Annotated in this window: 49 protein-coding genes and 1 pseudogene; 27 read left to right on the forward strand and 23 right to left on the reverse strand. The window is 68.6% G+C overall.

The features are described 5' to 3' along the window. Positions 1-59 precede the first annotated feature (59 nt). The 3 genes from A5756_RS03380 (at position 60) to A5756_RS03390 (ending at position 3,885) form a co-directional block, all read left to right on the forward strand. Entirely contained in the window at positions 60-914 is an 855-nt protein-coding gene (locus A5756_RS03380; RefSeq protein WP_066947639.1) for a L,D-transpeptidase family protein, read from the forward strand. Positions 915-1,060: 146 nt separating this feature from the next. Then, positions 1,061-1,642 (forward strand): TetR/AcrR family transcriptional regulator, encoded by a 582-nt coding sequence (locus A5756_RS03385; RefSeq protein WP_066947046.1) that lies wholly within the window; start codon positions 1,061-1,063, stop codon positions 1,640-1,642. Further along, the gene (locus tag A5756_RS03390; protein WP_066947051.1) at positions 1,639-3,885 is read left to right on the forward strand and encodes a molybdopterin-dependent oxidoreductase; all 2,247 of its coding nucleotides are present in this window, start codon (positions 1,639-1,641) and stop codon (positions 3,883-3,885) included. The genes A5756_RS03385 and A5756_RS03390 overlap by 4 nt, the downstream gene beginning before the upstream one ends. Here A5756_RS03390 and A5756_RS03395 read toward each other — a convergent pair. After that, positions 3,869-5,854, reverse strand: coding sequence for a M13 family metallopeptidase (locus A5756_RS03395; protein ID WP_066947068.1), 1,986 nt, complete (start codon positions 5,852-5,854; stop codon positions 3,869-3,871). The two genes, A5756_RS03390 and A5756_RS03395, sit on opposite strands and share 17 nt — an antisense overlap. Before the next feature lie 41 nt (positions 5,855-5,895). On the opposite strand from A5756_RS03395, the gene A5756_RS03400 reads away from it, so the two are divergent. Both A5756_RS03400 and A5756_RS03405 read left to right on the forward strand, forming a co-directional pair. Then, positions 5,896-6,552, forward strand: a complete 657-nt coding sequence (locus tag A5756_RS03400; protein ID WP_066947072.1) for a hypothetical protein — start codon at positions 5,896-5,898, stop codon at positions 6,550-6,552. Continuing rightward, positions 6,549-7,232 carry a hypothetical protein gene (locus A5756_RS03405; RefSeq protein WP_066947075.1) on the forward strand — a complete coding sequence of 228 codons (684 nt, stop codon included), beginning with the start codon at positions 6,549-6,551 and terminating at the stop codon, positions 7,230-7,232. Before A5756_RS03400 ends, A5756_RS03405 begins: the two co-directional genes overlap by 4 nt. Here A5756_RS03405 and A5756_RS03410 read toward each other — a convergent pair whose 3' ends face one another. Both A5756_RS03410 and A5756_RS03415 read right to left on the reverse strand, forming a co-directional pair. Then, positions 7,233-7,721: a hypothetical protein gene (locus A5756_RS03410; protein ID WP_066947078.1), complete on the reverse strand. Its 489-nt coding sequence runs from the start codon at positions 7,719-7,721 to the stop codon at positions 7,233-7,235. Positions 7,722-7,780: 59 nt separating this feature from the next. Then, on the reverse strand, positions 7,781-10,825 hold the full coding sequence (locus A5756_RS03415) for an efflux RND transporter permease subunit (RefSeq protein ID WP_066947082.1): 3,045 nt from the start codon (positions 10,823-10,825) through the stop codon (positions 7,781-7,783). A gap of 328 nt (positions 10,826-11,153) precedes the next feature. Between A5756_RS03415 and A5756_RS03420 the strand changes: the two genes are divergently transcribed. Then, the gene (locus tag A5756_RS03420; protein ID WP_066947086.1) at positions 11,154-11,690 is read left to right on the forward strand and encodes a hemophore; all 537 of its coding nucleotides are present in this window, start codon (positions 11,154-11,156) and stop codon (positions 11,688-11,690) included. Here the strand turns inward: A5756_RS03420 and A5756_RS03425 are convergent. Further along, the gene (locus A5756_RS03425; protein WP_066947087.1) at positions 11,687-12,856 is read right to left on the reverse strand and encodes a TIGR00374 family protein; all 1,170 of its coding nucleotides are present in this window, start codon (positions 12,854-12,856) and stop codon (positions 11,687-11,689) included. The two genes, A5756_RS03420 and A5756_RS03425, sit on opposite strands and share 4 nt — an antisense overlap. A gap of 168 nt (positions 12,857-13,024) precedes the next feature. Here A5756_RS03425 and A5756_RS03430 point away from each other — a divergent pair, with 168 nt between their 5' ends. Further along, the gene (locus A5756_RS03430) at positions 13,025-14,167 is read left to right on the forward strand and encodes an AI-2E family transporter (RefSeq protein ID WP_066947089.1); all 1,143 of its coding nucleotides are present in this window, start codon (positions 13,025-13,027) and stop codon (positions 14,165-14,167) included. Positions 14,168-14,170: 3 nt separating this feature from the next. On the opposite strand, the gene A5756_RS03435 is transcribed toward A5756_RS03430, so the two are convergent. From A5756_RS03435 to trmB, 3 genes are read right to left on the reverse strand one after another with little or no spacing between them, the layout of a single operon-like run. Then, positions 14,171-17,098 (reverse strand): MMPL family transporter, encoded by a 2,928-nt coding sequence (locus A5756_RS03435; protein ID WP_066947092.1) that lies wholly within the window; start codon positions 17,096-17,098, stop codon positions 14,171-14,173. Positions 17,099-17,147: 49 nt separating this feature from the next. Further along, positions 17,148-17,852: an NYN domain-containing protein gene (locus A5756_RS03440; RefSeq protein WP_066947642.1), complete on the reverse strand. Its 705-nt coding sequence runs from the start codon at positions 17,850-17,852 to the stop codon at positions 17,148-17,150. Between the two features lie 9 nt (positions 17,853-17,861). Beyond that, positions 17,862-18,644, reverse strand: coding sequence for a tRNA (guanosine(46)-N7)-methyltransferase TrmB (trmB, locus tag A5756_RS03445; RefSeq protein ID WP_156659193.1), 783 nt, complete (start codon positions 18,642-18,644; stop codon positions 17,862-17,864). Positions 18,645-18,814: 170 nt separating this feature from the next. Between trmB and A5756_RS03450 the strand changes: the two genes are divergently transcribed. The 5 genes from A5756_RS03450 to A5756_RS03470 all read left to right on the forward strand — a co-directional run bounded on the left by A5756_RS03450 (position 18,815) and on the right by A5756_RS03470 (position 26,018). Further along, complete coding sequence (locus A5756_RS03450; RefSeq protein WP_066947106.1) at positions 18,815-19,909, forward strand: hypothetical protein; 1,095 nt, start codon at positions 18,815-18,817, stop codon at positions 19,907-19,909. Beyond that, entirely contained in the window at positions 19,906-21,483 is a 1,578-nt protein-coding gene (locus tag A5756_RS03455; RefSeq protein ID WP_066947645.1) for a hypothetical protein, read from the forward strand. Before A5756_RS03450 ends, A5756_RS03455 begins: the two co-directional genes overlap by 4 nt. A gap of 148 nt (positions 21,484-21,631) precedes the next feature. After that, positions 21,632-23,461, forward strand: coding sequence for a phosphoenolpyruvate carboxykinase (GTP) (locus A5756_RS03460; RefSeq protein ID WP_066947108.1), 1,830 nt, complete (start codon positions 21,632-21,634; stop codon positions 23,459-23,461). Between the two features lie 76 nt (positions 23,462-23,537). Next, a complete protein-coding gene (gene fadD4 / locus A5756_RS03465) occupies positions 23,538-25,055 on the forward strand; it encodes a fatty-acid--CoA ligase FadD4 (protein ID WP_066947112.1) in 1,518 nt (505 codons plus the stop codon). A 3-nt stretch (positions 25,056-25,058) separates the two neighbouring features. Beyond that, on the forward strand, positions 25,059-26,018 hold the full coding sequence (locus tag A5756_RS03470; protein ID WP_066947115.1) for an enoyl-CoA hydratase/isomerase family protein: 960 nt from the start codon (positions 25,059-25,061) through the stop codon (positions 26,016-26,018). A gap of 7 nt (positions 26,019-26,025) precedes the next feature. On the opposite strand, the gene A5756_RS03475 is transcribed toward A5756_RS03470, so the two are convergent. Next, positions 26,026-26,472 (reverse strand): CD225/dispanin family protein, encoded by a 447-nt coding sequence (locus A5756_RS03475; protein ID WP_066947122.1) that lies wholly within the window; start codon positions 26,470-26,472, stop codon positions 26,026-26,028. A gap of 113 nt (positions 26,473-26,585) precedes the next feature. After that, the gene (locus A5756_RS03480; RefSeq protein WP_066947124.1) at positions 26,586-27,746 is read right to left on the reverse strand and encodes an acyl-CoA dehydrogenase family protein; all 1,161 of its coding nucleotides are present in this window, start codon (positions 27,744-27,746) and stop codon (positions 26,586-26,588) included. A gap of 168 nt (positions 27,747-27,914) precedes the next feature. Between A5756_RS03480 and A5756_RS03485 the strand changes: the two genes are divergently transcribed. From A5756_RS03485 to A5756_RS03495, 3 genes are read left to right on the forward strand one after another with little or no spacing between them, the layout of a single operon-like run. Continuing rightward, the gene (locus tag A5756_RS03485; protein ID WP_066947127.1) at positions 27,915-28,931 is read left to right on the forward strand and encodes a MaoC family dehydratase; all 1,017 of its coding nucleotides are present in this window, start codon (positions 27,915-27,917) and stop codon (positions 28,929-28,931) included. Between the two features lie 18 nt (positions 28,932-28,949). Then, positions 28,950-30,140, forward strand: a complete 1,191-nt coding sequence (locus tag A5756_RS03490) for a CoA transferase (protein WP_066947130.1) — start codon at positions 28,950-28,952, stop codon at positions 30,138-30,140. After that, positions 30,134-31,438 (forward strand): amidohydrolase family protein, encoded by a 1,305-nt coding sequence (locus A5756_RS03495; protein ID WP_066947147.1) that lies wholly within the window; start codon positions 30,134-30,136, stop codon positions 31,436-31,438. Before A5756_RS03490 ends, A5756_RS03495 begins: the two co-directional genes overlap by 7 nt. 7 nt (positions 31,439-31,445) lie before the next feature. Here A5756_RS03495 and A5756_RS03500 read toward each other — a convergent pair whose 3' ends face one another. Beyond that, positions 31,446-32,345 carry an alpha/beta hydrolase gene (locus A5756_RS03500; protein ID WP_066947152.1) on the reverse strand — a complete coding sequence of 300 codons (900 nt, stop codon included), beginning with the start codon at positions 32,343-32,345 and terminating at the stop codon, positions 31,446-31,448. 349 nt (positions 32,346-32,694) lie between these two features. On the opposite strand from A5756_RS03500, the gene A5756_RS03505 reads away from it, so the two are divergent. The 6 genes from A5756_RS03505 to A5756_RS03530 all read left to right on the forward strand — a co-directional run bounded on the left by A5756_RS03505 (position 32,695) and on the right by A5756_RS03530 (position 38,934). Next, positions 32,695-33,363, forward strand: coding sequence for an SAM-dependent methyltransferase (locus tag A5756_RS03505; protein ID WP_066947155.1), 669 nt, complete (start codon positions 32,695-32,697; stop codon positions 33,361-33,363). A 188-nt stretch (positions 33,364-33,551) separates the two neighbouring features. Further along, the gene (locus tag A5756_RS03510) at positions 33,552-34,733 is read left to right on the forward strand and encodes an alpha/beta hydrolase (protein WP_066947158.1); all 1,182 of its coding nucleotides are present in this window, start codon (positions 33,552-33,554) and stop codon (positions 34,731-34,733) included. A 44-nt stretch (positions 34,734-34,777) separates the two neighbouring features. Next, positions 34,778-36,187: a wax ester/triacylglycerol synthase family O-acyltransferase gene (locus A5756_RS03515; RefSeq protein ID WP_066947162.1), complete on the forward strand. Its 1,410-nt coding sequence runs from the start codon at positions 34,778-34,780 to the stop codon at positions 36,185-36,187. Between the two features lie 117 nt (positions 36,188-36,304). Then, positions 36,305-37,081: a crotonase/enoyl-CoA hydratase family protein gene (locus tag A5756_RS03520; RefSeq protein WP_066947648.1), complete on the forward strand. Its 777-nt coding sequence runs from the start codon at positions 36,305-36,307 to the stop codon at positions 37,079-37,081. 66 nt (positions 37,082-37,147) lie between these two features. Continuing rightward, entirely contained in the window at positions 37,148-38,641 is a 1,494-nt protein-coding gene (locus A5756_RS03525; protein WP_066947166.1) for a class I adenylate-forming enzyme family protein, read from the forward strand. After that, positions 38,638-38,934 carry a hypothetical protein gene (locus A5756_RS03530; protein ID WP_066947170.1) on the forward strand — a complete coding sequence of 99 codons (297 nt, stop codon included), beginning with the start codon at positions 38,638-38,640 and terminating at the stop codon, positions 38,932-38,934. The genes A5756_RS03525 and A5756_RS03530 overlap by 4 nt, the downstream gene beginning before the upstream one ends. 4 nt (positions 38,935-38,938) lie before the next feature. On the opposite strand, the gene A5756_RS03535 is transcribed toward A5756_RS03530, so the two are convergent. From A5756_RS03535 to A5756_RS03545, 4 genes are all read right to left on the reverse strand, one after another. Continuing rightward, the gene (locus tag A5756_RS03535; protein WP_066947651.1) at positions 38,939-39,505 is read right to left on the reverse strand and encodes a TetR/AcrR family transcriptional regulator; all 567 of its coding nucleotides are present in this window, start codon (positions 39,503-39,505) and stop codon (positions 38,939-38,941) included. Positions 39,506-39,594: 89 nt separating this feature from the next. Further along, positions 39,595-39,726: a hypothetical protein gene (locus A5756_RS26600; protein WP_255360740.1), complete on the reverse strand. Its 132-nt coding sequence runs from the start codon at positions 39,724-39,726 to the stop codon at positions 39,595-39,597. A gap of 312 nt (positions 39,727-40,038) precedes the next feature. Then, on the reverse strand, positions 40,039-41,511 hold the full coding sequence (locus A5756_RS03540; RefSeq protein ID WP_066947175.1) for an aldehyde dehydrogenase: 1,473 nt from the start codon (positions 41,509-41,511) through the stop codon (positions 40,039-40,041). A gap of 94 nt (positions 41,512-41,605) precedes the next feature. Next, entirely contained in the window at positions 41,606-42,373 is a 768-nt protein-coding gene (locus A5756_RS03545; protein ID WP_066947181.1) for a class I SAM-dependent methyltransferase, read from the reverse strand. A 123-nt stretch (positions 42,374-42,496) separates the two neighbouring features. Here A5756_RS03545 and A5756_RS03550 point away from each other — a divergent pair, with 123 nt between their 5' ends. Beyond that, positions 42,497-43,651: a glycosyltransferase family 4 protein gene (locus tag A5756_RS03550; protein ID WP_066947183.1), complete on the forward strand. Its 1,155-nt coding sequence runs from the start codon at positions 42,497-42,499 to the stop codon at positions 43,649-43,651. A 17-nt stretch (positions 43,652-43,668) separates the two neighbouring features. On the opposite strand, the gene A5756_RS03555 is transcribed toward A5756_RS03550, so the two are convergent. Next, positions 43,669-45,402, reverse strand: coding sequence for a hypothetical protein (locus tag A5756_RS03555; protein ID WP_066947186.1), 1,734 nt, complete (start codon positions 45,400-45,402; stop codon positions 43,669-43,671). Positions 45,403-45,410: 8 nt separating this feature from the next. After that, the gene (locus tag A5756_RS03560) at positions 45,411-46,688 is read right to left on the reverse strand and encodes a DUF3068 domain-containing protein (RefSeq protein ID WP_197505732.1); all 1,278 of its coding nucleotides are present in this window, start codon (positions 46,686-46,688) and stop codon (positions 45,411-45,413) included. 154 nt (positions 46,689-46,842) lie between these two features. Between A5756_RS03560 and A5756_RS03565 the strand changes: the two are divergent. After that, a pseudogene (locus A5756_RS03565) lies at positions 46,843-48,046 on the forward strand (acyltransferase family protein). Here the strand turns inward: A5756_RS03565 and A5756_RS03570 are convergent. The 7 genes from A5756_RS03570 to A5756_RS03595 all read right to left on the reverse strand — a co-directional run bounded on the left by A5756_RS03570 (position 48,043) and on the right by A5756_RS03595 (position 53,910). Next, positions 48,043-48,519, reverse strand: a complete 477-nt coding sequence (locus tag A5756_RS03570) for a YbjN domain-containing protein (protein ID WP_066947191.1) — start codon at positions 48,517-48,519, stop codon at positions 48,043-48,045. The pseudogene A5756_RS03565 and the gene A5756_RS03570 overlap by 4 nt on opposite strands. Positions 48,520-48,751: 232 nt before the next feature. Next, positions 48,752-49,165 carry a hypothetical protein gene (locus A5756_RS03575; protein WP_066947194.1) on the reverse strand — a complete coding sequence of 138 codons (414 nt, stop codon included), beginning with the start codon at positions 49,163-49,165 and terminating at the stop codon, positions 48,752-48,754. A gap of 682 nt (positions 49,166-49,847) precedes the next feature. Then, positions 49,848-50,345, reverse strand: a complete 498-nt coding sequence (locus A5756_RS03580; RefSeq protein WP_066947198.1) for a hypothetical protein — start codon at positions 50,343-50,345, stop codon at positions 49,848-49,850. A gap of 2 nt (positions 50,346-50,347) precedes the next feature. Next, positions 50,348-50,647: a hypothetical protein gene (locus A5756_RS25235; protein ID WP_231989235.1), complete on the reverse strand. Its 300-nt coding sequence runs from the start codon at positions 50,645-50,647 to the stop codon at positions 50,348-50,350. Between the two features lie 283 nt (positions 50,648-50,930). Then, positions 50,931-52,421 (reverse strand): AMP-binding protein, encoded by a 1,491-nt coding sequence (locus A5756_RS03585; protein WP_066947201.1) that lies wholly within the window; start codon positions 52,419-52,421, stop codon positions 50,931-50,933. Next, complete coding sequence (locus A5756_RS03590) at positions 52,414-53,394, reverse strand: phosphotriesterase (protein ID WP_066947203.1); 981 nt, start codon at positions 53,392-53,394, stop codon at positions 52,414-52,416. The genes A5756_RS03585 and A5756_RS03590 overlap by 8 nt, the downstream gene beginning before the upstream one ends. 69 nt (positions 53,395-53,463) lie before the next feature. Then, complete coding sequence (locus tag A5756_RS03595; protein WP_066947205.1) at positions 53,464-53,910, reverse strand: nuclear transport factor 2 family protein; 447 nt, start codon at positions 53,908-53,910, stop codon at positions 53,464-53,466. Between the two features lie 122 nt (positions 53,911-54,032). Between A5756_RS03595 and A5756_RS03600 the strand changes: the two genes are divergently transcribed. The 4 genes from A5756_RS03600 (at position 54,033) to A5756_RS03615 (ending at position 57,653) form a co-directional block, all read left to right on the forward strand. Beyond that, complete coding sequence (locus tag A5756_RS03600) at positions 54,033-54,395, forward strand: YciI family protein (protein ID WP_197505453.1); 363 nt, start codon at positions 54,033-54,035, stop codon at positions 54,393-54,395. Continuing rightward, positions 54,392-55,615: an RNA polymerase sigma factor gene (locus tag A5756_RS03605; protein WP_197505448.1), complete on the forward strand. Its 1,224-nt coding sequence runs from the start codon at positions 54,392-54,394 to the stop codon at positions 55,613-55,615. The genes A5756_RS03600 and A5756_RS03605 overlap by 4 nt, the downstream gene beginning before the upstream one ends. Positions 55,616-55,699: 84 nt before the next feature. Next, complete coding sequence (locus A5756_RS03610; protein WP_066947211.1) at positions 55,700-57,409, forward strand: acyl-CoA dehydrogenase family protein; 1,710 nt, start codon at positions 55,700-55,702, stop codon at positions 57,407-57,409. 40 nt (positions 57,410-57,449) lie between these two features. Beyond that, a complete protein-coding gene (locus tag A5756_RS03615) occupies positions 57,450-57,653 on the forward strand; it encodes a hypothetical protein (RefSeq protein ID WP_066947214.1) in 204 nt (67 codons plus the stop codon). The last annotated feature ends 18 nt before the right edge of the window (positions 57,654-57,671 follow it).

Consider the following 57,671-nt stretch of genomic DNA (forward strand, 5'->3'; position numbering starts at 1 on the left):
AGCCGGACAGCAGCGTGAGAGTGTTTAAGAGGACGACGATCGCGGCCAGTGACCCGACGATGACGGGTTTCGACCCGTTCGCGCCCGCGCCTCCGCCCGACGGGCAGGCGCCGCCACCCCCTCCGCCGCCGTGGATGCCCCCGGTGGCACAGCCGGCCGCGGCCTCGGCCGACGGGCAGAATCCCGCCCCCTTCACCGGCACGCCGCCGTTCGGGCCGCCCTCGTTCGTCCCGAAAACCGGCTCGACGGTGGGTGTGGCCCAGCCGATCATCATCAACTTCCCCGGAACGGTTGAGGACGCCGGCGCGGCCATCAACGCCGTGCACGTCTCGTCCGTGCCGCCGGTGCCGGGCAAGTTCTACTGGATGACGCCGACCCAGCTGCGCTGGCGTCCGCTGAGCTTCTGGCCCGCGCACACCGCGGTGACCGTCGACGCCGGCGGTACGGTGACCAACTTCCAGACCGGCGACACGCTGGTGGCGACGGCCGACGACGCCACCCACCAGCTGACCGTTACGCGCAACGGCACGGTGGAGAAGACCTTCCCGATGTCGATGGGCATGACGTCCGGTAATCACCAGACCCCCAATGGCACCTACTACGTGCAGGACAAGAAGGCGTCCGTGGTGATGGACTCCTCGACCTACGGGGTCCCGGTCAACTCGACCTACGGCTACAAGGTGACGGTGGAGGACGCGGTTCGCTTCGACAATGTCGGCGACTACGTGCACAGCGCGCCATGGTCGGTGGACGATCAGGGCAAGCGCGACGTCAGCCACGGCTGCATCAACATCAGCCCCACCAATGCCAAGTGGTTCTTCGACAATTTCGGCCCGGGTGATCCCATCATCGTGAAGAACTCCAGCGGCGGAAACTACAAGAAGAACGACGGCTCGGCCGACTGGATCAACTAGCCTTCAGCCCAGCAGACGCAAAATCGCCCATTCCGTCCCGGAACTGGGCGATTTTGCGTCTGTTCGCGAGTGCAAGCGGCTGGGGCTTTCGCCGGGCCGCGGCTTATGTATAGCATCATACATAAGCCAGGCCCGAAGGAGCGGCGATGCGCAGTCCACGCGAGCGGATGGTGATCTCCGCCGCGCTGTTGATCAGGGAGCGGGGCGCGCACGCGACCGCGATCTCGGACGTCCTCGAGCACAGCGGCGCGCCGCGCGGATCGGCCTACCACTACTTCCCGGGCGGGCGAACCCAACTGCTTTGCGAGGCGGTGGATTTCGCCGGTGAGCACGTCGCCGCGATCATCGCCGAGGCCGAGAACGGGCCTGAGCTGATGGACACCCTGATCGAGAAGTATCGCCGCCAACTGCTCGACAGCGACTTCCGCGCGGGCTGCCCCGTGGTCGCGGTTTCCGTGGAGGCCGGCGAGGAAGAGCGGATGGCGCCCGTCGTCGAACGGGCGGCATCGGTGTTCGACCGCTGGACCGACCTGATCGCGCAGCGCTTCATCGCCGACGGCATCCCGCGCGCACGGGCTGCCGACCTGGCGATGCTGGCCACCACCGCGCTGGAGGGCGCGATCGTGCTGGCCAGGGTGCGCCGCGACCTCACCCCCCTCGACGTCGTGCACCGCCAGCTACGTGACCTGCTGTCGGCCGAGGCGAACAGAAAGGGCGTCCCGCGATGACCGGTGAATGGAAGTCCACGGCGTGCATCCTGTGCGAGTGCAACTGCGGCATCGTCGTCCAAGTCGAAGATCGCCGGCTGGCCCGCATCAGGGGCGATAAGGCCCACCCGGCGTCGCAGGGTTACACCTGCAACAAAGCCTTGCGGCTGGACCACTATCAGAACAGCGGCGCCCGATTGACCTCTCCGCTGTGCCGGCGTGCCGACGGCACCTTCGAGGAGATCGGCTGGGACACCGCGATTGTCGAGATCGCCGAGGGTTTCAAGCACATCCGCGACGCCTACGGCGGGGACAAGATCTTCTACTACGGCGGCGGCGGCCAGGGCAATCACCTGGGCGGGGCCTACAGCGGCGCGTTCCTCAAAGCCCTCGGTTCGCGCTACCGGTCAAATGCCTTGGCGCAGGAGAAGACCGGTGAAGCCTGGATCGACGGTCAGCTGTACGGCGGCCACACGCGAGGCGAATTCGAGCACGCCGAAGTGTCGGTGTTCGTCGGGAAGAACCCGTGGATGTCGCAGAGCTTTCCCCGCGCCCGGGTGGTGCTCAACGAGATCGCCAAGGACCCGAAGCGGTCGATGATCGTCATCGATCCGGTCGTCACCGACACCGCCAAGATGTCCGACTTCCATCTACGAGTGCAACCCGGCACCGACGCGTGGTGTCTGGCCGCGCTGGCGGCCGTCCTCGTCCAGGAAAACCTCTGTGACGAAAAGTTTCTGGCCGAACACGTGCGCGGCGCCGAGTCCGTCCGCGCCGAGCTGCGCGAGGTGCCGGTGGCCGAGTACTCGCAACGGTGCGGGGTGGACGAGGAGTTGTTGCGCGCGGCGGCGCGGCGCATCGGCGCGGCGGCCAGCGTATCGGTGTTCGAGGACCTCGGTGTGCAGCAGGCGCCCAACAGCACGCTCTGCTCGTACCTGAACAAGCTGCTGTGGATCTTTACCGGCAACTTCGCGAAAAAGGGTGGCCAGCATCTACATTCGGCGTTCGGGCCGCTGTTCGGCCAGTTCTCCGGGCGCACGCCGGTGACCGGCGCCCCCATCATCTCCGGATTGGTGCCCAGCAACGTCGTGCCCGAGGAGATCCTGACCGATCACCCGGACCGGTTCCGGGCCATGATCGTGGAGAGCAGCAATCCCGCGCATTCGCTGGCCAACTCGGCCGCGTGCCGGGAGGCCTTTCAGGCGCTGGAACTGATGGTCGTCATCGACGTCGCGATGACCGAGACCGCCCGGCTCGCGCACTACGTGCTGCCCGCGGCCTCCCAGTTCGAGAAGCCGGAAGCCACGTTCTTCAATCTGGAGTTCCCGCACAACGCTTTTCAGCTGCGCCGGCCGTTGCTCGAACCGTTGCCGGGGACGCTGCCCGAGCCGGAGATCTGGGCGCGGCTGGTGCGCGCCCTGGGCATGGTCGACGACGCGGATCTGCGGCCATTGTCCGAAGCCGCCCGGCGCGGGCGAGCGGCCTACACCGAAGCCTTCCTCACCGCCACCGCAACCAACCCGACCGTCGCCAAGCTGCTTCCCTACGTCCTCTACGAGACGCTCGGGCCCACGCTGCCGGAAGGTCTGCGCGGCGCCGCCGCGCTGTGGGGGCTCGCCCAGAAGGCCGCCCTGACCTATCCCGAGGCGGTGCGCCGGGCCGGTCACGCCGACGGCAACGCGCTGTTCGACGCGATCCTCGACACCCCGTCCGGGGTGACGTTCACCGTCCACAACTACGAGCACGACTTCGCCTTGATCAGCCACGCCGACCACAAGATCGCGCTCGAAATTCCCGCCATGCTCGACGATTTGCGTGCGCTGACCGCGGCCCCGCCGCGGCTGACCACACCGGATTTCCCGATCGTGCTGTCGGTGGGCGAGCGCCGGGCCTACACCGCCAACGACATCTTCCGCGACCCCTCCTGGCGCAAGCGCGACGCGGACGGGGCGTTGCGCGTCAGCGTCGAGGACGCCCAGGCGCTCGGACTCGTCGACCGAGGCCGCGCCCGCATCAGCACCGCGGCCGGCAGTGCCGAGGCCACCGTCGAGATCACCGAGACCATGCTGGCCGGACATGCGGCCCTGCCCAACGGATTTGGGCTCGACTACGTCGACGGCGACGGGCATACCGTGGTCCCGGGCGTCGCCCCGAACGCACTCACCTCGACGGAATGGCGCGACCCCTACGCCGGCACGCCATGGCACAAGCACGTGCCCGCCCGGATCGAGCCGGCGGGAGTGCCCGTCAGTTCCAGATCCTGACCCGGCGCTGCGGCTCGAGGAACAAGCCGTCGTCCTCGGACACCTCGAAGGCGTCGTAGAACGCGTCCATGTTGCGGATGACGCCGTTGCAGCGGAACTCCGGCGGCGAGTGCGGATCGGTTGCCAACCGCCGGATCGCTTCCGCCTGACGGGATTTGGTGCGCCACACCTGGGCCCAGCCGTAAAACACCCGTTGCACTCCGGTGAGACCGTCGATGACGGGCGCGGGCCGGCCGTTCAGGGACAGCTGGTAGGCCAGCAGGGCGATCGACAACCCGCCCAGGTCACCGATGTTCTCGCCGACGGTGAATGCGCCGTTCACGTGGTGGCCGGCATCCAGCCCCCGGGGCGTGTACGCGTCGTACTGGTCGATGAGCGCTTTGGTGCGGGCGCCGAATTCGGCGCGGTCGGCGTCGGTCCACCAGTCCACCAGGTTGCCGTCGCCGTCGTACTTCGCGCCTTGGTCGTCGAAACCGTGCCCGATCTCGTGCCCGATCACCGAGCCGATCCCGCCGTAGTTGGCGGCGTCGTCGGCCTCGGCGTCGAAGAACGGCGGCTGCAAAATTGCTGCCGGGAAAACGATTTCGTTCATCCCCGGGTTGTAATAGGCGTTGACCGTCTGGGGAGTCATGAACCACTCGTCTTTGTCGACCGGGCCGCCCAGCTTGGCCAGTTCGCGGTCGTGGTTGACCGCGTAGCCGCGCTGGAAGTTGCCGTAGAGGTCGGTGCGGTCGATCACCACCTTGGAGTAGTCCCGCCACGTGGCCGGGTAGCCGACCTTGGCGACGAACTTGTCCAGCTTGGCCAGCGCACGCTCCCGGGTTTGCGGCGTCATCCAGTCCAGCTCGTTGATGGACAGCCGATACGCCGCCTTCAAGTTCTCCACCAACGCGTCGATGCGGGCCTTGGCGTCCGGCGGGAAATACCGCTGCACGTAGAGCTTTCCGACGGCATCGCCCATCAGGTGTTCCACCAGCGACACCGCCCGCTTCCAGCGTTCCCGGATCTGCTCTGCCCCGGTGAGCAGGCGGCCATAGAAGTCGAAATCCGCGGCGACCAGCTCGTCGGTCAGCCAGGACGCGCGGGCGCGGATCAACCGCCAACGGGCCCAATCCTTCCAGTCCGCCAGGTCGGCGCTGGACCACAGGGCGGCGAAGGCGGTGAGGTAATCGGGTTGGCGCAGAATGGTTTCCGCGAAGTCCTGCGGTGTGGCGCCCAGCGCGTTCACCCAGCCGGTCCAGTCGAAGCCCTTCCCTTCGGTCTGCAGCTCGGCGAAGGTGCGCAGGTTGTAGCTGAGCTCGGCGTCCCGCCGCTTGACCACGTCCCAGTGCGCGGCGGCCAGCTTGCCCTCCAGCGCCACGATGCGGGCCGCGGTCTCGGCGTGCGCGTCCGGGGTCCCGCCGTACACCAGGTGAAACATCCGCGCGATGTGACCGGGGTAGGCCGCCAGCACCTCGGCGTGCCGCTCTTCGCGGAAGTAGGACTCGTCGGGCAATCCGATGCCGGACTGGGTGACATGCACCAGATACCGGGCCGAGTTCTTGGCGTCGGTATCGATATACAGCGCGACGCCACCGCCCACTCCGGTGCGCTGCAGCGCACCCACCGCCGCGGCCAACGCGTCCGGGTCCGCGGCGTCGTCGATGGTGGCCAGCTCGTCGAGGAGCGGTTGCAGGCCGCGGCGCTTGACGGCCTCCTCGTCGAGGAAGCTCGCGTAGAGGTCGCCGATGCGTTGCTGATCGGTGCCCGGCGGGGCGCCCGTCTCGCTGGCCTCGATGATCAAGTCGCGCACCTGTTCTTCGGCGCGGTCGTAAAGGTGGCGGAACGCGCCGTCAGTCGCCCGGTCCGCCGGGATCTCGTAATCGGCCAGCCAGCGGCCGTTGACATGACCGAACAGGTCGTCTTGGGGGCGGGTGTTGGCGTCGACATGGCTCAGGTCGATCCCCGAGCGAATGGCCTCTACAGTCACCCCGCCATCCTTCCATCTTTGTCGGGTGCGACGATCGGGCCATGTCCGACGGCGAGCGCACCGAGCCAGCAATCCAGGAAACGGAAGAGGCAGACCTCGCCGAACCCGACGAAGCCCTCGACGACGAATCCGAGGTCGCCGACGGCCCGATGTTCTCCCCGTACGGCATCGCGTCGGCCGTCCTGGGCGTGCTGTCGGTGGCCGCGATCGTGTTCGGGTTCTTCCTCTGGTCCGGGCATCGCGACGACACGGGTGAACGCCGCTACCTCACCCGCGTCATGCAAACCGCCGCCGACTGGACGGGCGTGCTGATCAACATGAACAGCGGCAACGTCGACTCCAGCCTGCAACACCTGCACGACGGGACGGTCGGCGAACTCAACACCGACTTCGACGCCGCCATGCAGCCCTACCGGCAGGTGGTGGAGAAGCTGCAGTCCAAGAGCGCCGGGCGCATCGACGCGGTGGCGGTCGAGGCCGTGCGCCACGACCTGGACACCCAGCCCGGCGTTTCCCGGCCCGTGGTCACCACCAAGTTGCCGCCCTTCGCGAGCCGCCTGGATTCGGTCATGCTGGTCGCGACGTCGGTCAGCGAGAACGCCGGAGCGAAACCGCAGACGGTGCACTGGAACCTGCGGCTCGACGTCGTCAACGTGGACGGCAAGCTGATGATCTCGGGACTGGAATCGATCCGATGAGAAATTTGTGGCGCCTGCTCGCGTTCGACATCCTGGCCCCGGTGGCCGCGATCGCGGGGTTGCTGGCGATCGGCCTGATTCTGAGTTGGCCGCTGTGGTGGGTTTCGGCGTGCTCGGTGCTGGTGCTGTTGATCGTCGAGGGTGTATTGGTCAATTTTTGGCTGCTGCGCCGTGATTCGGTCAGCGTCGGTACCGATGACGACGCGCCGGGCCTGCGATTGGCCGTCGTCTTGCTCTGCACGGCCGCGCTGGTGGCCGCGGTGGTCACCGGATACACGCACTGGACGCGCTCGGACCGCGAGTTCAAGGACGACTCCCGCGACGTGGTTCGGGTCGCCACGGGCATGGCGGAGGCGATGGCGTCGTTCACCCCCGCCGACCCGAACAGCTCCATCGACCGCGCCACGGCGTTGATCGTCCCCGACCACGCCGCCGCGTTCAAAGAGCAGTACACGAAGACCAGCGCCGAGCTGGCCCAGCACAACGTCACCGCTCAGGCCGCGACGCTGGCGGCCGGGGTCGAGGCCCTCGGGCCATCGGCGGCCAGTGTGGCGGTGATCCTGCGGGTCACCCAGAACGCTCCGGGCCAGCCCGCCAGCCGGTCGGCGCCCGCGCTGCGGGTGGCGCTGACCAAGCACGGCGACGCGTGGCTGGTATCGGACGTGCTGCCGATCAGGTGATCAGTTGGAGTCCGCCGAGCGCGTCGACTTCACCTTGACGAACCGGTCCGACAGTCGGCGCATCCGGATCATCAGCGCGGCCGACGGGCTGGTGCTGCCGTCCAGGTAGGCGATGAGCTCCTCGGCGGTCACCCCGATGCGGGAGGCGAATTCCTGCTCGGCCAGGCCCGATCGGTCGATGAGCAGCCGCACGTGGCGGGCCACCTCGGCCCGTTCGTTGGCCTCCAGGTGGGTGCGGGCGCGTTCCAGCACTTCCCACAGCGCTTTGGAGATGCCGTAGGGGCGGGTGCCTTCGAGCACCTCTTCGACCTGGCGGGCGGTGCGCCCGAACGGATCGCGCTTCAAAGCCGCGGCGATACGCTTCCAGGTGGCGATGTCGCCGCCTTGCAGCGCGGCGCGAATGGCGGACGTCGGCCAGAACTCCACCGGCTGGTCGGCGTCTTGAACAGGTCCACTGCGAGATCCACCGCCGGCGCCGCCCTCGCGCATGTGCGGATCGGGGCCCGGCCGGTGGGACGGCAGTGTGGAGCGTCGGTCAGGTGCCAACGTCACCTCGCCTCCTCCAGCATCGCTACGGCCACCGACAGGCAGCGCTGCCTGATCTCCTCCCAGTCCGGGTGGGCGTCCGCCTCGGACGACCCCTGCTCGTCGTTTAAATCACAGGGATCCGGATCAGCGAGGCGACGCACCAACTGGGTGGCGATCCATTCCCGCCTGGGCGACTGACAACAGTAATACCTGTCCATGCCGGCCAGCACCACAGCGGCGGTCTCGGGCTCCAACGTTTCAACCATATCGGCAAAGTCGGCGTAATCGCGGCGACTGTTACGGCACATGATGAGGTACCCCTTCAGCCGCAGCGTCTCGGCGCCGGTCGGGACCAGCAGCCGGTCGCCGGTTGGCAGCTGAACGTGGGTGGTTTCCACCGGGCTGCGGCGTTCGTACACCGGCCGGTCCGCGGTGTCGGTCTCGCTCTCCAGTGCGTCGATGGCGACCGAAAGCCGCCCTCGCCACAATGTGACCGGGTGGACGGGCCGGTCCGACCCCACGATCGCCTTGGCGATGCCGTTGCGTGACGTCAGGCCACCGACGAGCTTCTTGGCCGTGCCATTGGTGTGACCGTTGCTGCCGGTCCTGCGGTCGGCGGCGCCCACCGCGACGCCCGCCTTCTCGTCGTCGATGTTGACCTGGTGGGGAATCTGGCCGGGGTCACGGCCGCGATCCTGGTCCGGTCCCCGCAGCTGCGCGGCCTGCCGCTCCCTGGCGCTGCGCCCGCAGCCGGTGAACGCCAGCGGATCGGTCACGCAGATGGCGTCGGGCGCCAGGTGCTTGAGCTTGGCCGCCGACTTGAGCACCATCCGCAGGTCGGCGTTGGGCGCCGTCAGCGCCGATATGTCGTCGGGAATGACCACGACGTCGCCGAGATCGACCTCCGGCAGCGGCCGGTCGAAGTCGACCGACGGCAGCACGCGCGACAGCCACGGCGGGATCCACCAGTTCCACTGCGCGAACATCGCCATCAGCGCCGGCACCAAGACCAGCCGCACCACGGTCGCGTCCACGGCGATCGCCACCGCACACGCCACGCCGATCTCGGCCACCAGCGGCATGCCGGCGAACGCGAAGCCGATGAAGACGGCGATCATGATCAGCGCCGCGCTGGTGATGGTGCGGGCGCTGGTGCTCACGCCGTACGCGACGGCGTCGCGGGTGTTGCCGGAATGCAGGAAGCGTTCCCTGATGCGGGTCAGCAGGAAGATCTCGTAGTCCATCGACAACCCGAAGGTCATTGCGAGCACCAGCGGGGGGACCGTGCTGTCGATCGAGCTGATCTGGGCGAACCCGAGGTCCTTCAGCCAGCCCCACTGGAACACCATCACCAGGCTGCCGTAGGCGGCCGCGACCGACAGCAGGGTCATCAGCACGCCCTTGAGCGCCAGGAACACCGAGTGGACCGAGAGCAGCAGCATCACGAACGCGATGAGCGCCACGATGGCCAGCACCAGCGGCTCGGTCTTGGACACCTGGTCGTCGAAGTCCTTGATCAGCGCGGTCGGGCCGCCGACGTCCACTCGTGCGGTTCCCCGGTCGGGCACCTTGGGCAGCTGCGCGCGCATCCAGCCGACAGTCTCGCGGGCGCGCATGTCCTCGGGGTCGACCGACAACACCGCGGACAGCAGAGTGCTGCCGTTGTCCTCCGCGAATTGCGGCGGCGCCACCGAGACGATGTTCGGGGCCTGCGTCATCCGCTGCCGGATCGCGCTGATGGTCTGGCTGTGTTCGGGCGAGGCGGCCCCGCCGTCGGGGAAGGTGACCAGCACCCGAATCGGGCCGAGCGCGCCGGGGCCCAGGGCCTGGGCCGCCGCGCCCACCCCGGCGCGGATTTCGTGCGACGAGTCGAACTGGCGCAGCAGGCTGTTGCCCAACACCATCGAGGAGGCCGGTGCGGCCATGACGAGCAGGACCAGCGAGGCCGCGAGCGCCGATATCCACGGCCGGCGCATCACCCAGCCGATCCAGCGGTTCCAGAACCGGGATTGGGCACCCTCCGGCCCGCGCGACCAATGCAGGAATGCCGATCGCTTGGCGGCCGAGCGTCCGAACGTCGCCAGGGCCGCGGGGGTCAGCGTGGTCGACGTCAGCATCGCGACCGCGACGGCCAGAATGGCGCCGGTGGCCATCGACTTCAGCGCCGGGGTGTTGATCACGTAGATCCCGGTGAGCGAGGCGACGACGGTCATCCCGGACAGCACCACGGCCAGCCCCGAGGTGGCCATCGCGGCGTCGACGGCCTCACGCGGCTCGCGGCCGGACCGCAGCTCCTCGCGGAAACGCATCAAGATGAACAGCGAATAGTCTACGGCGAGGGCGATGCCGAACATGGAGACCGTCGAGGTCACGAACACCGACATGGTCGTGTAGGCCGACAGCAGGTAGACCAGGCCCATGGTGACCACGACCGTGCAGACGCCGAGCGCAAGCGGGATGGCCGCGGCGGCCAGCGAGCCGAATACCGCGAGCAGGACGATGAGGATCACCGGCAGGTTCCAGCGCTCGGCGGCGGCGATGTCGTGCTTGGTGTTCTGCGCCGCGGCGGCGGAGAGCGCGCCCTGGCCGATCACGTACAGCCGCACCCGCCCGTCCGCGGTCTGGCCGGGCTGGTCGCCGTTGACGCCGACCTTCTTGCGCAGCTGTTTGGCGACGTCGCTGGTGTTCCGCGAATCCAGCCGCAGCGAAAGCACGTACGGCCGGTCGGGTTGCGGTGGCCGCTGGGTGGGGTTGGGCACCTCCGAGACGCCGGGAACCTCGGCGGCGGTTTGCCTCAGCAGCGCGACCGCGTCGTTGATGTCCGAGTAGCTGGCGTCCGGGCGCGGGGCCGCCACCAGGGCGAGCGACGACGACCCCTGGTCGTGGTACAGCTCCTCGAGCTGATCGTGGACGAGCAGCGACTGCGAACCAGCCACCTCGAAACCGCCACCGGTCAGATTCCCCGACTGCGTCAAGGCCAGATAGACCGCCGGAACCAAAGCCAGCAACCAGCCGGTGAAGACCAACCAGCGGTACTTACGCAGGCTGCGGCTGAGGCGCATCATTAACTGCTGGATTTCGTCACTCCCCGTGTATCGCGTAACGCGTGTTGGCGAGAATACCGCAGCGACCTGTGGATGATGTGAGCTTTCTAGTTCCTGAGCTGCAACGACGGCGTTGTTGCCAAGACGCTCCCAAGCCGTTGTGAGCCGGTGACCGGCGGGACTTTCCTCACAGGGCCGCGCTCGGGCTGGCAGGGGTGCCGCCGGCGATGGCAGGATGTCGGATGGCCCGCGGAGCCCTGGGGAGTTCCGCTATCGATGAGGCCGTCCATTGCAGCCGTTTGCGAGGCGTCGATGCTGCGTGCGACGTCGCAAACACTAAGGAGTTTCCATGACGAGAGGCACCGCGACCGGGCGCCGCAGAATCTTCGCCGGGCTGATCGCCGCCACCCTGCCGTGCGCCGCCCTCGCGGTCCTGGCGGGGCCGCCGGCCACGGGCGCTACCGACCCGTGCTCGGCCAGCGAAGTCGCCCGGACGATCGGTTCGGTCTCCAAGTCGATGGGGGACTACCTGGACTCGCATCCCGAGACCAACCAGACGATGACCTCGATGCTGCAGCAGCAGGCGGGCCCGCAGTCGATGACCGGGCTGAAGTCCTACTTCGAGGCCAACCCCAAGGTGGCCGGCGACATGACGTCGATCGCCCAGCCCCTGACCAACCTGTCGCTGCAGTGCAAGTTGCCGATCTCGCCCACCCAGGCGATGGGCATGATGCAGCAGGCGCAGGGCGCCGCCGGCGGGCTGCCCGCCCTGCCGGGTAATGCGGCTGGGGCGTCACCGCTGGCCGGCACGGCGGCCACCGGCCCCGTCGCACCGGCGCCGGCCAACACGCTGTCGGGCCCGCCGCGCGGCAACACCGCCGGCTAGTTCCCGGTTTCCGGGCTGCGATCGGGCGGCAACGGGCCCTGCAGCGCGGTCTCGGTCGGATCGTTGGTGGGCTGGTTCTGCGGCGGGGTCGGTTCGGTGTCGGGCACGGGCTCCTCGTCGTCCGGGACGGCGACGTTCTCCGTGCGGAACACGAAGAAGAACACCACCCACCCGATTGCGGACATCAGCAACCAGCTGATCAGCCGGTAGATCAGCATGGCCGAGATCGCGTTGGGCAGCGACATGCCGCTGGACACCAGCCCGGGCACCAGCACCGCCTCCACCACCAACAACCCGCCCGGCATCAGCGGTATGGTGCCGACGGCGCGGGCGGCCGCGTAGGCCACCGTGAGCCCGGCGACCGACGCGTGGTCCCCGGCGGCGTACGCCGCGAAGCCGAGGCACGCCACGTCGGCGACCCAGTTGAACATCGACCAACCGAACGCCACCCCCATGTCGCGACGGCCCAGGCTCACCGATTCCAGCTGCATCAGGGTCTGGCGCCATCTGTCCAGGCCGGTCTCGGCGGGCCGCCCGCGGACGGAGTTGACCCAGGACAACACCCGGCAGCCGATGCCGTCGATCAGCTCCGGCCGTGACGCGACGGCCTGGGCGAGAATCAGCAACGCGACGAAGCCGCCGAGGGTGAACAGCAACGAGAACGGGTTGTTCTTCGCACCGAGAAAGAACGCCCCGCCCAGCCCCAGCAGCGCAAGACCGACGGCCTGCAGGACGCCACCCATCACCAGCTGCCACGACGCGACCACCGTCGAGGCGCCCCAAAGCCGTTGCTGCCGAAGCAAAAACGTGGCGGAAAGCACCGGCCCTCCGGGCAGCGTGGTGCTCAGCGAGTTGGCGGCATAAATGGCGGCTTCGGATCGCAATTGTTTGACGTGCACGCCGGCCGACCGCAGCAGGGTGCGCTGGATTTGCGCGAAGCTATGCATCGACGCGGCCGACGCCACCACCGCCGCCAGCAGCCACCACCAGTTCGCCTCGTAGAGGCTCATCCACGCCTCGGCCAGCTGATGCCAGCCCAGGGCGACCTCCACGGCAAGCACGATGGCGACGATCCCGAGGATGACCCACCGCAGCCACCAGTACTTCCCGCGCGGGGCCTCTTCGCGCGGGAAGTCGAGATTGCGGGCGGGTGCGTCGTGCGACACGTGATTTAGGGTAACGGTGCAGGTGGCGCGGGGATCGTCGCGCGTCGCCGACCGTGTCGTGGAAGTTCCGGGGTCGTAACCGGATCGTGCCGGGGTGGCCGCGTCGGGCCCACGTTGCGGACGGGTCTGCCACGTTTGGCGGTGCCCCGCGCCGGATAGGCTCACCCAATGCCGGCAAACACCGACGACGCTTCGGTCGAACCGCTCGTCCGCAAGACCGCAGCCTGGGCCTGGCGTTTGCTGGTGATCCTCGTCGCGGTCGTCGCCCTGCTCTGGGTGGTGAAAAAGCTCGAGATCATCGTCGTGCCGGTGCTGGTGGCTTTGCTGGTCAGCGCGCTGCTGCTGCCGGTGGTGGACTGGCTGGATCGGCGGGGCCTGCCCCGCGGCGGCGCGGTGGCGATGGTGTTGCTGGGCGGCTTCGCGATACTGGGCGGCATCCTGGCGTTCGTCGTCATCCAGTTCATCGACGGTGTGCCCGGCCTGACCGAGCAGGTGACCCGCAGCATCGAGTCCACCCGGCGCTGGCTGATCCACGGGCCCGCGCACCTGCGCAGCGAACAGATCGACAACGCGGGCAACGCCGCGATCGAGGCGTTGCGCAACAACCAGGCCAAGCTGGAAAGCGGTGCCCTGTCGACCGCGGCCACCATCACCGAGCTGGTCACCGCGGCGGTGTTGGTGCTGTTCACGTTGATCTTCTTCCTCTACGGCGGCCGCAACATCTGGGCATACGTGGTCAAGATCTTCCCGGCCGACGTCCGGGACCGGGTGAGCGAGGCGGGCCGCGCCGGCTACGGATCGCTGACCGGGTATGTGCGGGCCACCTTTCTGGTGGCCCTGACCGACGCGGCCGGGGTGGGCACGGGCCTTGCGATCATGGGCATCCCGCTCGCGCTGCCGCTGGCGTCCCTGGTGTTCCTGGGGGCCTTCATCCCGCTCGTCGGTGCGTTGATCTCGGGTCTGCTGGCCGTGGTGGTCGCCCTGCTGGCCAAAGGCGTTGTGTACGCGCTGATTACCCTGGGTCTGCTGATCGCGGTGAACCAGCTCGAGGCCCATGTGCTGCAGCCGCTGGTGATGGGCCGCGCCGTCTCGATTCACCCGCTCGGGGTGGTGTTGGCCATCTCCGCCGGTGGCGTGCTCGCCGGGATCGTCGGTGCGCTGCTGGCCGTGCCGACGGTCGCGTTCCTCAACAACGCGATGCAGGTGCTGCTCGCCCCGGATCCGGCCGCCGAAGCCGAGAAGCAGACCGAAGAGGCCGACGAGGGCAGCATCCTGCAGGCCGAACCGGACGAACCCGCAAAGGCCGACTAAGGCCTACAGCCGACCCTCGCGGCGCAGCAGATCCTGGGCGGACAAGCCGCCGCCCGAACGCCGGCGCTGGCGCGCGTCGCCGTTATCGGCCTGTCCGCGGGGGTTCAGCTTCTCCGTGGCGGCGTCGGCTTCGTCGCCCTCCGGCCGCGCGGACGGGAAGGCGGTGGTGGGTTCGACGGCGTCGCCCGTGTCGTCAGAACGGTTGGGGGGCACCGGGATCGCCCGGGTTTCGCCGCCGGACGGTGGTGCCGGCGGCGCGGCCGGCCCAGGGGCGGGAGGTCGCGCCGGCGGGGCGGCGTTGGCCGGCCGCTCGTGGGCCGGGTGGTGCGCTGGGCTGGCGGGAGCGGCGTTGGGCACCGAGAGGCGCGTCGTCTTGGCCTCCGTCGGCGCACCCGGGCGGGTCTGCAGCCGCGTGGTGTTGGCGGCATCGGACGGGGGCGCCGCGGGGCGCATCGCCGCGCCCGCGGGCACTTCCGTGCCGGGCTTGGGTTCGGCCGGCCCCGGACGGGTTGCGCGTGACGGCTCGAGGGCCGCGGGGTGGGTGGGGTCGTGCGGCTGGCGCGGCGCGGCCGCGACCAGGCTGGCCGCCACCGGGGGTCGCGCGGGCCGCCCGTTGAGGGTCGGCCGCTTGCGCTCGTCGGGAAGGTCGATCTCGCCCAGCCCGATCTTGTTTTGCAGGCGCCTCGCCCAGCGCGGGGCCCACCAGCAGTCGTCGCCGAGCAGTTTCATCACCGATGGCACCAGGAACATCCGGACCACGGTGGCGTCCAGCAACAGCGCCGCCATCAGGCCGAACGCCAGGTATTTCATCAGCACCAGGTCGGAGAACACGAAGGAACCGGCGACCACCGCGAGCACGAGCGCGGCGGCCGTGATCAGGCGCCCGGTCGTCGCGGTGCCGATCCGGATGGCCTCGGCGGTCGACATGCCACGTTCGCGCGCCTCGACCATGCGCGAGACCAGGAACACTTCGTAGTCGGTGGCCAGACCGAACCCGACGGCGACCACGAGCGCGATCACCACCACCATCAGCGGGGTCGGCGTGAAGTTCAGCACGCCCGATAGGTGCCCGTCGACGAAGATCCAGGTCAGGATGCCCATCGTGGATCCGAGCGTCAACGCGCTCATCACCGCGGCCTTGACCGGCAACACCACCGACCCGAACGCCAGGAACATCAACAGCATGGTCGCGCCCAGCAGCAGCACCAGCATCAGCGGAGCCTTATCGAACAGGCTGTGAATGCTGTCCTGTTCTAGGGCGGGCGTGCCGCCGACATAGAGGTTGAGCCCCTTCGGGGGGTTCACGGCCCGCAGTTCGGCGATCTTCTTGGCGGCATCGTTCTTGTTGAGCAGGCCGTTCTGGATCACCCGCACCGAGCCGTCCTTGGGCACGGTCGTCCCATTGGGGCCGGCGACGCAAGGGTTGCCGGCGATGGCCGGACACGGCCGCTCCTGCCACTGCTTGTCGGTGAACCCGCCGATCGAGGAAATCCGGTTGCGGATGTCGGCCACCTGCTGGTCGGTCACCTTGCTGCCATTGGTGCTCTGGATCACCATGGTCAACTGTTCGGTCCGGTAGCCGGGGAATTGCTTGTCGAAGTGTTCCTGCGCCAGGCGCACCGAATTGTTTGGCGGCAAATACTTTTCGCTCATGCCGCCGAACGACAGGTTGCCCAGCGGGATGACCAGCAAGATCATGCCGACGGCGATCGGGATGGCGAACGCCAGCGGTCGCTTCATCACCCAGTTGACCAGCTTGCCCCAGAAGCCGGCCTCGACCTCTTCGCGGGTCTTGGTCTTCTGCAGCCGGTCGGCGAGCCAGTTCAGGTAGGCGCGCGACCACTTCCAGTTCCGCAGGAACGGCACCCGGAACGCGGTCCGCACGCCGAGCGCGTCGACGTGGCGGCCCAGGATGCCCAGGCAGGCCGGCAGGAACGTGATCGATAGCAACGCGGCAAGGCCCACCGCGGCGAAGATCGCATAGGTCAGCGAATGCACGAAGCCCTGCGGCAGCACCAGCAGGCTGGCGCTGGACGCGATGATCAGCACCGCCGAGAACGTCACGGTGCGCCCGGCCGTCATCACGGTTCTTCGCACCGCGGCCTCGGTGTCGTAGCCCTCGGCGATCTCCTCTCGGAACCGGCTCACCACGAAGAGTCCGTAGTCGATGGCGATACCCAGGCCGATCAGGGACACCACCGGTTGCGCGAAGAAGTGCACCGGGCCGAACACGGCGACCAGGCGCAGGATCCCGAGCGAGCCGGCGATGCTCAGGCCGCCGACGATGGCCGGTAGTCCGGCCGCGATGGCGCCGCCGAACACCAGGAACAGCACGACGGCCACCAGCGGCACCGCAAGGACCTCCATGCGACGCTGGTCGGTCGCGATGGTGCCGGTCAGGGCGTTGGCGATCGGCTCCAGGCCGGCGAGTTCCACCGCGCCGCCGTTGAGCTTCTGCAGACCCGGCGCGATGGCCTTGTAATTATTGAGAATGCTGTCGTCGTCGTCGCCCTTGAGCGGGATGGACACGAAGGTGTGCTTCTTGTCATCGCTGACCATTCCCTTGATGACCGGGTTCGTGCTGTCCGGTGCCGCCAGCCAGCCGGCCCAGCCGACGACCTGGTCGGGATGGTCGGTCTTGAACTTGTTGAGCTCGCCGACGACCTTGTCCCGCCACGCCGTGTCATCGACCGTCTGGCCGTTGGGAGCCGTAAAGGTGGCCACCACGTGGCTGGTCCGGTCCCGGCCGTAGGTCTTGTCGCCCAGCACCGAGGCCTTGACCGATTGGCTGCCGTCGTCGTAGAAGCCGCTCTGGGTGACATGCTTGCCGAGGCTGACCCCGAAGACGCCGCCGAGGAGGCACAGAGCTACCGTGACCCCGATAACGATGTACCGGTAGCGGTACACAGTTCGACCCCACCAGGCGAACACGCAAGCTCCTTACTGGATCGTTAACGACCCGCGCATCGGTTTTCCAGTGTCACACACGCGCGGTCAACAGAGCGGACAGCGGCCGGAACGGCTGCAGCCATGCTCCCTGGTCAGGCAGCGAATCTAGGCCGATTCGCGGCAAGGGCTCCCGGAACACACCGCTGATGTCTTCCAGGTCGACAAAGTCCAAGGTATCCGACGCTAGCGCCCAACTCGCATGTTCGCGAAATCCGATGACTTGAACCGTGACCCCGGAGCGTGCTATCTCCTCCAGCGGTTGACGAAAGGCCTGGCCGTCGGCGGAAGCCACCACCAGCGCCGCCAGCCCTTCGCTGCGTCGCAGTTCGATGTGGGCGAGCATGTCGCGGTCGACGTCGCTGTCCTCGTCGATCTTCGGTTTGGCGAACACCGCGAATCCCACGTTGCGCAGGGCGTCCACCCAGGGCCGCACGACCTCGGCGCTGGCGGGCGCGATGTTGGTGAAGACGGTGGCCTCGGGTTCGACCACGACGCCCGGGCGGCCGGCACTGATCTCTGCCGTGCGGCCCAGCAACCAACGCCCGAGGGCGTCGAACCGCGGACGCTCCAGGGCGGTGGGGCGTCGCCCCAGGATCGACCCGAGTCCCATGTCGAGGTTGGGCGCGTCCCAGACCAGCAAAACGCGTCCGCCCGGCGGTGAGAAGCTTCCGAGCGCATCATCGGGCAACGCCGGCAAAGGTTCAGCTGCCGCGGTCTGTTCTTCCGCCAGGCTCATGGTCATCGCCTACTCATGTCGTAGCCAGATGAATTCGGTCACGGCGCTGCCCGCCTCGTGGGCCTTCGTCTCGTATTTCGTGGTGGGCCGCGCCACCGAGATCGGCAGCCGGCTACCGGCATCGGCGCGACGCAGCCGCGGCTCGGCGTCGCCGACCGCGCCGATATGTTCGGCGTACCCGGGATGGTCCGTCGCGGCGTGCAGGACACCACCAGGGAGTAACCGGTCGGCGATGAGGCCAACCGTGCCCGGTTGCAGAAACCGGCGCTTGTGGTGACGGGCCTTGGGCCAGGGATCGGGAAAGAACACGCGCACCCCGGTCAGCGAGCCGGACGGGATCAGCCGCTGCAGCACCTCGACCCCGTTGCCGCGGATCAAGCGGATGTTGCCGACCCCGTCGCGGTCGATCGCGCACAGCAGTTGCGCGAGCCCGCGTTTGTAAATTTCCACCGCGATCACATCGACATCCGGCTCATCCTTGGCCATCGCCAGCGTGGATATGCCGCTGCCGCAACCGATTTCGAGCACCAGCGGCGCCTGGCGGCCAAACCATGCGCGGGTGTCCAGCCGCGGATCCCCGCCGCCCTCGCCCGGGGCGTCCAGGGATAGGCCCAGCTCCGGCCACAGCCGCTCCCAGGTTTGCCGCTGGGCGTCGGAAAGGGCGGATCGTCGGGAGCGAAAGCTCGATGCCGGAAGGTAGCGCTGGCCGCGACGGTCGTCCGACTCCTCCTCAGGCGCGTCGGGGAAAGCTCCCGCCCGGGGTTGCGCATGCATTTGTCCATGGTGGCCCATAACCGAGTGATGTAGCCGCCCCTGGTCCAGATTGATACCCAACAGTTGCCTTCGGCTGGTAACAGTCAAACGGTGGCTCGCATCAAAGTGACGCAAGTGCCACCATTCGGTGGGACCCGACCGGCCCCCGGGTCGGATCCATCGAACCGAACGCAGGACATGAGGGGACGATGAGCGGACAAGGACACCAAGATTTCGTCGACGAGCTGGCGCGATTCGCCGCCGGCCACGCCGACCCTCGCGTGACGGCCATTGCCGAGCGAACGGCCGCGCCCCTGCGCGTGCTGGTCCGGGGACGCCGTGGCGTCGGGTGCGTCACGGTGGCGCGGGCGCTGGACCGCGCCGGAGCCGCCGCGGGGATCTCGGTGACGACCGCCGGCGGTCGCGAAGTCGACGTCGTCGTGTACGTGACCACCGAGGTCGTCAAACCGGAAGACATCGACGCGATCGGCGCCGCCGGGCGCCCGGTGTTGGCGGTGCTGAACAAAGCCGACCTGGCCGGGTCCCTCGCCCGCGGGGAAGGGCCGATCGCGGCAGCGCGAACGCGGTGCGCGGAGCTTGCCGAACTCGCGGGCGTGCCCACGGTGCCGATGGCCGGCCTGCTCGCCGTCGCCGCGGTCGACGACCTGGACGCCCCGCTGTGGGCGGCGCTGCGGACGCTGGCCGCGCACCCCGGGGTGGCCACCTCCCTCGACGGCTCGTTCGCCGGGTTCATGTCGGCGGACAATCCGGTGCCGGCCGACGTGCGGCTGCGCCTGCTCAACACCCTGGACCTGTTCGGCATCGCGCTCGGCGTTGCCGCGGTCCGGCAGGGCAGGACGGCCGCGCAGGTGCGGGCCCTGCTGCGCCGGACGAGCGGTGTCGACGCCGTGCTGTCCCAGATTGCGATCGCCGGCGCCGAAGTGCGCTACCAGCGGGTGCTGGACGCCGTCGCGGAATTGGAGGCGCTGGCGGTCGGCTTGGACGAATCCGCGGAGACGATCAGCGGATTCCTGTCGCACGACGACACGGTGGTGGCCCGGATGGCGGCCGCCGTCGACCTGGCGGAGTCGGCCGGGCTGGGCCCGGACCACGGGGAACCGGCTGACTGGGACCGCGACCCGTCCGCGCACCTGCCCCGCGCGGTGCGGTGGCAGCGCTACAGCCGGGCGTCGGCGAGCGAGCTGCACCGCGCTTGCGGGGCCGACATCGCCAGGGGATCGATGCGGCTGTGGTCGCAGGCGTGCGGGTCGCTGCCCGGGGAGCCGCAGGCGGAGTGGCGATGAGCGCCGACAAGCACGACGATCCGGTCGCTCGAGTCGACGCGCTGGTGGCGAGCATCGGTCCGGAGCTGAATGCGCCCGCCATCCACCGCCGTGACGTGGTGCTGGTGACCGGGCCGTGGATGGCCGGGGTGACCGCGGTGGCCGCGGCGCTGCGCGAGCGGCTGCCGGAGCACAAGTTCGTCGAGTCGGTGGACCTGGGCCCGGGCGAGGCGCCGACGGCTGTGGTGTTCGTCGTCTCGGCCGCGGCCCACCTCACGCAGTCCGACTGTGCGCTGCTGGACGCCGCCGCCGCGCACACCGATGTGGTGGTCGGAGTGGTGTCCAAGGTCGACGTGCATCGCGCCTGGCGCGACGTGCTGGCCGCCAACCGCGAAACGTTGGCCGCGCACGCGCCGCGTTACCGCGGCGTGCCCTGGGTGGGAGCGGCCGCCTTGCCCGACCTCGGCGAGCAGGACGTCGACGATTTGGTGCAGACACTGTCGACGCGATTGGCCGACTCCGAGCTCGCGCGCCGAAACCGGCTGCGGGCGTGGGAGTTCCGGCTCAAGACCGTCGTGCAGCGGTTCGACCGCGACGCCGACGGCGCCGGGCGGCGGGCACGGGTCGACGCGTTGCGCGACGAGCGCAGCACGGCGCTGCGGCAGCGGCGCGAGGCGAAGACCGAGCGCACCATCACGTTGCGCGGTCAGATTCAGCAGGCGCGGGTGCAGCTGTCCCACTTCGCGCGCAATCGTTGCTCGTCGGTGCGCAGCGAGCTGCAGGAAGACGCCGCGGGATTGTCCCGGCGCCACATGCCCGGCTTCGAGGCGCACACGCGTGGCCGGCTGGACGAGGTGGTCGCCGAAGTGAACGAGGGCACCGCCAGCCACCTCGCTGATGTCGCGCACGTGGTGGGGGTCGCGACGACCCTGCCGGCAGTCGAGGAGCTGCCGACGGTCGATATCCCTCCGCCCCCGCTGAAATCGCGGCGGCACGAGACCTGGCTGATGATGCTGCTGGGCGCCGGGTTCGGCCTGGGCGTGGCGCTGACCCTGAGCCGGTTGCTGAGCGGGCCGGCCGCTCGGCTCAGTCCCGCGCTGTCCGTCGTCGCGGCGGTGACGTGCGTGGCGATCGGGCTGGCGGTCACCCTCCTGGTGGTCAATATCCGTAGCCTGCTGCGCGACCGGGCGCTGCTGGACCGCTGGGCGGGCGAGGTGACCTCCTCGCTGCGATCGGTGGCGGAGGAGCTGGTGGCGACCCGCGTCCTGGTGGCCGAGTCGGTACTCAGCAAGGCGGTCCTGGCCCAGGACGAGGTGGAGAACGCCGAGGTGAGCGACCAGGTCAGCGCCATCGACCGCGAGCTGCGCGCGCATGCCATGGCCGCGTCGCGGGCCGCCGCCGCCCGGGAGCGGGAGCTGCCGACGGTGTTGGCGGCCCTGGACGTCATACGTGCGGAACTGGGTGAAGCGGGTATATCTCCAGCCGCCGATGAAGCGTCCGAGGGCAAATCGGGCGAAGAAATCGAGGCAACCGAAAAACCGGCTTCTAGGAGCGGCGATGGAGATTCTGACGGATCTTCTGAATCGTTGTTGTGAGAAGGCTTATACCTGCCCGAGACTTCCCCGACAAGGTGCTCACGATAACCTGTAGTTAACGCCACCATGTCAACCGTTGTGTGGGCGACCGCATATGCGATAGGCACCAAAAGCAGCCCGAGTACGCAGAAGAATTCAGGAGACTTCGATGACCTCAGCGACCATTCCCGGATTGGACACCGCACCCACGAAGCATCAGGGGCTGCTGTCGTGGGTACGGGAGGTCGCCGAGCTGACGCAGCCCGAGCGCGTGGTGTTCACCGACGGGTCCGCCGAAGAGTTCGATCGGCTCGCCGGTCAGCTGGTCGAGGCGGGCACCTTCACGAAGCTGAACGAGAAGAAGCACCCGAATTCCTACCTGGCGTTGTCCGACCCGTCCGACGTGGCACGGGTGGAGTCGCGGACCTTCATCTGCTCCGAGCGCGAGATCGACGCCGGCCCCACCAACAACTGGATGGAACCGGCCGAGATGCGGGCCCTGATGACCGACCTGTACCGCGGCTGCATGCGCGGCCGCACCATGTACGTGGTGCCGTTCTGCATGGGCCCGCTCGGCGCGGAGGACCCCAAGCTGGGCGTGGAGATCACCGACTCCGAGTACGTCGTCGTGTCCATGCGCACGATGACCCGGATGGGCAAGGCGGCCCTGGAAAAGATCGGCGACGACGGGTTCTTCGTCAAGGCGCTGCACTCGGTGGGTGCGCCGCTGGAGCCCGGCCAGCAGGACGTGCCGTGGCCCTGCAATGACACCAAGTACATCACCCACTTCCCGGAGACCCGCGAGATCTGGAGCTACGGCTCCGGCTACGGCGGCAACGCGCTGCTGGGTAAGAAGTGCTACTCGCTGCGCATCGCGTCGGCGATGGCCCACGACGAGGGCTGGCTGGCCGAGCACATGCTGATCCTCAAGCTGATCTCCCCGGAGAACAAGGCGTACTACTTCGCCGCGGCCTTCCCGTCGGCGTGCGGCAAGACCAACCTCGCGATGCTGCAGCCCACCATCCCGGGCTGGCGCGCCGAGACCCTGGGCGACGACATCGCCTGGATGCGGTTCGGCAAGGACGGCCGGCTGTACGCGGTCAACCCCGAGTTCGGTTTCTTCGGGGTGGCGCCGGGCACCAACTGGAAGTCCAACCCCAACGCCATGCGCACCATCGCCGCGGGCAACACCGTCTTCACCAACGTCGCGCTCACCGACGACGATGAGGTGTGGTGGGAAGGCCTGGAGGGCGAGCCGGATCACCTGATCGACTGGAAGGGCAACGACTGGTACATCCGCGAGACGGAAACCAAAGCCGCCCACCCGAACTCGCGCTACTGCACGCCGATGTCGCAATGCCCCATCCTCGCGCCGGAGTGGGACGACCCGCAGGGCGTGCCGATCTCGGGCATTCTGTTCGGCGCTCGTCGCAAGACCACGGTGCCACTGGTGACGCAGGCCCGCGACTGGCAGCACGGCGTGTTCATGGGCGCCACCATGGGCAGCGAGCAGACCGCCGCCGCCGAAGGCAAGGTCGGCACGGTGCGCCGCGACCCGATGGCCATGCTGCCGTTCCTCGGCTACCACGTCGGTGACTACTTCCAGCACTGGCTCGACCTCGGCAAGAACTCCGACGAGTCCAAGATGCCGAAGGTGTTCTTCGTCAACTGGTTCCGCCGCGGCGACCAGGGCGAGTTCCTGTGGCCGGGCTTCGGCGAGAACAGCCGCGTGCTGAAGTGGATCGTCGACCGCATCGAACACCAGGCCGGCGGCCAGGACACCGCGATCGGCATCGTGCCGACCGCCGCGGACCTGGACCTGGACGGCCTCGACGTCGAGCCCGAAGACGTCGCCAAGGCGCTCGCGGTCAACACCGACGAGTGGCGCCAGGAGCTTCCGCTGATCGAAGAGTGGTTCGAGTTTGTCGGCGACAAGCTGCCCACCGGCGTCAAGGACGAGTTCGAGGCGCTCAAGCAGCGCCTGGCCGACGCCGACTAGGCGCCGATCGGGTCGATCGGACCGTCGGCCATGACCACTTGACACCCGTCAAGTTTTTCGGCGGTACAGTCTGCCCATGCAGATTCGCGAGCACCTCGGCGCCGGCAAGCCCGCCGTCATTCTTCACCCGTCCGGGACGGTCATCACCTTCGACGAGCTGGAGGCGCGGGCCAACCGGCTGGCGCACTTTTTCCGGCGAGCCGGCCTCGTCGAGGGCGACGCCGTCGCGATCCTGATGGAGAACAACGAACACATGCACGCGGTCATGTGGGCGGCGCGGCGCAGCGGTCTCTACTACGTCCCGATCAATACCCACCTGACCGCCGCCGAGGCCGCCTACATCGTCGACAACAGCGCCGCCAAGGCGATCATCGGCTCGGCGGCGCTGCGCAAGACGTGCGAGAACCTGGCCGAGCATTTGCCGGCCGGCCTGCCCGGGTTGCTGCTGATCGCGGATGACGATCTCGAGGGCTGGCAGCGTTACCCCGAATGCGTTGCGGGCGAGCCGGACACCCCGATCGACGACGAACGCGAAGGCGACCTGCTGCAGTATTCGTCGGGCACCACCGGCCGGCCCAAGGGCATCAAACGCGAACTGCCACACGTGCCGCCGTCCGAGGCGCCCGGCATGATGTCGGCCCTGGTCAGCTTCTGGATGAACCCGGATTCGATCTATCTGAGCCCGGCGCCGCTCTATCACACCGCGCCGTCGGTGTGGTCGATGAGCGCGCAGGCGGGCGGGGTCACCACCGTGGTGCTGGAGAAATTCGATCCCGACGGCTGCCTCGACGCCATTCAGCGGCACCGTGTCACGCACGGGCAGTTCGTCCCGGCGATGTTCACCCGGATGCTGAAACTGCCCGAGGCGGTGCGTAATTCGTACGACCTGTCCAGCCTGCAGCGGGTGATGCACGCGGCGGCGCCGTGCCCGGTGGAGATCAAGAAGCAGATGATGGACTGGTGGGGGCCGATCATCGACGAGTACTACGCCTCCTCCGAGGCGATCGGGTCGACGCTGATCAGCGCCGAGGAATGGCTGGCGCATCCGGGCTCGGTCGGCAAGCCGATGGCGTGCGAGATCCACATTCTGGACGAGAACGGCAACGAGCTGCCGCCGGGCCATCCGGGCGAGATCTACTTCGCGGGCGGCTACAGCTTCGAATATCTCAACGACGACGCGAAAACCGCTGCGTCCCGGGACAAGCGCGGGTGGACGACGGTCGGCGACATCGGTTACGTCGACGACGAGGGCTATCTCTACCTCACCGATCGGCGCCACCACATGATCATCTCGGGCGGGGTGAACATCTACCCGCAGGAAACCGAGAATCTTTTAGTCACCCACCCGAAGGTGTTGGACGCGGCGGTGTTCGGCGTTCCCGACGACGAGATGGGGCAACGGGTGTTGGCGGCCGTGCAGACCGTCGACCCGGCGGACGCCACGGAGGAATTCGCCGACGAACTGCTGGCATGGTTGCGAGATCGCCTGGCGCACTACAAGTGTCCGCGCTCGATCGCGTTCGAGGCGCAGCTGCCGCGCACCGACACCGGCAAGCTCTACAAGAACGGGCTGATCGAGAAATACTCGGTGTGACCCATGCTCCGGGTGCTGGACCTGTCGAGCCCCCCGGATGCCGGCCCCGAACCCGGCACCGCGGCCCCGCCGGGGGTGATCCTGGCGCATGGCGCGGTCGCCGACCTCGCCCGCCGCGAATCATGGCTTCAGGCTGCGACTTTCACGCTGACCGAAGACCGCTGCGACGATCGCCGGGTAGTCACCGTCGACTCGGTGCCTGCCGCGCTGGGCGAGCTGACCGCGCGCTGCCAGCACTGGCCGCAGGCCAGCAATGTCTGTGACGACGTGTTGCGCGGGGTCGACCCGGGTGGGCCCGCGCTGTCGGCGGTGGTTACCGAGTCGCTTGCCTATTCGACCCTGCAGGCGGGTCCCGAGTTCGCGCGCTGGCTGCACGCACGCGGTCCGGCCGAGCTGCCCGACATCGCCGAGCCGGTGCGGACCCGCCGCGACGGCGACACGCTGCGCATCGCGTTCAACCGCCCGCAACGCCACAACGCCTTTTCCACCGACGCCCGGGCCGCGCTGCTGGAGGCGCTGACCGTCGCGCAACTCGATCCGTCGGTGACCGGGATCGTGTTGAGCGGCAACGGACCGTCGTTCTGCAGCGGTGGTGACCTCGCCGAATTCGGTACCTTCGCCGACCCGGCGAGCGCGCACCTGGCCCGCACCCGGCACAGCCCTGCCCTGGCACTCGATGCGCTGACCGCCCGGCTCGGCCGCGCCTGCAGGGCGGAGGTGCACGGCCGCGTGCTGGGCAGCGGGCTGGAGATGGCGGCGTTCTGTGGATGGGTGACCGCGCACGAGGATTCGGTGTTCGGGCTACCCGAACTTCAGCTGGGGCTGATCCCCGGCGCCGGCGGGACGCTCAGCGTCACCCGCCGGATCGGCCGGTGGCGCACCGCCTATCTCGTGCTGTCCGGCCGCACCATCGACGCCGGCACCGCGCTGGCCTGGGGTTTGGTCGACGCTATTGACGCCTAAAGCGTTGTCAGAAGCCCGAATACGTGGTGGTCGTGGTCGACGGCAGGTTCGAGACGGCGATCACGCCGATGGCGACGTACAGGATCACCATGATCACGGCGAACACCGCACCGACCACGGCGCCGATGATGGCCCACTTCTTGGCGTTGTTGGCCGCCTCCTGCGCCTCGGCGTACCGGCCCTGGGCCCATAGCCCGGACACCTTGGTGGAGTACACGATCGACACGATTCCGATCGGCAGGCAGCACAGCACGGTGCACAGGATGGCCCAGACGAGGTAGTTCTCCGGCTCAGGCTGGCCCTGCCAGCCCGGCTGCGGTGGCTGCCAACCCGGTTGCTGGGCCGGCCAACCCGGCTGCTGGCCCTGCCAAGGCGGCGGCTGTCCCTGCCATTCCGGCTGCTGGCCCTGCCATTCCGGGGAGCCTTCGCCGTAGGGCCCTGGGGGATAACTCATGGCAGCCGACTTTCTTTCGTTGCAGTAACTTTTAATTCCGTGCAGCTTTGCTGAGAAGTCAGGCAAGAATACAGCACGCCCCGACGTCAAGCCCGCACATTCGGGCGCGGGGCTCAGATGCCGCCCCGCGCCACCAACTGCCCGGCGATCACGTTGCGCTGAATCTCGTTGGTGCCCTCGCCGACGATCATCAGGGGCGCGTCGCGGAAGTAGCGTTCCACGTCGTATTCGCACGAGTAACCGTAGCCACCGTGAATCCGGACGGCGTTCAGGGCGATCTCCATTGCCACTTCGGAGGCGAACAGCTTGGCCATCCCGGCTTCCATGTCGCAGCGCTCGCCGCTGTCGTAGCGCTCGGCGGCGTAGCGGGTGAGCTGACGGGCGGCCGTCAGTTTCGTCGCCATGTCGGCCAGGTAATTGCCCACCGACTGATGCTTCCAGATGGGCCGGCCGAAGCTCTCCCGTTGCTGCGCATAGGCCAGCGCGTCCTCGAGCGCCGCGGTGCCGACACCCAGCGCCCGGGCGGCCACCTGGATGCGGCCCGTCTCGAGTCCCTTCATCATCTGCGAAAAGCCTTCGCCCATCTGGCCGCCCAGCACCGCCGACTCGGGTGCCACGAAGTTGTCGAAGGAGAGCTCGCACGACTCGACGCCCTTGTAGCCCAGCTTGGGCAGGTCCCGCGACACAGTGAGGCCGGGCCCGTGCTGGACGAGCACGATCGAGATGCCGCGGTGGCGGGGCGTGGCATTCGGATCGGTCTTGCACAGCAGCGCGATCAGTCCGGACCGCCGCGCATTGCTGATCCAGGTCTTGGAGCCGTTGATCCGCAGGCCGCCAGGGGCGCCGTCCGCGCCGTCGAAAGGCAGGGCGGTCGTCGTCATGTTCTGCAAGTCCGACCCGCCGCCCGGTTCCGTCAACGCCATCGTGGCCCGCAGCTCGCCGGACGCCATCGCCGGCAGGTAGGCCCGCTTTTGTTCCTCGGTCCCGAACAGGACCAGCAGCTTGGCCACCACGGTGTGCCCGCCCATCGCCCCGGCCAGGCTCATCCAGCCGCGGGCCAGCTCTTCGGTGACCCTTACGTAACAGGGCATGGACACCGGCGATCCGCCGTATTCCTCCGGAATAGCCAGGCCGTAAATGCCGATCCGCTTCATCTGCTCGATCCACGCCTCGGGATAGGTGTTGGCGTGCTCGACCTCGCGGACGGTCGGCTTGACGTCGCGGTCGATGAACGCCCGCACCGTGGCCACCAGCATGTCCTCTTCGTCATTCACCTGCTGTCGCCCTCCAGCGTTGATGGTGACGACCCGCTTCGCCCGGCTTCGCCGCGCTCGCGATCGCCACGAGGTTGTTCGGTGGCGACCCGCTTCGCCCGGCTTCGCCGCGCTCGCGATCGCCACGAGGTTGACCCTCGATTCCACACCCTGCCAGCATGTGGCGTTGTGACTAGTGACGGGTATGCCCGGACCCGCCCCGGCGGGCCGTACTTCGACGACCTCTCGGTCGGCCAGGTCTTCGACTGGGCGCCCGCGGTCACGCTGTCCTCGGGGCTGGCCGCGGCCCACCAGGCGATCGTGGGTGACCGGCTGCGCTTGGCGTGCGATGCCGTGCTGTGCACCGCCGTGACCGGCGTGCCGGGACCGCTGGCGCACCCGGCGCTGGTGTGTGACGTCGCGATCGGCCAGTCGACACTGGCCACCCAGCGCGTCAAGGCCAACCTGTTCTACCGCGGCCTTACGTTTCACCGGTTCCCCGTCATCGGCGACACCATCTACACCCGCACCGAAGTGGTTGGGCTACGGGCCAATTCGCCGAAGCCTGGCCGGGCGCCGACGGGGCTGGCGGCGCTTCGGATGATCACGATCGACCAGGCCGATCGACTGGTCCTCGACTTCTACCGGTGCGCGATGCTGCCGGCCGGCCCGGACTCGAATCCCCCTGCTGCGCCCGGCGACGACCTGTCCGGAATCGGCGCCGGCGCGCCCGGCCCGGCCACCGACCCCGTCGCACACTGGGACGGCGAGGTGTTCCGAACCAAGGTGCCCGGTCCGCACTTTCACTCAAGCCTGGCCGGCGCGGTGCTGTGCAGCGCGGCTGACGTGGTGAGCAGCGCGCCCGAGCTGGCCCGGCTCACTTTGAACATCGCTGCCACCCACCATGATTCGCGGGTTAGTGGGCGCCGACTGGTCTACGGCGGCCATACCATCGGGCTGGCGCTCGCGCAGGCGAGCAGGCTACTGCCCAACCTCGCGACGGTGCTGGGCTGGCAGTCCTGCGATCACACCGGGCCCGTCCACGAGGGCGACACCCTCTACAGCGAGTTGCACGTCGAGTCCGCCGAGCCGACCGACCACGGGGGCGTCCTGGGGCTGCGGTCACTGGTTTACGCCATCAGCGACGTCGCGGGTGAACCCGACCGCGCTGTGCTGGACTGGCGATTCAGCGCGCTGCAGTTCTAGGCGCGCACCACGAGCACAATGGGGAACGTGAGCTCGGCTACGTCGATGTGGGGGAGCAGCGGGCTGGCCTATCTGACCGGCCTGCCGGATGGGCCGCCCGACTTCTCCCGCGCGAACGTGCTGACCCACGCCCGGCGGGTGGCCGCGGCCGTGGCCGAGCGCTGGGGCATCACCGTCGATGTCGCGGGCCTGCTGGCCGGGCGGGCCGCCTTGCTGGGCCTGACCCGCGGCGGCCGGGTGTCCGCCGGTGGCGCCACCCGGTTGTTGGGCGCCGCCGACGGCTGGTGTGCGATCACGCTGTCGCGCCCGGACGACGTCGCCGCCGTTCCCGCGCTGGTGCAGACCGATGAGGCTGCCTGCGACCCCTGGCCGACGTTGCGGCGCTGGGCGGCAACGCAACCCCTTTGCGCGATCGTGGAGCGCGCAACGCTGCTCGACATCCCCGCGGCGGGTCTGGGCGAAGCCGCGGCCGCCCCGCCGCGAACACGGCCACGGGGCGGCCGCGGACCGGCGCGCGACATCACGGGGCTGCTGGTCGCCGACCTGTCCTCGATGTGGGCGGGCCCGCTGTGCGGACAGCTGCTGGCCAGTGCCGGGGCGACCGTCGTGAAGGTCGAGCGCCCGGACCGCCCGGACGGTACCCGCGGCGGCAACCGGGCGTTCTTCGACTGGGTGAACGGTCAAAAGCTTTCGTACTGTGTCGATTTCGACGGGCAGGCCGACGAGTTGCGCGAGTTGCTCACCGCCGCCGACGTGGTCATCGAGGGCTCGCGCCCCGCGGCGCTGGCGCGGCGCCGGCTCGGGCCGGACGATGTTCAGCCGGGTCGAGGCCGAATCTGGTTGCGCATCAACGGATATGACGACGCCAGGCCGGCGTTCGGCGATGACGCGGCGGTGGGTGGCGGCCTCGTCGGCGTCGCCGCCGACGGACCGGTGTTCTGCGGTGACGCCATCGCCGATCCGCTGACGGGGCTGGAGGCCATGCGGGCGGTCGCCGAATCACTGGGCCGCGGTGGCGGCGAGCTCATCGAGGTCTCCATGGCCGCCGTCGCCGCCGGTTACGCGGCGCTGCCGACCCAAGCGTCGCTCTCGGACCTGCTCGCCCCGCCCCCGCCGGTTCCGCCGCCGGGCCGCCCGGCGGCGCGGCTGGGCGCCGACAACGCGGCGGTGCGCACAATGGTGGCCGAACGAGGCTGCCCGCCATGCTGATTCGGCGCGCCACGCTGCTGGACGGGACGACCACCGACGTCCGGGTCGGCGAGCAGATCGACGAAATCGGCGATGGCCTGGTCGCCGAGCGCGGCGAGGGCGTGCTCTACGCCGGTGGCGGGGTCGTGCTGCCCGGCCTCCACGACCACCACGTGCACCTGCGATCGGCGGCCTCCGCGCTGGATTCGTTCTTCGTCGGGCCGCCCGGGGTCAGCACCAAAGCCGAACTGACACAGCTGCTGTCGAATGCGACGCCGGGCCCCGACGGGTGGATTCGCGCCGTCGGTTACCACGAGTCGGTGGCCGGCGACCTGAACCGGACCGCCCTCGACGCGATGGTTCGCAGCGTCCCGGTGCGCATCCAGCACCGCAGTGGGGCGCTATGGATCCTCAACTCCGAGGCGCTGGGCCGGGTCGGGCTGGCCGAACATCCCGACGGGCGCCTGCGCAGCGCGGACCACGGCTGGTCGGACCTGCTGACGCGGCGCGAAAGCGACCTCGCGGAACTGAGCCGGCGAATCACCGCGACCGGCGTCACCGGCGTCACCGACGCCACCCCGGACCTCGACGCCGAGGACATGGTGTCGCTGATGGTGGCCCACCGGCGCGGGGAGTTCCGGCCACGGCCGAGTTTCCTGTGTCCGGGCAAGAAGATCCTGCACGACGACCGCCTCGACCTGGACGGGCTGACGGACTGGATCGCCGGTCAGCACGACGCGGGCCGGCCGGTCGCCGTGCACTGCGTGACCGCGGCCCAACTAGTGGTCACCATCGCGGCCCTGCGGGCGGCCGGCAGCCATCCGAGGGATCGCATCGAGCACGCGGCCGTCGTGCCCGACGACAACCTGGCCGACCTCGCCGACCTGGGGGTCACGGTGGTGACGCAGCCCAACTTCGTCGCCGAGCGCGGCGATCACTACCTCGCCGACGTCCCCGCCGCCGAGCATCCTCAGCTGTGGCGGGTCGCCTCTCTCGTGGAGGCGACGGTGCCGGTGGCGCTGTCCACCGACATGCCCTTCGGTCACGGCGACCCCTGGACGGCGATGCGCGCCGCGGTCTACCGCACCACCCTCAGCGGCACCGTCCTCAACGCCAACGAATGTGTCTCTGCCCGAGAGGCTTTGACGATGTTCCTGGGGGAGCCGGAGCGACCGGGACGGGCGCGAACCGTCGCGGTCGGACAGCCGGCCGACCTCTGTGTGCTGAGCGAGCCGCCGGCGACGGCGTTGGCCGAGCTGGACGCCGGCATGGTGGCGGCCACCATCATCGGCGGCGAACTCGTTTACTTCGCGATGTGACCGGCGATCACGGCGCGGCGGCGAGCGCGGAACGCAGAATGCCGCACTGGCTGTCGAAAAACCGCTGCGACACTTGCGCTTTGGGCACGGCCAGGTCGAAGCCGTGGAAGGCGCCCGGAACGGTCTCGACGTGGCACGGCACCCCGGCGGCCGTCAGGCGCTCGGCGTAGGCCAGGTCCTCGTCGTGGAACAAGTCGTGCGTGCCCACCCCGATCCAGGCCGGCGGCAGCCCGCCCAGGTCATCGCGGCGCCCCGGCACGGCCACCTGAGGGTCGGCGTCGCCGAGGTACGCCGCCCAACCGAACTCGTTGCTGCGGTTGTCCCAGAGCCGATAGTGGGACTTGCGGGCGGTGGCCGAGCTGCGGTCGTCGAGCATGGGATAGCTCAGCAGCTGAAATGCCGGGCTCACCTCGGCGCGGTCGCGGGCCAGCAGGGCCAGGGCTGCGGCCAGGCCGCCACCGGCGCTCGCGCCGCCGATGGCCACCCGGTAGCGGTCCACGGAAGGCAAGCCGGCCAGCCACGTCAACGCCGAATAGCAGTCTTCCAACGGGGCGGGATACGGATGTTCGGGCGCCAGGCGGTATTCCACCGACGCGACGGTGGCGCCGAGTCGCCGGCTGAACGCTCTGCAGAGCCGGTCGTCCTGCTCGGCGGTGCCGATCACGTAACCGCCGCCGTGGATCCACAGCAGCGCCGGGGTCGGCTCGACCACGCCGACCGGCCGGAACAGCCGGACGCCGGCCCCAGAACCGAGCGTGATCACCTCGACGTCGCGGGCGGGCTTACCAAGTCGCCCGCGCAAGGCCGTCGCCGCCCGCATGAGCCGCAGGGTCCGGGGGCCGACGAGTCGGCGCGGGGTGAAACGGGCGATCCGCTGCAGGTCAGGGTGAACGTCGGTGTTCGGCACCGCATCAGTATCACCGACGCGGAACGCTCGAGTGGCCTGGTATCAGTGGGATGCGGTGATCCAGATTTCGGGAGGCAACGTGCCAGGAAATGCTTCGCGGTTCGTCGACACCGTGCTCGGCAAGGCCTGTGTGCAGGTCAGCCGCGGGGGGCCGGCCTTCAGCGAAGCGATCGCGGATGAACCATTCCGCGCCCGGGTGCGTTCCCCAGGGCGGTGGATTAGCCGAAGAAATATCGGGGTATCGGTGGAATGCTGGCGAGGGCGGTACGCGCCAGCGTTTCGTCGTCGCAACGTCCCTCACCGGGACCGAGCGTGGACCGCCCGGCCGGGCAGGACGCGAGGGACGTGAATGCTGGGGCATCTCTACGATCGGGCGCTCGGCGGCGAGCGATGTTGGATTCGCCATGACGACGGCGAGCTGCGACCGCTGCCGGCCCACCGCTGGCTGGGCGTGCGATGTCCCGATGACGTGTGTCCCGGTGATGGTTCTGGTGACGCCTTCGACGAAGTCTTCGACGAAGCCGTCACGCAGATGTGCACCGGGCCGACCATCGAATTGGGATGCGGGCCCGGCCGGTTGGTGGCCCGGCTGATTCAGCGGGGGATACCGGCCCTGGGCATCGATCGCTCGGTGGCCGCGATCCGGTTGGCGGGCCGCGGCGGCGCGCCCGTCCTGCTGGGCGACGTGTTCGACCCGCTGCCCGCGATGGGTCTGTGGCAGACGGTATTGCTGGTCGACGGCAACGTCGGCCTCGGCGGCGACCCGCGCCGCATCCTGGGCCGGGCCGCCGAGCTGCTGGCCCGCGGTGGGCACTGCGTGGCCGAGTTCGACGCCGAGAACATCGGCATCCGTTCGCGCTGGGTCCGGCTGGAGTCCGCACGCGAGATCGGGCCCTGGTTTCGGTGGGCGTCGGTCGGCGCGGACAGCGCCGCCGCGCTCGCCGCGCAGGTCGGTCTGACGCTGACCGGTGTCCGCCTGATCGGCGGGCGGGTCATCGCCTGCCTGGCGGCGATGTGAGCGTGTCGCAACAGGCCTCGGACCACCCCGATAGCAAACGCCACGGCGGCCGATAGCAGCCCGTATTTGCGCAGGGCAATCGCACGCCAGGTGTCTTTCAGATCTCGGATGTCGCGTCGACGCAAACGTCAGTTTCGGACCCGGGGCCGGGGGTACGCTGCCCTAACACGACGGCAAGGAGGCCGAGTATGACATCGTGCGCGAAAAAGTTGCTGCGGGCGCGTCCGGGCGACTACGCGCTGGCCTTGAGCGCCGCGGGTGCTTCGCTGCCGGTGGTCGGCAAGCACCTCGAACCGCTCGGTGGCCTCGCCGCGATGGGCATCTGGGGCGCACGGCACGCCCCGGACTTCTTCTCCGGCATGACCAAGCCTCGGCAGCCGTCGGACAGCGAGGAGATTCGCCGCCGGGATCGGGAGAGCACTCGGGACGTGTCCCTGGCGGCCCTCCGGGGGATCGTGTCGGCCGCCGACCTCGAGCTGGAATGGCCCGCGGCGCTACGAACCCCGCCGATTTGGGACGCGATGCGTCAGCGCCGCTACCTCCACCGTCGCGCGGTCCACTACGGGGACCACCCCGCGCAAGTGCTCGACGTCTGGCGCCGCAAGGACCTGCCCGCCCAGCCCGCGCCGGTGCTGATCTTCGTCCCGGGCGGCGCCTGGGTGCACGGCAGGTGCATGGGACAGGGCTCCGCGCTGATGTCCCGGCTGGCCGAGCAGGGTTGGGTCTGCCTGGCGATCGACTACCGCGTCGCCCCGCATCACCGGTGGCCGCGGCACATCATCGACGTCAAGACGGCCATCGCGTGGGCGCGCGCCAACGTCGACAAGTTCGGCGGCGACCGCGATTTCGTCGCGGTGGCGGGTTGTTCGGCCGGCGGGCACCTGTCCGCACTGGCCGGCCTCACCCCCGATGACCCGGGTTACCACGCAAAGCTGCCCGAAGGCGCCAACACCTCGGTGGACGCCGTGGTCGGCATCTACGGTCGCTATGACTGGGAGGACCGCTCGACTCCCGAGCGGGACCGGTTCGTCGACTTCCTGGAGCGGGTCGTGGTCAAACGCAGGATCGACCGTCACCCCGAGGTGTTCCGCGACGCGTCGCCGATGGCGAGGGTGCACCGAAATGCCCCGCCGTTCTTGGTGATTCACGGCAGCAAGGACAGCGTCATCCCCGTCGAACAGGCGCGCAGCTTCGTCGAACGGATGCGGGCGGTCTCGCATTCGATGGTCGGCTACCTGGAGTTGCCCGGGGCGGGCCACGGGTACGACCTCATCGACGGGGAGCGGGCGGGAGCGGCGGCGCACGCGACTTCGCTGTTCCTCAACCAGGTTTATCGCACCAAGACAAACGCGGCCAAAGAGGTTATCTGAACTGCCGCTGCTGAGTATGGTCCCTTTATGGGTAAGGGGCAGCGGTGAAACGGCTGAGCGGGTGGGACGCGGTTCTGCTTTACAGCGAAACGCCGAACGTGCACATGCACACCATCAAAGCCGCTGTGATCGAACTCGATTCAGATCGGCTTGACTTCGGCGTCGAGGCGTTTCGCGAAGTCATCCGCGGCCGGCTGGGCAAGCTCGAGCCATTCTGCTACCAGTTGGTCGAGATTCCCTTCCAGCTTCACCACCCGATGTGGCGGGAGCACTGCGAGGTCGACCTCGACTACCACATTCGCCCGATGCGGTTGCCCGCGCCCGGCGGCCGGCGCGAGCTGGACGACGCCATCGGGCGCATCGCCAGCACTGCGTTGGACCGCAGCCGCCCCCTCTGGGAGATGTACTTCATCGAAGGGCTGGCGAACAACCGGATCGCCGTGGTCGGCAAGATCCACCACGCGCTCGCCGACGGCGTCGCCTCGGCCAACCTGATGGCCCGCGGCATGGACCTGCAGCCCGGGCCGGAGGGCGGCCCGTACATGTCCGACCCGGCGCCCACCGCCCGGCAGCTGATGGGTTCGGCGTTCGCGGATCACCTGCGGCACGTCGGGCGAATCCCCGCGACGGTCCGCTACACCGCGCAGGGGCTGGGCCGGGTCCGGCGCAGCTCACGCAAGTTGTCACCGGAGTTGAGCCGGCCGTTCGAACCGCCACCGACTTTCATGAACCACAAGATCACCGCGGAGCGCCGGTTCGCCACCGCCACCCTGGCGCTGGCCGACGTCAAGGAGACCGGCAAGCGGCTCGGGGCGACGATCAATGACATGGTCCTGGCCATGGCCACCGGTGCCCTGCGCACCTTGTTGCTGCGCTACGACGGCACGGCCGTGCCCCTGCTGGCGTCGGTGCCGATGAGTTTCGACTTCTCGCCCGAGCGGATCTCCGGCAATCGCTTCACCGGCGTGCTGGTGGGCCTGCCGACCGACTCCGACGATCCGCTGGAGCGGGTGCGGTGCACCCACGAGAACGCCATCGCCGCCAAGGAAAGCAACCAGCTGATGGGTCCCGAGCTGGTCAGCCGCTGGGCGGCCTACATGCCGCCCGCGCCGACCCAGGCTTTCTTCCGGTGGGCGTCCGGCCGCGACGGGCACAACAAGATCCTCAACCTGAACATCTCCAACGTGCCCGGCCCACGCGAACGCGGGCGGGTCGGCGGGGCGCTGGTCACCGAGATCTATTCGGTGGGCCCGCTGACCGCCGGTAGCGGCCTCAACATCACCGTGTGGAGCTACGTCGACCAGCTCAACATCTCGGTGCTGTCCGACGGTGCGACGCTCAAGGACCCGCACGAGGTGACCGAGGCCATGGTCGCGGACTTCATCGAAATACGAAGGGCCGCAGGGCTTTCCGAGGAACTCACCGTCGTCGAAGCCGCGATGGCGCCCGCCTGAGGACTGTCCCGGAAACGGGACTCTCGGCTGGTGCCAATGCCGTTTCCGCCGACCGTTACCATCGGTCGGATAAGCAGCCATCCCTACCCTTAAGGAGCTGTGCGGCACGTGAGCACCGTGAGCGAAGAACCCAGCGAACCCGAGGTCCTGGTCGAACAGCGGGATCGGATCCTGATCATCACGATCAACCGGCCGAAGGCCAAGAACGCTGTCAACGCCGCGGTGGCCAACGGCCTGGCCGAGGCCGTCGACCGGCTCGACGGCGACCCGGGTCTTTCGGTGGGCATCCTTACCGGCGCCGGCGGATCGTTCTGCGCGGGCATGGACCTCAAGGCCTTCGCGCGCGGCGAACTCCCCATCGTTCAGGGGCGCGGCATGGGCTTCACCGAACGCCCACCCATCAAACCGCTGATCGCGGCGGTCGAGGGCTACGCCCTGGCCGGCGGCACCGAGTTGGCGCTGGCCACCGACCTGATCGTCGCGTCCAGGGATTCGGCCTTCGGCATCCCCGAGGTCAAGCGCGGGCTGGTCGCAGGTGGCGGCGGTCTGCTGCGCCTGCCGCAGCGCATCCCGTCCGCCATCGCCATGGAGCTTGCGCTCACCGGCGACAACCTGCCGGCCGAGCGCGCCCACAAGCTGGGGCTGGTCAACGTGCTGGCCGAGCCGGGCAAGGCGCTCGACGAGGCCATCGCGCTGGCCGAGAAGATCGCCGCCAACGGGCCGCTCGCGGTGGCCGCCACCAAGCGGATCATCGTCGAGTCGCGCGGCTGGAGCCCCGAGAACATGTTCGCCGAGCAGAACACGATCCTGGGTCCGGTGTTCGCGTCCAACGACGCCAAAGAGGGCGCCATCGCGTTCGCCGAGAAGCGCCCACCGCGCTGGACGGGCAGCTGACGTCGGCCGGACGGGTTACACTGTGACTAAGTTTTGTAAAGGCGTGGGGATCCAGGAAGACCGAGGATGAGCATTTCTTTGCTTCTGGAGATGGCCGCGTCGAGCAATCCCGATCGGACCGCGGTGGTCTCCGGCGACACTCGGCTGACGACGCAGCAGCTCAGCGATCTCGCCGACGGCGGCGCCGGGGTGATCGCTGGGTCGAATGCCCGGCACGTCGCCTACGTGGGCACCGGCGGCGCGATGCTGCCGGTGCTGATCTTCGCCGCCGCGCGCGCCGGGTTGCCGTTCACGCCGATCAATTACCGGCTCTCCGCCGACGGCATCCAGGCGCTCATCGAGCGCCTGCCCGAGCCCGTGGTGATCGTCGACAGCCGCTACCGGGACATGGTCGGCGACGCCGCGGCGCGGCTGATGACCACCGACGAATTCCTGGCGGCCGCCCGCGACAACGAGCCGGCCGCGGAGTTCCCCGACCCGGACTCGGTCGCGATCGTGCTGTTCACCTCGGGCACCACGTCGCAGCCCAAGGCCGTCGAACTGTCGCACAACAACCTGACCAGCTACGTGACCGGCACGGTTGAATTCGAGTCGGCCGCCGAGAGCGACGCCGCACTGATCTGCGTGCCGCCGTATCACATCGCGGGGGTGGGCGCCGCGCTGTCGAACCTGTATGCCGGGCGCAAGATGGTCTATCTGCCGAATTTCGATGCGCAGGAATGGGTTCGGCTGATCAACGCCGAGAACGTGACCACCGCGACCGTGGTGCCCACCATGCTGGATCGCATCGTTGCCGCGCTGGAGGCCGAGGGCCACGAGCTGCCGTCGCTGCGCAACCTGGCCTACGGCGGGTCCAAGGTGGGGCTGCCGCTCGTCCGCCGGGCCCTCGAACTTCTGCCGGGCGTCGGCTTCGTCAACGCCTACGGCCTGACCGAGACGAGCTCGACCATCGCCGTACTCACCCCGGACGACCACCGGGCCGCGCAGGCCGCGGAGGCACCGGAGGTCGCCAGGCGGCTGGCGTCGGTCGGTCAGCCGGTGCCCGGCATCGAGATCGAGATTCGCGACGAGGACGGCAACGTGCTGGGGCCGGGCGAGACCGGCGAGCTGTTCGTCCGCGGCGAGCAGGTCTCCGGACGCTACACCGGGATCGGTTCGGTGCTCGACGAAAACGGCTGGTTCCCAACCAAAGACATCGCCATGCTCGACGAGGACGGCTACCTGTTCATCGGCGGCCGCAGCGACGACACCATCATCCGCGGTGGTGAGAACATCGCGCCCGCCGAGCTCGAAGAGGTGTTGGTGGAGCACCCGCACGTGCGGGACGTCGTCGTGGTCGGTGTCGAGGATCCGCAGTGGGGCCAGGCGATCGTCGCGGTGGTGGTGCCCCGCCCCGGTGCGGAACCGGATCCCGAGGAATTGCGCGAGCATGTCCGGAAAAGCTTGCGCGGGTCGCGAACCCCGGACCGGGTAGTGTTTCGCGACGAGCTGCCCACGACCCCCACCGGCAAGGTACTTCGCCGGGAGATCATCGAGATGCTAGAAGGGCTGAAGGCATGATCAAGAACGGAACCCGCTTGGCCAGCCAGGTGTGTGACACACAGGTGATCGTCGTCAGGAGTGCCGACAGCCTCGACGACTTGCGTTGTGGCGGTGCGCCTATGGTGCCGATTGGCGGCGAGCGTTCGGGCGAATTGGACCCGGCCTTTGCCGACGGCACCGTGATGGGCAAGCGCTACGTCGACGAGACCGGTGCCGAGGTGCTGGTGACCAAGCCGGGCGCCGGGAGCCTAAGCGTCGGAGCGACCGCGCTGCAGCTGAAAGAGGTCAAGCCGCTTCCGGCCAGCGACTGAGGAGTTACTCCCCGATATTATTGCGAAGCACGAATTCCCTTGCCTTGATCAGGAATTCGAGCTGGTCGCCAACCTGACGCAACGGGTCGATGCTGCCGGTCGACCGGGACAGCACGATGGCGCCCTCGAGCGCGGCGATCGACATCACCGCCAGCGAGGCGGCGCACGGCTCGTCGAAGCCGTCGTGGGTGAAGGCCCGGGTCAGCGACGCGCACCAGCGGCCCAGGATGGCGCCGGCCTCGGCGGAAAGCCGGGCATCGTCGTCGTCCGAGCCGATCGCCGCGGCCACCACCGGGCAGCCGGCGGTGAAGCCGCCCTCGGTCAACAGACGCTCCCAGAATTCGACGAACCTGCCCAGCAGCACCCGGGCGCCCTGCTCGGCGGCGTCGTCGATCATCGCGGTGATGGAATCACCGGAATACCGCAGCGCCTCGATCAGAATCTGATTGCGGCCGTCGGGGAAGTGGTAGTAGACCGATCCGCGCGGCGCGCCGCTGCGGGCGAGCACCGCATCGATGGTCACTCCCGCGGCGCCTCGTTCACGCATCACCTCGGCGGCGCTGGCCAGCATTTTTCTGCGCGTGCCGCCGCGCTTCGTCGGGGTGAGCTCCTGCACTGTTTCGCTCGTGGTCGCCACTCTCGTGCCTCCCGTGGCTAACGTCATGCAGCGTGTGAATGCCGCAGTACCGGCCAATGCATGCTGCGTGGGCTGAAGCGGAAATTCCGGCGCTTGAGGTCGGGCATCTCGCGGGTGAATTGATAGCCGCCGATGTTCAGCTCGATGATCCACATGATTCTCTCCCGGCCTGAGTGCAGCCCATGATTATGCTTAGAAGCATATAAGACAGCGGTTTAGTAAGCAAATCTATTCCCTATGTAAGCGCCGAACCACGGGAAATGTCGCCACGCGCCATCGTAAATCGTGTTTGACGTGGGCGTAACAATCAGGTTTCTATGCTATTTTGCATAATTCTGGGGCTGTGGCCCCGGCGCCGGCACCTTCACCGCCACCTTCACCCAGGGCCTGAAACGCCGAACGTGCACCCACCGCGAGGTCGTTTCTCATTCGTCGCGGTGCGTGCACGCTCGCTGCGTACCGGGCGGTCAGCCCTCGATCGTGTGGCCCATCGGCATGAGCACGCTCTTCTGCTGGGTGAAGTGCTCCACACCTTCGGGGCCGTTCTCGCGGCCGATGCCGGAGTTCTTGTAACCCCCGAACGGACAGCAGGGGTCGAACGCATACCAGTTGATCGCGTAGGTGCCGGTACGGATCTTCTCCGAAACCGCGATGCCACGCTCCACGTCGGTGGTCCACACGCTGCCGGCCAGGCCGTACACCGAGTCGTTGGCGATCTTGATCGCGTCCTCCTCGGTGTCGTAGGGAATGATGCTCAGCACGGGCCCGAAGATCTCCTCCTGGGCGATCGTCATCTTGTTGTCGACGTCGGCGAACACCGTGGGCTGCACGAAGAAGCCGCTGTCCAGGCCCTCGGGGCGGCCGCCGCCGCACACCAGCCGCGCGCCCTCCTCGATGCCCTTGGCGATGTAGCCCTCGACCCGCGCGCGCTGCTTCTCCGAGATCAGCGAACCGATCTGGGCGGCCGGGTCCGACGGCAGGCCCACCGGCAGCGCCTGCACGAAAGCGCTTACCGCATCCACGATTTCGTCGTAGCGCGAGCGCGGGGCCAGGATCCGGGTCTGGGCCACGCAGGCCTGCCCGGTGTTCATGATCCCGGAGAACACCAGCATGGGGACCGCGGCCGCCAGGTCGACGTCCTCGAGGACGATGGCCGCAGACTTGCCGCCGAGCTCCAGCGTGCACGGCTTGAGCATGTCCGCGGCGCGCCGGCCGATCTCCTTGCCGACGGCCGAGCTGCCGGTGAATGAGAAGAGGTCGACTCCCGGGTTGGAGGTCAGCGCCTGGCCGGTCTCGATCCCGCCGGGCACCACCGACAGCACCCCCTCGGGCAGCCCCGCCTCGGCGAAGGCCTCCGCCAAAGCGTTTGCGCTCAGCGGCGTTTCGGCGGCCGGCTTGAGCACCACGGTGCAGCCGGCCAGCAGCGCCGGGCCCAGCTTGTTGACCGCCAGGAACAGCGGCACGTTCCACGCGACGATCGCGCCCACCACGCCGATGGGCTCGCGGTAGACGATGCTCTGCCCGTAGCCGCCGGTGCGGACCTCTTTCCACTTGACCTGGTCGGCGGCGGGGCCGGCGAAGAAGTTCAGCGCCCCGATGGAGCTCATCCAGTGCATCGTTTCGACACCCATCGGCGGCTGGCCGGTCTCGGCCGCCAGCAGCTGGGTGAACAGGTCCTTGCGCTCCTCCATCAACTTGAGCGCGTTGGCGATCACGGCCGCGCGCTCCTTGGGCGGCGTCGTGGGCCAGGGTCCGTTGTCGAAGGCGGCGCGGGCAGCGGCCACCGCGGCGTCGACGTCGGCGGGCGCCGCCATCGGCACCTTGCCGACATACTCGCCGGTGGCCGGGCAGCGCACCTCGATCACCTCGTCGGTCGACGGCTCAGTCCACTTACCGCCGATGAAAAGCTTGTCGTATTCCGTCGTTTGGCTCTCGGGCATCTGCGCCGCTCCTCCTCATTGCTTCGCGCCGCATCGTCGCCGGCGCGCATGGCGCCACCCTACCCAAGCGGACGCAAAACGAGAACATGTTTCATTATCGGGGCCGCAGCACCAGCACCAGATTGCTGACCGCGAACTCCCGGAGCAGCGGCACCGAGGTCATCCACCACGCCCATCGGGGGTGGTAGCGGGGGAATGCGGCCACCGCGGCCCCGGTGCTGGCCGCCCACTGCAGGCCGTCGGCCGCCGACACCGCGAACAACGACGACCCGTAGTTGTTTTTCGCCGGATGCCCGTGTTTGCGGGCGTAGCGGGCGGCGGCCCGGGCGCCCCCGAGGTAATGGGTCAGGCCCATCTCGTGCCCCCCGAACGGGCCCAGCCAGACGGTGTAGGAGAGCACGGCCAGCCCTCCCGGCTTGGTCACCCGCAGCATCTCGGCGCCCAGCTGCCACGGCCGCGGCACGTGTTCGGCGACGTTGGACGACAGGCAGATGTCCACCGAGTCGTCGGCGAACGGGAGCGCCATGCCCGAGGCGCGGACGAAGTTCCCGTCCCCGCCTGCGGGCAGGGGTCCCGCCGCGTGCATCTCGCTTGGGTCGGGTTCGACGCCGACGTAGCGGATCCCGGCGTCGGCGAACGCGGCCGAGAAATAGCCGGGACCGCCACCGACGTCGAGCAGGGTGCGGCCGGCGGGGGTCTCGCCGGTCGCGGCCAGCCACAGGTCGCCCACCATCGCCGCGGTATCGGCCGCCAGCGCGCCATAGAACCGGGCCGGCTCCGACTGTTCGAAGCGGAATTCGGACAGCAGCCGCAGCGCGCGGGCCAGGGTCGCCCGCCGCGCGAAGACGTCGGTCACGGCCACCGGCCAACCCTACGCAGCATGGGTGCATCGAGCGGTCCAGGTCAGTGCGGCGAGTGACCGAATAGCCGCCGCCCGCGACGCGCATCGTTGCCGGGCTGGGTCACCGGGATAGGCTGACCGGTGATGTCTGGTCTGCGCTCCGTGCTCCTGCTGTGCTGGCGCGATACCGGACACCCGCAGGGCGGCGGCAGCGAGGCCTACTTGCAGCGCATCGGCGCGCAGCTGGCCGCGTCCGGCATCGATGTCACCCTGCGCACCGCCCGCTACCCCGGGGCCCCTCGCCGCGAAGTGGTCGACGGCGTGCGCATCGACCGCGCCGGCGGCCGGTATTCCGTCTACGTCTGGGCACTACTCGCGATGGCTGCCGCGCGGCTGGGCCTCGGACCCCTGCGGCGGGTACGCCCCGACGTGGTCGTCGACACCCAGAACGGCCTGCCGTTCCTCGCCCGCCTGGTGTACGGCCGGCGGGTCGTCGTGCTGGTGCACCACTGCCACCGCGAGCAGTGGCCGGTGGCCGGCCCAGCGCTCGGCCGGCTCGGCTGGTTCGTCGAGTCGACGCTGTCGCCATGGCTGAACCGGCGCAACCAGTACGTGACGGTGTCGCTGCCGTCGGCGCGCGACCTGGTGGCGCTCGGCGTCGACCACGCGCAGATCGCGGTGGTGCGCAACGGCCTCGACGAAGCCCCCGCGCGCACGCTGTCCGGCCCGCGCGCCGCCACGCCCCGGGTGGTGGTGCTGTCGCGGCTGGTTCCGCACAAGCAGATCGAAGACGCTCTCGAGGCCGTCGCGCAGCTCCGGCCGCGGATACCGGGGCTGCACCTCGACATCGTCGGCGACGGCTGGTGGCGACAGCGGCTCGTCGACCACGTCCATCGGCTCGGCATCTCCGACGCGGTGACGTTTCACGGCCACGTCGACGATGTGACCAAACACCATGTGCTGCAAAGCTCGTGGGTGCAGCTGCTGCCGTCGCGCAAGGAGGGCTGGGGCCTGGCGGTCGTCGAGGCGGCCCAGCATCGGGTGCCGACCATCGGCTACCGGTCCTCGGGCGGCCTGTCGGATTCGATCGTTGACGAGGTGACCGGGATCTTGGTGGACTCCCACGCCGAACTGGTGGATCGTCTCGAACAGGTGCTCTCCGACCCCGTTCTGCGCGACCAACTCGGCGCCAAGGCGCACACCCGAAGCGGTGAATTCTCTTGGCGGCAAAGCGCCGACGCCATGCGCGCGGTCCTGGAGGCCGTGCGGGCCGGCCACCCGGTCAGCGGCGTGGTGTAGCCCCGGCGCCGCGAGACTCAATCCATGGCGGCGTTTGTCGGCGGGTCGCCGCCGTTGTTCAGCGGAGCGGCCACCGCGCGGCGGCGCCAGGCGCCGACAGCCGCGCCGGCGCCGCCCACCATCAGCGCCGCCAGCCACGCCAGATGGGCGATCAGCGTCGCCGTGCGGGCGGTGGCGGACACCCCGGCGGTGTGGCCGCCGATGCGATAGAGCGCAAGGTTGTCGTCGCGGTAGACCGGCGTCAGCGCATCGAGGGTGCGGGCGGATGCCCCCATGTCGCCGGCGGTGTCCGATTCCACGACCAGCCAACCCACCCCGGCCGGGGCCAGGGCGGACGGATCGGGCCCGTCCAGCAGCAACTGCTGCACCGCGCGGGCCCGGGCGCCCTCGCCCGGGATGACGGTCCCCGAGATGACCAGGTCGCCCGTGCTCAGGACGTCGGCGCGCACCCAGCGGGGCAACGGATCCAGCACCGGCGCCCGACCCGACCAGGAGTACAGCCGCATGGTGCCGGCCGGCATCACCGCCACCGTCGCGGGCTGGCCGTTGATCGCGGCGGCCACCGCAGTCCACCCGCGCGGGTACTGCACCGGCGACACCTGGCCCCATACCCCCCAGGCGAGGTCGGGCAGCGCGAAGATCAGCGCGAGACAGCAGACCGGGGCCGTCAGGGCCGGCCACACCCACCGGCTCAGCGCCAACACCGCGCCCGCACCCGACAGCGCGTAGCCCGGCACGGCCAGCGCCACCCACTTCTGCCCGTCGCGCAGGACGCCGAATCCGGGCGCGGCGTCAACCACTGCGCCCAGCAAATGCAGTCCCGGGCCGGTCGCCAGCCCGGCCGGAACCAGCACGGCCACCGCCGCCAACACGAGCAGCGGTCGCACCGCGGGGCGGCGAACCACCGTCGGCATTCCGACCGCCTCCACGCCCAGCAACACCATGGCCGACGCCACGGCGAACAGGGTGGTCCGCGAGATCGGCACCGCCTCGCCGTTCCAGATCCCGCCCAGGCTGGCCAGGCTGGCGAGTGTGCCCAGACCCGGCTCGGCGCGCGGCGCGAACGCGGCCACCCCCAACGTGTTCGCCGCCGTGTGGGAGGTCAGCGACGAGCCCAGTACCGACGCGGTCAGCCAGGGCAGCGCCGCCACCAGCGCGGCGCCCAGCGTCGCCGCGGCGCACACCCGGCGGGACCGGCCCGCGCCGGGTACGGCTACGCACACCAGCCCGACCGTCGCGGCGAGCAGCAGACCGGTCGGCGTCAGCCCGGCCAGCGCGATCCAAAAGGCCAACCCGAACAACGAACCGGAGGCTGTCCGCAGCTTTAGCATCGCCGCCGCAACCCAGGGCAAACAGCCGTAGCCGACCAGGAGGCTCCAGTGGCCCTGAAGTAGCCGCTCGGCGACATACGGGTTCCAGATCGCCAGCGTGGTGGCGACGAGCTGGCCGGCCACGCCCGCGTCGGGCAGCGCCGTCGCGACCAGTTGGGCCGCGCCCCATCCCGCGAGCCAGAGCCCCAGAACGAGGAGCGCCTTCACCACGACGCCGCCGTCCAGCACGTGCGAGGCCAGCGCCACCGCGAAGTCTTGCGGTGTCGCCCGCGGCGCCGACGTCAAGCCCAGCGCGGTGTCGGACACATACGAGCGCGGCGTGGACACCGCGTCGCGCAGCAGCAGGTAACCGGGCTTGAGCAGCGGCCCGACCACCAGCAGCGCCAAGACCAACGCGTATCCGGGTCGGGTCCAGCGCACCTGGCGGGCTACTCCCGTTCGGGCGGACTGGCGGGCTCGGGCGGCCCCGAGTCGGGCGGCTCATCGGAGCCGAGGGTGGGCGCGTCCGCGCCGGGATCGTCGCGCGAGCCGGGGCGCTGCGTGGGCAGCTTCTCGGTCTCGGCCTCGGCGCCGGGCACCGGCTCCTCGAGCCCGGTGCGGCCGAAGAAGTCCTGGTCACCCCGGTCCAGGCCGGGATCGGTCAACGCGCTCTCGGTCCGCAGGCTGAACGAGGCGAGCAGGCCGCCACCGACCAGCGCGATCAAACCGACCGCGGTGAAGGTGATCGGCAGCACCCGCGACCACAGCGACAGCCGGTCGCGCTCGTCGCGGGCGGCGTTGACCTGCGATTCGACGGTGTCCTGGTTGGAGGTGACCTTGTAGTCGGCCAGCGTCAGCTCCGGCTTGAGCGGGTCGCGGGCGAAGTAGTGGTTGGCGTGCTCGGTCTCCTTGACGATGGTGCCCGACACGGGGTCCACCCAGAAGGTCCGCTGCGCCGCGTAGTAGCGCGTCATGGTGATCTGCTCGTTCGGATCACCGCCCTGCACGCCCCACATCGACGCGGAGGTGGTCTGCTTGGCGTCCTCGTTGCCGGCCAACAGCGATGGGTACGCCACGGGCGCCACCAGCTTGCCGTCGCCGTTGTAGCCGATGTTCTGAGTGAACTTGTAGGTGGTCAGGCCGTTGACGTCTTCTTGGGTGTCGTAGTTGACGTCGAACGGCTTCTGCGCGATCGGATCGAAGTAGGGGTACGTCTTCTTCTCGGTGTGGAAGGGGAACCGGTAGGACAACCCGTCGTGCCGCAGGGGCATCGCGGTGGGTGGGTTCTCGTCGTTGACGGCGCGCGGCTTCTGGACCGAGCCGCCTGTGTGGGCGTCGTCGGAGACGGCCATCGCGGTCATGCGGTTGAGGGTGACGGTGTCGACGATCGCCAGCAGCAGCCCGCTGTCCTTCTGCTTGTCGGTGCGCCGCACCGAGGTTCCGACCTGCAGCGTGACCACGTCGGCGTTGGCGGGCGACTCGACGCTGACCTGCTGCTGGGAAACCAGGGGGACGTTCTGGTTGACGACGACGTGATCGGTCGACAGGGATGCGGAGTCCAGCGCGGTTCCGGTGCCGTCGCTGATCAGCGTGGTGTCGATGTTGAGCGGGACCTTAGTGATCCTGCTGGTGGTGTACGTCGATAACAGCAGCGCGGCGATCAGCAGGGCGGCCCCGAGACCGATGATCCCGCATGCGGCGAACCGCAACATGACTGCTCGGTTCACGTTGCTGTGCCCTCCTAGTGCTCTCTTGCGCCGTCAGCCGCGACCCACCCCGACCTGAGCAAGCACCGAGGCAAACCCGTTTGACCCTAACAGCAGAACGTAAGGCCCCGGCTTACGAACCTGTCGCTATCGCGCGGGTGCTTCGGGTGTACCCATTCGTTCTCCCAACCCATCAGATGCAGACTGTGGGGGTGACCGATGGCCGGCAGGTGGGCGGGACGCGCAGCTTCCTGCCCGCCGTGGAGGGGATGCGCGCCTGCGCGGCCATGGGCGTGGTCGTCACGCACGTCGCGTTCCAGACCGGGCACTCCAGCGGTGTCACCGGGCGGCTGTTCGGCCGCTTCGATCTGGCCGTCGCGGTGTTCTTCGCATTGTCGGGCTTCCTGTTGTGGCGCGGCCACGCCGCGGCGGCACGCGGCCTGAGACCGAGCCCCCGCACCGGCCACTATCTGCGCTCTCGCGTGGTTCGCATCATGCCCGCCTATTTGGCGGCGGTCGTCGTGATTTTGTCGCTGCTGCCCGACGCGGACCACGCCAGCCCGACCGTGTGGCTGGCCAACCTGACCCTCACCCAGATCTATGTGCCGCTCACCCTGACCGGCGGGCTGACCCAGATGTGGAGCCTTTCGGTCGAGGTCAGCTTCTATCTGGCGTTGCCGATTCTGGCGTTGCTGGCCCGGCGGCTGCCGGTCGGCGCGCGGGTGCCGGCGATCGCTGCGCTGGCGGCGCTGAGCTGGGCCTGGGGTTGGGTGCCTTTCCATTCCGGGGCCGGCACCAACCCGCTCAACTGGCCGCCGGCGTTCTTCTCCTGGTTCGCCGCGGGCATGCTGCTGGCCGAATGGGTCCACAGCCCGGTCGGCCTGCCGCACCGGTGGGCACGCCGGCGGGTGCCGATGGCCGTCGTCGCCGTGCTGGCCTACCTGCTTGCGGCCTCCCCGCTGGCCGGCCCGGAGGGCCTTATTCCGGGCACCGCCACCCAGTTCGCGGTCAAGACGGCGGCGGGCGCAGTCGTGGCGTTCGCGCTCGTCGCCCCGCTGGTGCTGGACCGGGTCGACACCGGTCACCGACTGCTCGGCAGCACAGTCATGGTGACGCTGGGACGGTGGTCCTACGGCCTGTTCGTGTGGCACCTGGCCGCGCTGGCCATGGTGTTCCCGGTGCTGGGGACGTTCGCGTTCACCGGCCGGATGCCCTCGGTGCTGGTGCTGACGCTGATCTTCGGGTGGGCGATCGCGGCGGTCAGCTACGGGCTGGTCGAGTCGCCCTGCCGGGAAGCGTTGCGGCGCTGGGAGAAACGTGAGAGGCCGGCCGAAACCGACGAAGTCGCCGACGCCGAGGCGGACGCTATCGCGCCCTAGCCGGTGCGGTCCATCCACTCCTCGAGCGTGTCCGCCGACGGCAGGCAGATGGCCCGCTCGATCTTTTGGAACAGATCGGCCCCGTACTCGACGGTCGATCGGATGAGATTGCCCAACCCCTCGACGTGGATGCCGTCGGTCAGCAGGTACGCGTTCTCCCCGACCACGCTCACCTGGCTCGGCTGGGCGGTCTCGCGCACAAACGCCTTGGGCCAATGGGTTTCGCGATTCCAGTCGTTGACCAGTTCCATCAGCCGCGGTCGCTCGGTCGCGGCATAGTGCCCGGCGGGGCTGATCGAGATCTCGAAGATGTCCCGCCGCAGACCGTTGATCCGCAGGTTCACGTGCAACCTGCCGCGCTCGTAGCTGGGCAGCATCATGAACTCCTCGCCGTCACCGCTGCGGAAGAAGCGCAACTCACGCGATCGCAGGTAACGGTCGATCAGCTCCGTGCTCAGCGGTTCGATCTGCATCGCCCGATGATGGGGCCGCGTGCTTGGAGGATTCTTGGTGTGCGTCAGGCCGGCTCGCCGGCCTGCAGGTCTGCGTGGACGGACTCGAGGGTATGGGGCACCTTGTAGCCCGCCACGGGTCATGCAGAACGCCTGCACGCCAACCGGATCCAGGACCGAGCCGTCGGCCGTGTGCCCCAGCGTGTTCGCGATCTCGGCGAGGTAGACGTAGCAGCTGCTGACCCGACGGTCCTCAAAAAGCAGAATTGGCGGGCGGGGGGTATACGGCTTCGGGAGGTAGAAGTTCCAGGGGGTACTCGTTTCGCGAGAGGACGAGCATGTCTGCAGGCTTGGAGATATCTACATAGTGGTGGCCTTCGGGAATTCCAGAACCGATCATCGAGTCCAGCAATACCGTGATTTCTTCCGCCTTGGTGGCATCGAGCCGCCAGACCACGAGACCTTCATGGAACTCAACCTCAGCTGCGCCGGGTTCGATGAAAAACTGGTGAATCGTCGCACCGTGGTCCAGTTGAGCCGAACCATGCTGCGCCGCCTGGGTCACAGCGGCCCGCACTTCACTTACCCCGGCGTCGTCCATGGCCAACAACACCGCGTCATCGCCGAAGTGCAACTTCTCGGCCAGTTCGGCATAGATCAGGCTCATAAGCACCATGCTTTCTCACCGTCAAACAAGATCGTAATGGCCAGATTGTGTTAGTGGCTGCCGGCCGGGCCTTCCTCCCATTCTTCGATGTTGGTTTCACCAAGCCAGTGCGGATGGGCGTGGGGAGGCGGGACTACTTGAGGTCCGAAGGAGGGTCCGCCGCCAATCATCGGTCCCTCACCGAGCTTTGGCGCTGGTGGTTTAGGCGCAGGGGGTGCGGGTTGCGGGGCTGGGGCGGCGGGCGGGGTGCCGACCGTGCCCGAGCGCGGCGGAGCTACCCCTTCCTTATGGGTGGGGAGGTCGTTGATTCCGACGTTTCTCCACTGATCAAATTTCTGTGCGTGCGGGTTGTAATCCCAATGCGGGTAGTGACGTGAATCCTGGCCGGGGTCGTATCGCCACTCGCCACCGTCCTTGTCCCACAAGCTCTGGCCACCTTTCGACGCGACACTCGGCTTACTAGCTGGTCCTGTGGTTAGTGGTCCTTCGACACGTGGGCGAAGACCTTCAGGCGGCAATCCTGGGCCTGCAGGCGGTCCTTGAGGGTATGGCGGTGGCGGTGGCTCCCATGGCGGCCGGGCTGGGTCATCTTTAAAGGTGTGGTTGTCAACGCTGTAAACGTGGCTGCCCTTCGGTGGACTGCCAAGGGCTGGGTGTCGCGGGAAACTGGCGCCGATGCCAGCTAGGGCGGTGGAAATCTTGCCAGCGACCTGTTGGTCCAGTGCGACGAGCTGGGCAGCGCGCTGACGGATATCGCTGGCGAGTGTTTGCGCTTCGCCTTGGCGAACTGCTCGCTGTAGGTCGATCCGCCGCTCATGCGATCGGTAACCGAAAGGTCCTCGCATACCTCGTATCCCGCAGTCTGGGCAACTTGTACGGCATAGCGGAGGCGGGAGCGGGCCGCGTGCAAATCCGAGGACGCGTTGCGCGCGACACGGGCCGCCGCCTGTAGCTGGTCGGCTGCTGCGCTGGTGGTTCGCATGTCAGCGTGCGTCGCGACGCGCACCGCATCGGCGGCTTCACCTCGCCAATCGACCGAGACGGCTTCCCGCCACACCTGGTGGGACAGTGCATAGCTGCGCTCGGCAACGGTCTCCCATTGGGCTGCCGCATCGGTGAGATGGTCAGTGGGCCAGGCTAACAGCGCTGACAGGCCAGGAACCACTGCGACCGCGGCCATCGCTACACGCTGGTCACCGCTTGCACCACAGAGGCCAGACGATTAGCCGCTTGAGCCTCGTTGGCAAGGTAGCGGGTGTCTGCTTCAGCGACGTGCGTAGCGCAAGAACTTACCCGCGTGGCCAATGCCGTGGCGAAGACAGTGACTTCGGCGTGGGCGGCATTGACTGCGGTCGTGCTGGGCTGCCACGAAAAGCCGAGATTGGCCGGCGACGCCGTCGCGTTTAGTGCCTCAGCAGAGGCGGCCCAGCGGGTGGCCATCGCCTGCAAACTCGCTGTATGCATCCGTAATATCTCATGCACGAACAAAAGTTTAGGCAAGTGACGTCGGTGTGGGCCAGTCACCGTGACCGCTCATGCATTGCCGCCTCATCTCGCAGCGTGCGCGGGACCTTTCATGTCGTTAAGCCGCCAAGCTGGCTACAGAGCGACTGGTTGTGCCGTGTATCCGTTTCGGCATGGCGCAGTAGGGCGAGAGATGCCGAACCCCCGAATATGCACACTGATGACCATCTAGCACGTAGCTCGTAAACACCGAACGCAGAACAGCCCAATCAACTGGCCGATGTAAGGCGGACTACAGACGTCAGCTCGCTTCCGGCGCCTGCAGTCGGGCGATGATCTCGGCGCGGACCGCCGACCGCCGGGCCTTGCCCGCGTCGTCGCGCAACGGGGCGTCGACGAACTCGATGAAGTCGGGGGTGGGCGGCACCTTGTACCCGGCGATGCGTTCGCGCAGGAATTGCTGTACGCCCGCGGCGTCCAGGGTGGAACCCTCTGCCGCGTGCACCAGCGCGTACGGCACCTGACCCAGGTCGCCCGAGTTCGGGTCGGGCACACCGACGACGAGGCAGGACAGCACGTCCGGGTGCGCCGACAAGGCGTTCTCGATCTCGGCGGGGTAGACGTTGCGGCCACCGACGGTGAACATGTCCACCCGGCGGTCCGACAGGTAGAGAAAGCCGTCGGCGTCGAAATGGCCAAGATCGCCAAGCGAATCCCAGCCATCGCGGGACTTGGCCGTGGCGCCGACGTAGCGGTAGGTGGGCGCGCTGCCGGGGCCGGGCCGCATGTAGATCTCGCCGACCACGCCGGGCGAACAAGGGTTGCCGTCGTCGTCGAGCACCTGCATCTCCCCGGCGACCACGACGCCGACCGAGCCGCGGTGGGTGAGCCACTGGTCGCCGGAGATGAAGGTGAGCGCCTGTAATTCGGTGCCGCCGTAGAGTTCCCAGACGACCTCGGGGCCCAGCAGGTCGATCCAGGCCTGCTTGATCGCCGGCGGGCACGGCGCCCCCATGTGCCAGAACCGGCGCAGCGACGACAGGTCGTAGGACCCGGGGTCGGCGTGGTAGGCGGGCAGCGTCCGCTGCATGATGGTCGGCACCGTGGTCAGGAACGTGACGCGGTGGTCGGTGATCAGCCGCAGGAATTGGTGCGGGTCGAACCGGCTCATCACGACGAGGTGATGGCGCATCAGCAGCGCGATGGTCGCGGTGGTGAACCCGGTGTTGTGGGACAGCGGGATCGGGACCAGCGTGGTGTCGCCGGGCTGCGCACCCAGCGGATAGCCGATGGCCGCCGGTATCCGGGTGTCGCCCGCGGATTCGATGAGCTTGGGCCGGCCGGTGCTGCCGCCGGACCCCATCGCTTTCCACACCGGCGATACCGCTTCCGGCAGCGGCGCGTCGGAGCATTCCGGGCCGGGCGTGAAACCGGCTGGGACGCTGGGCATTTGGGGGTGATCACGGCCCACCAGCAGGGCCGGTGGTCGCAGGTCCAGCAGCCCCCGCAGCTCCGCGTCCGGCAACCGCGCCGACAGCGGCTGGGGCACCGCGCCCAGCTTCCAGCACGCCACCGCGGCCTGGATCCACTCCACGGAGTTGGGCAGCACCATGGTCACGTAGTCGCCGACGCCGACGCCGCGGTCGGCGTAGGCGCGGGCCAACCGGTTCGTCGAACGGTCGAGTTCGGCGCGGGTGAGCGTTAGGCCGTCGCAGGTGACGGCGGGCTCGTCGGGGGCGAGTTCGGCCAGCGCCGCGATCTGGGTGCCGATCGGCGGGACCGGCTCACTCATATGCGCCCTGCCGCTCGAAGATGCGGCGGGGGTTATCGACCAACATGGTTTTCAGTTGCTCGTCGGTGACGCCGCGTTCTTTGAGCGCTGGGATGACGTCGTTGTGGATGTGCAGGTAATGCCAGTTCGGCGCCATCTGCGGCACGAGCTCTTCGGGCAGCGCGTCGAAATAGCAGTTGGCGTCGTGCGAGAGCACCATCTTGTCGGCGTGCCCCCGCTCGCACATCTGTGCCACGATCTTCACCCGCTCCTCGAACGGCGAGATCACGTCTAAACCGAACCGGTCCATCCCGAGATACGAGCCCGCGGCGATGAGCTCCTCGAGGTACCCGATGTCGGTGCTGTCACCGGAATGGCCGATGACCACTCGGGTCAGGTCGACGCCCTCTTCTTCGAAGATGCGCTGCTGTTCGAGTCCGCGCCGCAGCCCGGCGTGGGTGTGCGTGGATATCGGCACCCCGGTGCGCTTGTGCGCCTGGGCGACGGCGCGCAGCACCCGCTCGACGCCGGGCGTGATACCCGGCTCGTCGGTGGCGCACTTGAGGATCCCGGCCTTGACGCCGGTGTCGGCGATGCCCTGCTCGATGTCGCGGACGAACATCTCCGTCATGATCTCCGGGCCGTCCAACATGCCGCCCGGGCCCTCGTAGTGGAACCGGAACGGCACGTCGTTGTAGGTGTAAAGCCCGGTCGCCACAACGATATTCAGCTCGGTGGCCGCCGCGACGCGCGCGATGCGCGGAATGTAGCGGCCCAGCCCGATCACGGTCAGGTCGACGATGGTGTCCACCCCGCGGGCCTTCAACTCGTTGAGCCGACTGACGGCGTCGGCCACCCGTTTGTCCTCGTCGCCCCAGGCTTCGGGATAGTTCAACGCAATCTCGGTGGTCATGATGAACACGTGCTCGTGCATGAGCGTCACGCCGAGGTCGGTCGTATCGATGGCGCCGCGGGCGGTATTGAGTTCTGACACGTGACTGATGCTATGACTCCGCTGCGTGGTTTGACACCGGCCTCATCGGATCCGTGAACTATCGGCGGCTCAGGGCTGAAGGTCGGTGGCCGCGCGGTACGAGCCGTCCATGTGGAACGGCGTCGATTCATGTAGGTGCGCGATGCGCCACGACCCGTCGACGCGGCGCAGCCCGAAGGTCGAGCGATACCAGACCGAGATCGGGTCGTGCCGGCCTACAGGTGTCACCGTCATATTTGTGAGGGTGTGGGCGAATGCGAGATCGCCATCTTGGCTCACCACGGGGTCGCGGAAAGTGATCTGCACGGGGCCGTCAAATCCCGCGAACCAGGCGCGGATACCTTCCACGGTGCCATACGGCGTATCGGGCCCCTGCTGCAGCGGCGGCGCAAGCGAATACGACACCACGTCGTCGGAACGAAGCGCAAACAGGCCGTCGGCGTCGTGGGCGGCATGCGCGGCCACGAACTTTTCAAGTACCGCGTGGACGTCGGTTCCTGCGTGGCTGATCTCCATAGTTGTCCCCTTCTCTGGGGCTCCGCGGCGCGAAGCCTTCAGTGGGGTGTCGAAACCGGCTGGCCAGTTTCGACACAGGAGCGCAGTGTTTATCCAAATCCATGGAGGCCGCAGTGAAGTACATGATCTTGATTCAGAGCAACCCGCAGTTCCTCGAGCGATGGCAGGCCTTACCCGAGGAGCAGCGAGCGCGGTTCGGCCACGACCACGTCGAACTCGGCGCCGAGCTCGCCGACACCGGCGAGCTCGTGGCTACCGAGGGCCTGGCGGACCCCGCCCTGGCCAAGCGGGTCACGGTCGCGGGCGGCCGGACGATGATCAGCGACGGGCCGTTCGCCGAGGCGAAAGAACATCTCGCCGGTTTCTTTCTAGTCGACTGCGAAAGCGAGGAGCGTGCCCTCGCGATCGCGGCCCGCGTCCCGGATGCCGTCTGGGGCTTGGTCGAGGTCCGGCCGGTGCTCGACCTGAGCGGCTGGGACATGTGAATTCCACCGGGCCGGCCGAGGATGCCGTCACCGTCCTGCTGCGCGAGGTCGCCCCGTGCGTCCTCGGGGTCCTCGTGCGCCGGTACGGCGACTTCGACGACTGCGAGGACGCCGTCCAGGAGGCGCTGCTCGCCGCCGCGGTGACCTGGCCGGCCGATGGGGTACCGGAAAACCCGACCGGCTGGCTGATTACGACGTCGTCGCGGCGGCTGATCGAGACTTGGCGGAAGGAGTCGGCGCGTCGGCACCGCGAAGACACGTATGCGCTTGAGCCCACGCCGCCCTCGGGCGCCGTTGCCGAGGCCGACGAATCGTTGGCGCTGCTGTTCTTGTGTTGTCACCCGGTGCTCGCCGTGCCGTCGCAGGTGGCGCTGACGTTGCGGGCGCTCGGCGGCCTGACCACCGCGGAGATCGCCCGCGCGCTGCTGCTGCCGGAGGCGACCGTCGGGCAGCGCATCAGTCGGGCCAAGGCGCGCATCCGCGATTCGGGCGCCCAATTCCGCACCCCGAACCAGCGCGAGCGCGACGAGCGGCTGCCCGCGGTGCTCCGCACGTTGTACCTCATCTTCAACGAGGGCTACACCGCGACATCTGGAGAGAACCTCAACCGCGTGGAGCTGACCTCCGAAGCGATTCGGCTGACCCGTCAGCTGCGCGCGAGCCTGCCGGACGAGGGCGAGGTCGCCGGGTTGCTCGCGCTCATGCTCCTCACGGATGCCCGACGCGCCGCGCGCACCGGACCAGATGGATCGCTGGTCCCGCTGGCCGAACAGGACCGCCGGCTGTGGGACCGGACCGTTATTGCCGAGGGCGTCGCGATCATCGAGGCGACGCTGCCGGTCGCCGCGCCGGGTCCCTACCAGCTGCAGGCGGCGATCGCCGCGGTACATGACGAGGCCGCCAGCGCCGACGCGACCGACTGGCCGCAGATCCTCGCGTTGTATGACGTGCTCTTAGCCCTGGCGCCAGGGCCGATGGTCGCGCTCAATCGAACTGTCGCCGTCGCGATGGTGCAGGGTCCCGCGGCCGCCCTGCTCGAACTCGACGCCGCGGCGGCGGATCCCGCTCTGCACGGACACCACCGCGTCGACGCGGTGCGGGCCCATCTGCTCGACGAACTCGGTGACCGGGAAGCGGCCCGAGAGCACTACCTTCGCGCGGCCCAGCGCACCCGCAGCCTGCCCGAGCGGCGATATCTGCTCTCCCGCGTGACGCAATGAGCCACTTTTTCCGGTCCGCCCCGACGGCCCCCGCGGTGCAGTACCGTCACCCTCGTCGTAACCGGAACCCGCGGGAGCCCCGTCATGCTGCTCAATCCCAACCATCTGCAACGTCGATATCCAGACCGTCGCTCGGGGGAGATCATGGCCGCGACGGTGGACTTCTTCGAGTCGCGGGGGAAGGCGCGGCTGAAGTCCGACGACCACGAACGGGTGTGGTACTCCGAGTTTTTGGACCATATCGGTCGGGAGCGCATTTTCGCCTCGCTGCTGACGCCATCCGAGTACGGCGCCTCGGACCCAGCCGCTGCCTGCCGCTGGGACACCTACCGGATCAGCGAGTTCGCCGAGATCGTGGGCTTCTACGGGCTGAGCTACTGGTACCCCTTCCAGGTCACGGCGCTGGGTCTGGGCCCGATCTGGATGAGCGACAACACCGACGCCAAGCGCAAGGCCGCCGCGCAGCTCGAGGCCGGCGAGGTGTTCGCCTTCGGCTTGTCGGAGCAGACCCACGGCGCCGACGTCTACCAGACCGACATGGTCCTGACGCCGGCCGAACACGGCTGGACCGCGAGCGGCGAGAAGTACTACATCGGTAACGCCAACGTGGCGCGGATGGTCTCGACCTTCGGCAAGATCGCAGGCTCTGACGAGTACGTGTTCTTCACCGCCGACTCCCAGCACGATCGGTATGACCTGATCAAGAACGTGGTGAACTCGCAGAACTTCGTCGCCAACTACGCGCTGCGCGACTACCCGGTCACCGAGGCCGACATCCTGCACCGTGGCCAAGGGGCGTTCCACGCGGCCCTCAACACCGTCAACGTGTGCAAGTACAACCTGGGCTGGGGCGCGGTCGGCATGTGCACCCACGCCATGTACGAGGCGGTCACCCATGCCTCCAACCGCGTTCTGTACGGCACCGTCGTCACCGACTTCAGCCACGTGCGGCGGCTGCTCACCGACGCCTACCTGCGGCTGGTGGCAATGCGGCTGGTGTGCACCCGGGCCTGCGACTACATGCGCAGCGCGTCGGCCGACGACCGGCGCTACCTGCTGTACAGCCCGCTCACCAAGGCGAAAGTCACCAGTGAGGGCGAGCGGGTCGTCATCGCCCTGTGGGACGTCATCGCCGCCAAAGGGGTGGAGAAGGACACCTTCTTCGAGGCGGTCACGCGCGAAATCGGTTTGCTGCCAAGGCTTGAGGGCACCGTGCACATCAACATCGGGCTGCTCGCCAAGTTCATGCCCAACTTCCTGTTCGCCCCCAACGGCGAGCTGCCGATCATCGGCCGCCGTGACGACGCGGCCGACGACGCGTTCCTGTTCGCGCAGGGGCCGACCGGGGGTCTGGGCAAGGTGCGCTTCCACGACTGGCGCGCGCCGTTCGACGCCTTCGCTCACCTGCCCAATGTCGCGTTGCTGCGCAAGCAGATCGACGTGCTCGCCGACATGCTGGCCAGCGCGACCCCCGATGCCGCGCAACAGAGGGACGTCGACTTCGCGTTCGCCGTGGGCCAGTTGTTCGCGACGGTGCCCTACGCGCAGCTCATCCTCGAGGAGGCCGCGCTGTCGGAGGTGGACGAGACGCTGATCGACGGGATCTTCGCCGTGCTGGTCCGCGACTTCAACGGCTACGCCGTGGAGTTGAGCGACAAGCCCGCGACGACCGACGACCAGGCCCGCTTCGCGACGCGAATGATCCGCCGCCCCGTCCACGACCCCGCCCGCTACGCCCAGATCTGGAAGGAGCACATCCTTCCGCTCAACGGCGCGTACCAAATGCGTCCCTGAGTGGGCTGGCGCCGGGCGAATGCCGGACTAGATTTGTGGCATGCCATCGCGCGCGACGTATACCGGCTACAGCATCGGTTGCGCGTTCACGTGGGCCGTCATTCTGAGTGTTGTTGCGGTGCTGTACCCCGACCGCCTGCGCACCTTCCTCTTGGTCGGTGGCGGCTGGCTGATCGGATGGATCTCGGCGACGATCGCCAGGTCGGTTTATCCGCCGCCGAAACGCCAACGGCCGTCTACCTAGCTTCGGCGCCGGGCTTCC

Source organism: Mycobacterium sp. 852002-53434_SCH5985345 (genome assembly GCF_001667155.1).
Taxonomy (GTDB): Bacteria; Actinomycetota; Actinomycetes; order Mycobacteriales; family Mycobacteriaceae; genus Mycobacterium.

Excerpts from the sequence above, each read along its gene's own strand:
- A5756_RS03380 (WP_066947639.1), top strand. The coding sequence starts at position 60 with ATGACGGGTTTCGACCCGTTCGCGCCCGCGCCTCCGCCCGACGGGCAG.
- A5756_RS03385 (WP_066947046.1), top strand. The coding sequence starts at position 1,061 with ATGCGCAGTCCACGCGAGCGGATGGTGATCTCCGCCGCGCTGTTGATC.
- A5756_RS03390 (WP_066947051.1), top strand. The coding sequence starts at position 1,639 with ATGACCGGTGAATGGAAGTCCACGGCGTGCATCCTGTGCGAGTGCAAC.
- A5756_RS03400 (WP_066947072.1), top strand. The coding sequence starts at position 5,896 with ATGTCCGACGGCGAGCGCACCGAGCCAGCAATCCAGGAAACGGAAGAG.
- A5756_RS03405 (WP_066947075.1), top strand. The coding sequence starts at position 6,549 with ATGAGAAATTTGTGGCGCCTGCTCGCGTTCGACATCCTGGCCCCGGTG.
- A5756_RS03410 (WP_066947078.1), bottom strand. The coding sequence starts at position 7,721 with ATGCGCGAGGGCGGCGCCGGCGGTGGATCTCGCAGTGGACCTGTTCAA.
- A5756_RS03415 (WP_066947082.1), bottom strand. The coding sequence starts at position 10,825 with ATGATGCGCCTCAGCCGCAGCCTGCGTAAGTACCGCTGGTTGGTCTTC.
- A5756_RS03420 (WP_066947086.1), top strand. The coding sequence starts at position 11,154 with ATGACGAGAGGCACCGCGACCGGGCGCCGCAGAATCTTCGCCGGGCTG.
- A5756_RS03430 (WP_066947089.1), top strand. The coding sequence starts at position 13,025 with ATGCCGGCAAACACCGACGACGCTTCGGTCGAACCGCTCGTCCGCAAG.
- A5756_RS03440 (WP_066947642.1), bottom strand. The coding sequence starts at position 17,852 with ATGAGCCTGGCGGAAGAACAGACCGCGGCAGCTGAACCTTTGCCGGCG.
- trmB (WP_156659193.1), bottom strand. The coding sequence starts at position 18,644 with ATGGGCCACCATGGACAAATGCATGCGCAACCCCGGGCGGGAGCTTTC.
- A5756_RS03450 (WP_066947106.1), top strand. The coding sequence starts at position 18,815 with ATGAGCGGACAAGGACACCAAGATTTCGTCGACGAGCTGGCGCGATTC.
- A5756_RS03455 (WP_066947645.1), top strand. The coding sequence starts at position 19,906 with ATGAGCGCCGACAAGCACGACGATCCGGTCGCTCGAGTCGACGCGCTG.
- A5756_RS03460 (WP_066947108.1), top strand. The coding sequence starts at position 21,632 with ATGACCTCAGCGACCATTCCCGGATTGGACACCGCACCCACGAAGCAT.
- fadD4 (WP_066947112.1), top strand. The coding sequence starts at position 23,538 with ATGCAGATTCGCGAGCACCTCGGCGCCGGCAAGCCCGCCGTCATTCTT.
- A5756_RS03470 (WP_066947115.1), top strand. The coding sequence starts at position 25,059 with ATGCTCCGGGTGCTGGACCTGTCGAGCCCCCCGGATGCCGGCCCCGAA.
- A5756_RS03475 (WP_066947122.1), bottom strand. The coding sequence starts at position 26,472 with ATGAGTTATCCCCCAGGGCCCTACGGCGAAGGCTCCCCGGAATGGCAG.
- A5756_RS03490 (WP_066947130.1), top strand. The coding sequence starts at position 28,950 with ATGGGGAACGTGAGCTCGGCTACGTCGATGTGGGGGAGCAGCGGGCTG.
- A5756_RS03495 (WP_066947147.1), top strand. The coding sequence starts at position 30,134 with ATGCTGATTCGGCGCGCCACGCTGCTGGACGGGACGACCACCGACGTC.
- A5756_RS03505 (WP_066947155.1), top strand. The coding sequence starts at position 32,695 with ATGCTGGGGCATCTCTACGATCGGGCGCTCGGCGGCGAGCGATGTTGG.
- A5756_RS03510 (WP_066947158.1), top strand. The coding sequence starts at position 33,552 with ATGACATCGTGCGCGAAAAAGTTGCTGCGGGCGCGTCCGGGCGACTAC.
- A5756_RS03525 (WP_066947166.1), top strand. The coding sequence starts at position 37,148 with ATGAGCATTTCTTTGCTTCTGGAGATGGCCGCGTCGAGCAATCCCGAT.
- A5756_RS03530 (WP_066947170.1), top strand. The coding sequence starts at position 38,638 with ATGATCAAGAACGGAACCCGCTTGGCCAGCCAGGTGTGTGACACACAG.
- A5756_RS03535 (WP_066947651.1), bottom strand. The coding sequence starts at position 39,505 with ATGCTGGCCAGCGCCGCCGAGGTGATGCGTGAACGAGGCGCCGCGGGA.
- A5756_RS26600 (WP_255360740.1), bottom strand. The coding sequence starts at position 39,726 with ATGTGGATCATCGAGCTGAACATCGGCGGCTATCAATTCACCCGCGAG.
- A5756_RS03540 (WP_066947175.1), bottom strand. The coding sequence starts at position 41,511 with ATGCCCGAGAGCCAAACGACGGAATACGACAAGCTTTTCATCGGCGGT.
- A5756_RS03550 (WP_066947183.1), top strand. The coding sequence starts at position 42,497 with ATGTCTGGTCTGCGCTCCGTGCTCCTGCTGTGCTGGCGCGATACCGGA.
- A5756_RS03570 (WP_066947191.1), bottom strand. The coding sequence starts at position 48,519 with ATGCAGATCGAACCGCTGAGCACGGAGCTGATCGACCGTTACCTGCGA.
- A5756_RS03575 (WP_066947194.1), bottom strand. The coding sequence starts at position 49,165 with ATGAGCCTGATCTATGCCGAACTGGCCGAGAAGTTGCACTTCGGCGAT.
- A5756_RS03580 (WP_066947198.1), bottom strand. The coding sequence starts at position 50,345 with ATGGCCGCGGTCGCAGTGGTTCCTGGCCTGTCAGCGCTGTTAGCCTGG.
- A5756_RS03585 (WP_066947201.1), bottom strand. The coding sequence starts at position 52,421 with ATGAGTGAGCCGGTCCCGCCGATCGGCACCCAGATCGCGGCGCTGGCC.
- A5756_RS03595 (WP_066947205.1), bottom strand. The coding sequence starts at position 53,910 with ATGGAGATCAGCCACGCAGGAACCGACGTCCACGCGGTACTTGAAAAG.
- A5756_RS03600 (WP_197505453.1), top strand. The coding sequence starts at position 54,033 with ATGATCTTGATTCAGAGCAACCCGCAGTTCCTCGAGCGATGGCAGGCC.
- A5756_RS03610 (WP_066947211.1), top strand. The coding sequence starts at position 55,700 with ATGCTGCTCAATCCCAACCATCTGCAACGTCGATATCCAGACCGTCGC.
- A5756_RS03615 (WP_066947214.1), top strand. The coding sequence starts at position 57,450 with ATGCCATCGCGCGCGACGTATACCGGCTACAGCATCGGTTGCGCGTTC.